Origin of the sequence: Chromobacterium sphagni, assembly GCF_001855555.1 — a bacterium.
GTDB classification, from domain to species: domain Bacteria; phylum Pseudomonadota; class Gammaproteobacteria; order Burkholderiales; family Chromobacteriaceae; genus Chromobacterium; species Chromobacterium sphagni.
This window is the reverse complement of the sequence record NZ_MKCT01000001.1, coordinates 112,592-169,505: the sequence shown is the minus strand read 5'-3', so window position 1 is coordinate 169,505 and position 56,914 is coordinate 112,592. Positions and strand designations below refer to the sequence as shown.

General features: G+C 62.8%; 46 protein-coding genes, 2 tRNA genes, 3 rRNA genes and 2 pseudogenes (2 of these 53 cut by a window edge). 21 read left to right on the top strand and 32 right to left on the bottom strand.

The genetic code is table 11. The features are described 5' to 3' along the window. The 5 genes in view from BI344_RS00765 to BI344_RS00745 are tightly spaced (at most 39 nt apart) and all read right to left on the bottom strand, a layout consistent with a single transcriptional unit that may run on beyond the window. Positions 1-632 carry the 5' portion of a M15 family metallopeptidase gene (locus BI344_RS00765; RefSeq protein ID WP_071111069.1) on the bottom strand. The gene continues 52 nt to the left of window position 1, outside the view, so only the first 632 of its 684 coding nucleotides appear in the window; its start codon is at positions 630-632; the stop codon falls past the left edge of the window. A 16-nt stretch (positions 633-648) separates the two neighbouring features. Further along, complete coding sequence (locus BI344_RS00760) at positions 649-1,272, bottom strand: glutathione S-transferase family protein (protein ID WP_071111068.1); 624 nt, start codon at positions 1,270-1,272, stop codon at positions 649-651. A 33-nt stretch (positions 1,273-1,305) separates the two neighbouring features. Beyond that, positions 1,306-2,769: a sodium:solute symporter family transporter gene (locus tag BI344_RS00755; protein WP_071111067.1), complete on the bottom strand. Its 1,464-nt coding sequence runs from the start codon at positions 2,767-2,769 to the stop codon at positions 1,306-1,308. Continuing rightward, positions 2,766-2,975, bottom strand: coding sequence for a hypothetical protein (locus BI344_RS00750; protein WP_071111066.1), 210 nt, complete (start codon positions 2,973-2,975; stop codon positions 2,766-2,768). Before BI344_RS00750 ends, BI344_RS00755 begins: the two co-directional genes overlap by 4 nt. A 39-nt stretch (positions 2,976-3,014) precedes the next feature. After that, positions 3,015-3,464: a GNAT family N-acetyltransferase gene (locus tag BI344_RS00745; RefSeq protein ID WP_071111065.1), complete on the bottom strand. Its 450-nt coding sequence runs from the start codon at positions 3,462-3,464 to the stop codon at positions 3,015-3,017. Positions 3,465-3,625: 161 nt separating this feature from the next. Between BI344_RS00745 and BI344_RS00740 the strand changes: the two genes are divergently transcribed. After that, the gene (locus BI344_RS00740) at positions 3,626-5,596 is read left to right on the top strand and encodes a phosphocholine-specific phospholipase C (RefSeq protein WP_071111064.1); all 1,971 of its coding nucleotides are present in this window, start codon (positions 3,626-3,628) and stop codon (positions 5,594-5,596) included. A gap of 72 nt (positions 5,597-5,668) precedes the next feature. Here the strand turns inward: BI344_RS00740 and BI344_RS00735 are convergent, their stop codons facing one another. The 3 genes from BI344_RS00735 to dnaE all read right to left on the bottom strand — a co-directional run bounded on the left by BI344_RS00735 (position 5,669) and on the right by dnaE (position 9,864). Then, on the bottom strand, positions 5,669-5,881 hold the full coding sequence (locus tag BI344_RS00735; RefSeq protein WP_043577099.1) for a cold-shock protein: 213 nt from the start codon (positions 5,879-5,881) through the stop codon (positions 5,669-5,671). Between the two features lie 279 nt (positions 5,882-6,160). After that, positions 6,161-6,430 carry a hypothetical protein gene (locus BI344_RS24675; protein WP_139166837.1) on the bottom strand — a complete coding sequence of 90 codons (270 nt, stop codon included), beginning with the start codon at positions 6,428-6,430 and terminating at the stop codon, positions 6,161-6,163. Then, positions 6,424-9,864 carry a DNA polymerase III subunit alpha gene (gene dnaE, locus BI344_RS00725; protein WP_071111062.1) on the bottom strand — a complete coding sequence of 1,147 codons (3,441 nt, stop codon included), beginning with the start codon at positions 9,862-9,864 and terminating at the stop codon, positions 6,424-6,426. The genes BI344_RS24675 and dnaE overlap by 7 nt, the downstream gene beginning before the upstream one ends. 126 nt (positions 9,865-9,990) lie before the next feature. Between dnaE and BI344_RS00720 the strand changes: the two genes are divergently transcribed. Next, a complete protein-coding gene (locus BI344_RS00720; RefSeq protein ID WP_071111061.1) occupies positions 9,991-10,614 on the top strand; it encodes a flavin reductase family protein in 624 nt (207 codons plus the stop codon). Here the strand turns inward: BI344_RS00720 and BI344_RS00715 are convergent. From BI344_RS00715 to BI344_RS00690, 6 genes are all read right to left on the bottom strand, one after another. Next, on the bottom strand, positions 10,600-11,502 hold the full coding sequence (locus tag BI344_RS00715) for a VirK/YbjX family protein (RefSeq protein ID WP_158020726.1): 903 nt from the start codon (positions 11,500-11,502) through the stop codon (positions 10,600-10,602). The genes BI344_RS00720 and BI344_RS00715 overlap by 15 nt on opposite strands. Before the next feature lie 195 nt (positions 11,503-11,697). Next, positions 11,698-11,943, bottom strand: coding sequence for a PhaM family polyhydroxyalkanoate granule multifunctional regulatory protein (locus BI344_RS00710; protein WP_071111059.1), 246 nt, complete (start codon positions 11,941-11,943; stop codon positions 11,698-11,700). A gap of 73 nt (positions 11,944-12,016) precedes the next feature. Continuing rightward, positions 12,017-14,287, bottom strand: a complete 2,271-nt coding sequence (locus tag BI344_RS00705; protein ID WP_071111058.1) for an NADP-dependent malic enzyme — start codon at positions 14,285-14,287, stop codon at positions 12,017-12,019. 153 nt (positions 14,288-14,440) lie between these two features. Further along, positions 14,441-15,769 carry a TRAP transporter large permease gene (locus BI344_RS00700; protein ID WP_071111057.1) on the bottom strand — a complete coding sequence of 443 codons (1,329 nt, stop codon included), beginning with the start codon at positions 15,767-15,769 and terminating at the stop codon, positions 14,441-14,443. After that, on the bottom strand, positions 15,766-16,353 hold the full coding sequence (locus BI344_RS00695; protein WP_071111056.1) for a TRAP transporter small permease: 588 nt from the start codon (positions 16,351-16,353) through the stop codon (positions 15,766-15,768). The genes BI344_RS00700 and BI344_RS00695 overlap by 4 nt, the downstream gene beginning before the upstream one ends. Before the next feature lie 92 nt (positions 16,354-16,445). After that, the gene (locus BI344_RS00690; protein ID WP_071111055.1) at positions 16,446-17,450 is read right to left on the bottom strand and encodes a TRAP transporter substrate-binding protein; all 1,005 of its coding nucleotides are present in this window, start codon (positions 17,448-17,450) and stop codon (positions 16,446-16,448) included. A gap of 186 nt (positions 17,451-17,636) precedes the next feature. Here BI344_RS00690 and BI344_RS00685 point away from each other — a divergent pair, with 186 nt between their 5' ends. After that, complete coding sequence (locus tag BI344_RS00685; RefSeq protein ID WP_071111054.1) at positions 17,637-19,934, top strand: PAS domain-containing sensor histidine kinase; 2,298 nt, start codon at positions 17,637-17,639, stop codon at positions 19,932-19,934. An 88-nt stretch (positions 19,935-20,022) separates the two neighbouring features. On the opposite strand, the gene BI344_RS24245 is transcribed toward BI344_RS00685, so the two are convergent. Together BI344_RS24245 and metE are read right to left on the bottom strand one after the other, a co-directional pair. After that, positions 20,023-20,160: a hypothetical protein gene (locus tag BI344_RS24245; RefSeq protein WP_158021014.1), complete on the bottom strand. Its 138-nt coding sequence runs from the start codon at positions 20,158-20,160 to the stop codon at positions 20,023-20,025. Between the two features lie 277 nt (positions 20,161-20,437). Continuing rightward, positions 20,438-22,729 carry a 5-methyltetrahydropteroyltriglutamate--homocysteine S-methyltransferase gene (metE, locus tag BI344_RS00680; protein ID WP_071111053.1) on the bottom strand — a complete coding sequence of 764 codons (2,292 nt, stop codon included), beginning with the start codon at positions 22,727-22,729 and terminating at the stop codon, positions 20,438-20,440. Between the two features lie 112 nt (positions 22,730-22,841). On the opposite strand from metE, the gene BI344_RS00675 reads away from it, so the two are divergent. Then, complete coding sequence (locus BI344_RS00675; protein WP_071112008.1) at positions 22,842-23,753, top strand: LysR family transcriptional regulator; 912 nt, start codon at positions 22,842-22,844, stop codon at positions 23,751-23,753. Further along, positions 23,750-24,406 (top strand): epoxyqueuosine reductase QueH, encoded by a 657-nt coding sequence (locus BI344_RS00670; RefSeq protein ID WP_071111052.1) that lies wholly within the window; start codon positions 23,750-23,752, stop codon positions 24,404-24,406. The genes BI344_RS00675 and BI344_RS00670 overlap by 4 nt, the downstream gene beginning before the upstream one ends. A gap of 383 nt (positions 24,407-24,789) precedes the next feature. Here the strand turns inward: BI344_RS00670 and BI344_RS00665 are convergent, their stop codons facing one another. Continuing rightward, positions 24,790-25,680: a LysR family transcriptional regulator gene (locus tag BI344_RS00665; RefSeq protein WP_071111051.1), complete on the bottom strand. Its 891-nt coding sequence runs from the start codon at positions 25,678-25,680 to the stop codon at positions 24,790-24,792. Between the two features lie 133 nt (positions 25,681-25,813). On the opposite strand from BI344_RS00665, the gene BI344_RS00660 reads away from it, so the two are divergent. The 4 genes and pseudogenes from BI344_RS00660 (at position 25,814) to BI344_RS00650 (ending at position 29,683) form a co-directional block, all read left to right on the top strand. Beyond that, positions 25,814-26,245 carry a (R)-mandelonitrile lyase gene (locus tag BI344_RS00660; RefSeq protein WP_071111050.1) on the top strand — a complete coding sequence of 144 codons (432 nt, stop codon included), beginning with the start codon at positions 25,814-25,816 and terminating at the stop codon, positions 26,243-26,245. Continuing rightward, positions 26,242-26,559, top strand: a pseudogene (locus tag BI344_RS26035) (carboxymuconolactone decarboxylase family protein); the annotation flags it as partial. The gene BI344_RS00660 and the pseudogene BI344_RS26035, both read left to right, overlap by 4 nt. A 61-nt stretch (positions 26,560-26,620) precedes the next feature. After that, positions 26,621-26,971 (top strand): carboxymuconolactone decarboxylase family protein, encoded by a 351-nt coding sequence (locus tag BI344_RS24665; RefSeq protein WP_206600304.1) that lies wholly within the window; start codon positions 26,621-26,623, stop codon positions 26,969-26,971. A 375-nt stretch (positions 26,972-27,346) separates the two neighbouring features. Then, positions 27,347-29,683 (top strand): penicillin acylase family protein, encoded by a 2,337-nt coding sequence (locus BI344_RS00650; RefSeq protein ID WP_158021012.1) that lies wholly within the window; start codon positions 27,347-27,349, stop codon positions 29,681-29,683. Between the two features lie 122 nt (positions 29,684-29,805). Here BI344_RS00650 and BI344_RS00645 read toward each other — a convergent pair whose 3' ends face one another. Beyond that, positions 29,806-30,894, bottom strand: a complete 1,089-nt coding sequence (locus tag BI344_RS00645; RefSeq protein ID WP_071111048.1) for a chitosanase — start codon at positions 30,892-30,894, stop codon at positions 29,806-29,808. A gap of 510 nt (positions 30,895-31,404) precedes the next feature. Here BI344_RS00645 and BI344_RS00640 point away from each other — a divergent pair. After that, positions 31,405-32,250, top strand: coding sequence for a CHAD domain-containing protein (locus BI344_RS00640; protein WP_071111047.1), 846 nt, complete (start codon positions 31,405-31,407; stop codon positions 32,248-32,250). A gap of 9 nt (positions 32,251-32,259) precedes the next feature. Here BI344_RS00640 and BI344_RS00635 read toward each other — a convergent pair. After that, positions 32,260-33,005, bottom strand: a pseudogene (locus BI344_RS00635) (SDR family oxidoreductase). Between the two features lie 300 nt (positions 33,006-33,305). Next, complete coding sequence (gene nadB / locus BI344_RS00630; protein ID WP_071111046.1) at positions 33,306-34,898, bottom strand: L-aspartate oxidase; 1,593 nt, start codon at positions 34,896-34,898, stop codon at positions 33,306-33,308. 468 nt (positions 34,899-35,366) lie between these two features. Between nadB and BI344_RS00625 the strand changes: the two genes are divergently transcribed. The 6 genes from BI344_RS00625 (at position 35,367) to BI344_RS00600 (ending at position 41,740) form a co-directional block, all read left to right on the top strand. After that, positions 35,367-36,902: ribosomal RNA gene (locus BI344_RS00625) — 16S ribosomal RNA — on the top strand. 90 nt (positions 36,903-36,992) lie between these two features. Next, a tRNA-Ile gene (locus tag BI344_RS00620) sits at positions 36,993-37,069 on the top strand. A 3-nt stretch (positions 37,070-37,072) separates the two neighbouring features. Then, positions 37,073-37,148, top strand: a tRNA-Ala gene (locus tag BI344_RS00615). Positions 37,149-37,404: 256 nt separating this feature from the next. After that, positions 37,405-40,300, top strand: a 23S ribosomal RNA gene (locus BI344_RS00610). A 130-nt stretch (positions 40,301-40,430) separates the two neighbouring features. Continuing rightward, positions 40,431-40,545: ribosomal RNA gene (gene rrf, locus BI344_RS00605) — 5S ribosomal RNA — on the top strand. Together the 16S, 23S and 5S rRNA genes with 2 tRNA genes alongside form the textbook arrangement of a ribosomal RNA operon. Before the next feature lie 145 nt (positions 40,546-40,690). Further along, positions 40,691-41,740: an oxidoreductase gene (locus tag BI344_RS00600; RefSeq protein ID WP_420912596.1), complete on the top strand. Its 1,050-nt coding sequence runs from the start codon at positions 40,691-40,693 to the stop codon at positions 41,738-41,740. Here the strand turns inward: BI344_RS00600 and BI344_RS23535 are convergent. Further along, complete coding sequence (locus BI344_RS23535) at positions 41,737-42,294, bottom strand: hypothetical protein (protein WP_139166835.1); 558 nt, start codon at positions 42,292-42,294, stop codon at positions 41,737-41,739. The two genes, BI344_RS00600 and BI344_RS23535, sit on opposite strands and share 4 nt — an antisense overlap. 28 nt (positions 42,295-42,322) lie before the next feature. Between BI344_RS23535 and BI344_RS00590 the strand changes: the two genes are divergently transcribed. From BI344_RS00590 to BI344_RS00580, 3 genes are all read left to right on the top strand, one after another. Then, complete coding sequence (locus tag BI344_RS00590; protein WP_071111043.1) at positions 42,323-43,063, top strand: acetoacetate decarboxylase; 741 nt, start codon at positions 42,323-42,325, stop codon at positions 43,061-43,063. A 120-nt stretch (positions 43,064-43,183) separates the two neighbouring features. Beyond that, positions 43,184-43,474, top strand: coding sequence for a glycine zipper domain-containing protein (locus tag BI344_RS00585; RefSeq protein WP_071111042.1), 291 nt, complete (start codon positions 43,184-43,186; stop codon positions 43,472-43,474). A 351-nt stretch (positions 43,475-43,825) separates the two neighbouring features. Beyond that, on the top strand, positions 43,826-45,805 hold the full coding sequence (locus tag BI344_RS00580) for a methyl-accepting chemotaxis protein (protein ID WP_071111041.1): 1,980 nt from the start codon (positions 43,826-43,828) through the stop codon (positions 45,803-45,805). A gap of 73 nt (positions 45,806-45,878) precedes the next feature. On the opposite strand, the gene BI344_RS00575 is transcribed toward BI344_RS00580, so the two are convergent. Then, complete coding sequence (locus tag BI344_RS00575; protein WP_071111040.1) at positions 45,879-47,792, bottom strand: S53 family peptidase; 1,914 nt, start codon at positions 47,790-47,792, stop codon at positions 45,879-45,881. Between the two features lie 559 nt (positions 47,793-48,351). Between BI344_RS00575 and moaA the strand changes: the two genes are divergently transcribed. Next, a complete protein-coding gene (moaA, locus tag BI344_RS00570) occupies positions 48,352-49,326 on the top strand; it encodes a GTP 3',8-cyclase MoaA (RefSeq protein ID WP_071111039.1) in 975 nt (324 codons plus the stop codon). A 9-nt stretch (positions 49,327-49,335) separates the two neighbouring features. Here the strand turns inward: moaA and BI344_RS00565 are convergent, their stop codons facing one another. The 10 genes from BI344_RS00565 to queC form a co-directional block, all read right to left on the bottom strand. After that, on the bottom strand, positions 49,336-49,860 hold the full coding sequence (locus BI344_RS00565; protein ID WP_071112007.1) for a hypothetical protein: 525 nt from the start codon (positions 49,858-49,860) through the stop codon (positions 49,336-49,338). A gap of 9 nt (positions 49,861-49,869) precedes the next feature. After that, positions 49,870-50,718, bottom strand: coding sequence for a phosphoserine phosphatase SerB (gene serB, locus BI344_RS00560; protein WP_071111038.1), 849 nt, complete (start codon positions 50,716-50,718; stop codon positions 49,870-49,872). Positions 50,719-50,794: 76 nt separating this feature from the next. Further along, entirely contained in the window at positions 50,795-51,268 is a 474-nt protein-coding gene (locus tag BI344_RS00555) for a DoxX family protein (RefSeq protein WP_071111037.1), read from the bottom strand. Then, a complete protein-coding gene (locus BI344_RS00550) occupies positions 51,265-52,029 on the bottom strand; it encodes an HvfC/BufC family peptide modification chaperone (RefSeq protein ID WP_071111036.1) in 765 nt (254 codons plus the stop codon). Before BI344_RS00550 ends, BI344_RS00555 begins: the two co-directional genes overlap by 4 nt. Further along, positions 52,016-52,840, bottom strand: a complete 825-nt coding sequence (bufB, locus tag BI344_RS00545; protein ID WP_071111035.1) for an MNIO family bufferin maturase — start codon at positions 52,838-52,840, stop codon at positions 52,016-52,018. Before bufB ends, BI344_RS00550 begins: the two co-directional genes overlap by 14 nt. A gap of 61 nt (positions 52,841-52,901) precedes the next feature. Then, a complete protein-coding gene (locus BI344_RS00540; protein ID WP_071111034.1) occupies positions 52,902-53,165 on the bottom strand; it encodes a BufA1 family periplasmic bufferin-type metallophore in 264 nt (87 codons plus the stop codon). A gap of 92 nt (positions 53,166-53,257) precedes the next feature. Further along, positions 53,258-53,509 (bottom strand): BufA1 family periplasmic bufferin-type metallophore, encoded by a 252-nt coding sequence (locus BI344_RS00535; RefSeq protein ID WP_071111033.1) that lies wholly within the window; start codon positions 53,507-53,509, stop codon positions 53,258-53,260. 334 nt (positions 53,510-53,843) lie between these two features. Next, the gene (queE, locus tag BI344_RS00530) at positions 53,844-54,479 is read right to left on the bottom strand and encodes a 7-carboxy-7-deazaguanine synthase (protein ID WP_071111032.1); all 636 of its coding nucleotides are present in this window, start codon (positions 54,477-54,479) and stop codon (positions 53,844-53,846) included. A 23-nt stretch (positions 54,480-54,502) separates the two neighbouring features. Further along, positions 54,503-55,522: a 6-pyruvoyl trahydropterin synthase family protein gene (locus BI344_RS26295; RefSeq protein WP_071111031.1), complete on the bottom strand. Its 1,020-nt coding sequence runs from the start codon at positions 55,520-55,522 to the stop codon at positions 54,503-54,505. A gap of 1 nt (position 55,523) precedes the next feature. Next, positions 55,524-56,225 carry a 7-cyano-7-deazaguanine synthase QueC gene (gene queC, locus BI344_RS00520; RefSeq protein WP_071111030.1) on the bottom strand — a complete coding sequence of 234 codons (702 nt, stop codon included), beginning with the start codon at positions 56,223-56,225 and terminating at the stop codon, positions 55,524-55,526. A gap of 266 nt (positions 56,226-56,491) precedes the next feature. Here queC and BI344_RS00515 point away from each other — a divergent pair, with 266 nt between their 5' ends. Further along, a protein-coding gene (locus BI344_RS00515) for a M35 family metalloendopeptidase (protein ID WP_071111029.1) crosses the window boundary here: on the top strand, positions 56,492-56,914 show its 5' end (the start). The gene runs 672 nt beyond the window's last position; only the first 423 of its 1,095 coding nucleotides appear in the window; its start codon is at positions 56,492-56,494; its stop codon lies beyond the right edge, outside the window.

The window sequence follows — 56,914 nt, the reverse complement described above, 5'->3', positions numbered from 1 at the left end:
AGCGCTTGCGGCGCCTGCGTGACCGCGGCCCAGTAGCGGTCGCCGTATGACCAGTGCCACCACTCGGATGGATAGTTGACGAAGCCGGCGGCTTGCATCGTCTGGATCAGGATGGCGCGGTTGGCGCGCGCGGTCTCGGACAGGTGCGGGTGCTGGGTGTAGCAGGCGCCGTCCGACTCTTCGCTGTCGGCGTTGAACGGACAGCCTAGGTCCAGCTCGTAGCCCGCCGGGTCCATCAGCGTGACGTCCACCGCCGCGCCGGTGGGGTGCGGGGCGACTTCCGGCGGCGCCACATACAGGCTAGCCTGCTGGAATCGCGCGATGTCATCAAGATCGGGCTTCAGCGCGCGCAGCCGCGCCAGATGCTCGTCGAAGGAGCGCCGTTGGCGCGCGAGCGGTCGGTAAGCCTCCTTGATATACAGCCGCAAACCATTCGGCAGCAGCCCGGCGGCGTGCTGCAGCCGTTCGGCCACCGCGCGGCGCGCTTTGAGAAAGTGCCGACTGCGGCTGGAGATCTGGCTGCGGCTGAGATCCACTTGCCAACAGGAGAGGAAGCCGGCCAGATCGACAAAGGGCTCGTCGACGCCGGCCAGAGGGATGTCCAGCAAGAGCGGATCGGCGAGGGTCAGCATGCTTGCGCTCCGCGGTTTATTCGGGAATGTCGGCCGCCATCAGCGCGTCCGGGTGTTGCCAGCCGGGTTGCGCGGCGATGCGTTGCAGCCAGCTGTTCACGTGCGGCCAATCCTCGATGTCGAGGCCGGCATCGGCCAGCCACCACAGATAGCCGCACAGCGAGACGTCGGCGATGCTGATCTGGTCGCCGGCCAGGTAGCGGCGCGCGGCCAGTTCGGCTTCCAGCACCGTCAGGTCGTCGCGCAGCCTGGCTTCCAGCCAAGTTTCCACTTCGCCGGGATAATGGGCGATAAGCCGCGAATAGCGCAGATTGGGCAGCGACTGGCCCAGGCGGTTGCTTTCCCAGCTCAGCCATTCCCGCACCCGCTGGCGTTCGCCCAGCCCGCCGCCCAGCACGCCGTAGGTGTCGGTCAACCATTGCAGGATGGCGTTGGACTGGCATAGCGGCACGCCGTCCGCCACCAGCACCGGCACTTCGCCATAGCGGCTGGCGGCGCGGAAGTCTGCCGGACGCTCGTCGCGCGACAGGGCGATGTCGATATGGACATAGTCGTGCGAGATGTCGGCCAGCATCAGCGCCAGCCTGGCCTTGTAGCTATGGCCGGAGTAGCGGTTGCCGTACAGGATGAGATTGCTCATCGATTGCGCTTTCGAGAATTCGTTGAAACCATCTTAGCTCCGGTTGCGGGAACCCAGCCATGCCGCGGCGAAGGCCAGCGGCACCGAGAACAGCGCCGGGTTGGAATAGGGAAACAGCGGTTTGGCGTGGCCCAGCGCGGCCACCCATACCGCCGGGCCGCAGACGATCAACAGCAGCGAGCCGGCGATGCCGGCTGCGCCTCCCCACACTGCGCCGCGCGCAGTCAGGCCTGGCCAGTGCAGCGCCAACAGCAGCAGCGGGAAATTGGCCGAGGCGGCGATGGCGAAGGCCAGGCCCATCATCACGGCGATATTGAGTTGCTGAAACCGCGTGGACAGGGCGATGGCTAGGAGGCCCAGACCCAGCGTGGCCAGCCGCGACACGTTCAGCTCCTGGCGCGGGTCGGCCTGGCCGCGCTTCAGCCATACCGCGTACAGGTCGTGGCTGACGGCGCTGGCGCCGGCCATCGCCAGCCCGGCCACCACCGCCAGAATGGTGGCGAAGGCGACGGCGGCCACCAGCGCGCCGCCAGTTTCACCGCCCAGCAGGCCGGCCAGGTGCAGCGCCGCCATATTGCCGCCGCCCAAGAGCGTGCCATCGGCGCCGTGGAACTGCGCGGCAGGCCCCACCAGCACCATCGCACCATAGCCGATGACGATGTTGAGGACGAAGAAGGCGGCCACCAGCCAGGTGGCGATGCTGACTGAACGGCGCGCGGCGCGCTCGTCGGCCACGGTGAAGAAGCGCATCAGCACATGCGGCAGGCCCAGCAGGCCCAGGCTCAGCCCCAGGCCCAGCGACAGCACTTCTACTGGGTCGGCCAGCGCCTGGCTGGGCAGGAAGGCCGCCGCGCCGCGCAGTTTCTCCGCCGCGTCGAACAGCGCGGCCGGACTGCCGCCGAAGCGCGACAGCACCCCGGCGGCCAAGAGCAGCGCGCAGGCGAATAGCAGGCTGGCCTTGCTGATCTGCACCCAAGTGGTGGCCAGCATGCCGCCCAGCGCTACGTAGACCATCATCAGCGCGCCCACCAGGCCTACCGCCGCCAGATAGGGCAGGCCGAACAACAGCTCGATCAATTTGCCGGCGCCCACCAGTTGCACGATCAGGTAGCACAGCGTCACCGTCAGCGAGCCGGCTATGCTCACCAGCCGCACGCCGGTGTGGTCGAAGCGCTGGCTCAAAACTCCCGCCACGGTATAGCGGCCGCGCCGGCGCAAGGGTTCGGCCAGCAGCAGCAGCAGCAGCGGCCAGCCGGCCAGCGTGCCAACCGCGTAGGCCAGCGAGTCGTAGCCCTGGCCCAGGTACATGCCGGCGGCACCGAGGAAGGCGGCGGCGGACAGGTAGTCGCCGGCCAGCGCCACGCCGTTCTGCCAGGCGGGCAGATGGCCGCCGGCGGTATAGAAATCATTAAGGGAGGCGGTGCGGCGCCGGGCGGCGGCGGTGATGGCCAGCGTCAGCAGGATCAGCGCCAGGAACAGCAGCTGGGCATGGCTCATGGCGTGTCTCCGTCGGACGAGCGGCCATGCCGTGCGGCGATCAGGCAGAACAGCAGCAGCAGCGAGAGCGCCAGCAGGATGGAGGCGGGCAGGCCGGCGAGGCGGCCGGCAAGCCAGCTCGGGCGCAGCGCCAGGATCAGGTAGTAGCCCAGGCAGCAGGCTATGGTTAGGCAGGCCAGCAGTCGCTGGGATGGCTCAGGCTTCATGCGGCGGGCAATCGGACAAAAGACCGAGTGTAGCGCATGTCAGGCGGATGCGGACGGCTGCCATCGCATCAGCCAGCGCGCCTCGCCGGGTCCGAAATAGCCGGGATCGTGGCCGATCACGGCGAAGCCCAGCCGCTGGTACAACGCGGCGGCCGGGTTGGCAGGGTCAACCGTCAGCTGGATGCCGCGAGCGCGCGGCCGCATCGCCGCCAGCGCCGCTTGCAGCAAGGCCTTGCCGACGCCGCGGCCGCGGCAGGCGGGCAGCAGCGCCAGAGACAGCAGCCACAGTTCGTCGGGCTGCTGGCTGGGGGCGCCCAGCACATAGCCTATGGGAGCGCCGGATTCGTCTTCGGCCAGCCAGAACCAGTCCGGCCACAGGTCCAATGCCTGACGGAAGAAGAAGTCCGGGTAGACATGGCTGCCGAACACGGCCTGCTCGATGGTGAATACGGCGGCCAGATCGGTCTGGCGGGCTTGGCGCAGTTGCATGGAAGGAGCTGTGCGGAGGGTGCGGGACAAGCCGGCAGAGTAAACGATGGCGGGCGGGCGGGGAAGGGGGCGCTTAATCAAAAAATCATATTGCTGCAGCACACTGCGCGCTGGCTTGATTTGCTGTCGTCATGAATGTTCAATATTTCCGGAGCGTAGCCATGAGCGAGTTGTCACGTCGTGAGTTTCTCAAACTGTCGGCCGCAGGCGTTGCGGCCGGCGCCATTCCGCCGGGGCTGGCCGCCGCCATGGCGATCCGTCCCGCCGGGCGCAGCCTGTCCGCGGTCAAGCATGTGGTGGTGTTCATGCAGGAAAACCGCTCGTTCGACCATTACTTCGGCATGCTGCGCGGCGTGCGCGGCTTTGGCGACCGCAGCGCGCTGCAACTGCGCAACGGCAACAGCGTGTTCCGCCAGCCGCATGTGTTGTCCAGCGAATACCCGTTCCATCTGGACAGCAGCCGCACCAATGCGCAGTACCTGACCGATCTCGACCACTCCTGGACCGGCACCCACGTGGCCTGGAACCAGGGCAAGTACGATGGCTGGGTGGCGGCCAAGACCAGCCTGACCATGGGCTACTTCAACCGCGCCGACATCCCCTACCATTACGCTCTGGCCGACGCCTTCACCATCTGCGACGGCTATTTCTGTTCGCAGCAGGGGCCGACCAATCCCAACCGGCTGTACCTGTGGAGCGGCACGGTGGACGCCGCCGGCAAGAATGGCGGACCGGTCACCGACAACAGCGAGAAGGGCTACAGCTGGACTACCTATCCCGAGCGCCTGCAGTCGGCCGGCGTCAGCTGGAAGGTGTACCAGGTGGTGGGCGACAATTTCGACGACAACGCGCTGGCCTGGTTCAACCAGTACCGCAGCGCCAAGCCGGGCAATCCCTTGTACGACCGCGGCATGAGCTCGGTGCCCAAGGTCAGCGGCAATTCGGTGCAGGACCTGGTGGCCGCCATCCGCAGCGACGCCATCAACGGCACGCTGCCGCAGGTGTCGTGGATAGTCGCGCCGCAGGACTATTCCGAGCATCCCAGCGCGCCGCCGGCCGCCGGAGCCTATCTGGTGGACCAGGTATTGCAGGCGCTGACCGCCAATCCCGACGTCTGGGCGTCCACGGTGATGCTGCTCAACTACGACGAGAACGACGGCCTGTTCGACCACGTTCCTCCGCCGGTGCCGCCGTCCGGCACGGCAGGAGAGTACGTGTCCGGCGCGCCCATCGGCCTGGGGCCGCGGGTGCCGATGCTGGTGTTGTCGCCGTGGAGCCGCGGCGGCTATGTCTGCTCGCAGGTGTTCGACCATACCTCGGTGATACGCTTCCTGGAAAGCTGGACTGGCGTGCAGGAACCGAATATCTCCGCCTGGCGTCGTCAGACCTGCGGCGACCTGACCGCCGCGCTGGATTTCGGCAGCAGCAACCCCAGCGTGCCGACCTTCCCGGACACCGCGGCGCTGTTGACCCAGGCGCAGCAAAGCAAGAGCTGGCCGGCTCCGGTCGCGCCGGTGCCGGGGCAGATGCCGCAGCCGGAGGCCGGCCGCCGCCCGGCGCGCGCCTTGCCCTACCAGTGCAATGCCTACGCCAGCACCGATGCCGCCGGCGGCATGGTGTGGATTCACATGCAGAACAGCGGCAGCCAGGCGGCGCATTACGCCATCTACGCCAACCAGTACCGTCTGGACGGCCCGTGGCAATACGATGTGGCGGCCGGCGGCAATATCCAGGACTACTTCCATGTCCAGACCTACGGCGGCGGCTGGTATGACCTGACCCTGTACGGTCCCAACGGTTTCCTGCGCCGTTTCTGCGGCAATATCCACAGCGCGGCCGGCGTGCTGGAGGCGGTGAGCGGCGTGGCCGTGGTGCAGAGCGTGCCGCAGCTGACCTTGCAATTGAACAACGGCGGCAAGACCGCGGTGACTTTCCAGGTCAGCGCCAATGGCTATGGCGGCGGCGCGGCGCAGCAGGTGAGCGTCAACGGCGGCGGCAGCCAGATGCTGAGCTGGAACCTGGCCGGCGTCTACGGCTGGTACGACATCACGGTCACCTGCACCCAGGACAGCAGCTTCCTGCGCCGTCTGGTGGGCCACGTGGAGAATGGCGCGGCCAGCGTCAGCGGCTGAGCGCGGCGTTCGCCGGCGGCAATAAAAAAACCCCTGTCGCGTTGACAGGGGTTTTTTCGGTTTTGCGGACGATTACTCGACGCGAACCTGAACAGCTTGCAGACCCTTTTGGCCCTTCTCGACTACGAAGGAAACGGTCTGGCCTTCTTTCAGGCTTTTGAATCCATCGCTTTCGATAGCTTTGAAGTGAACGAACAGGTCGTCACCGCCACCTTGAGGGGTGATGAAGCCGAAGCCTTTTTCATCGTTGAACCACTTTACGGTGCCGGATTGGCGATTAGACATGGGATATCTCCAGGAAACAGGTGTTTTCAGTGCTGTATAGCTCAGGCCGGTAAAGTCCGGCCGATCATGCACCTGTGCCCATCATAAGCGAATTCTCGCTGTTGTGGCTGATTAGTCGACAATGACTGTGCATTCCATCCCCGCGTCATGCGCATAATGTCCTGCTTTCACAGGGGGATCCGGCTGAAATGGTAGGTGTGCGGGCATACTGTCGCTGTACGAAATGCCAGGGCGGCTGACGCCAGGAGCGCTCGCTGGCCTGGCCCCCGTCCGCCTTCTCTACGCCGCCGGGCGCTTCCGACCTGGCGTCGGGCTTCGGCTTCGGCAAGCGACCGTCCCAGCCGGCGCGGCATTGCCGATCTTGGCGGCATCGGCTTGCCAGTCGATCGAGGCCTGGTTGACTGCCGCCTTGGCGCGGGTGGTTTGCGGCGTGGCGCGGCGGTTGCCGGGAACGGCGCGGAAAGCCCGCGCCGGGCGATGGCAGCGAACATGCCGCCCGCTGGCGGCGAACGGCATGTGGAAGGTGTTGCGCGGGAGAGACGTTACCACATCACCTTGACCCGGTTATCCCCCAGCCAGTCCGACAGCGACAGCAGCAGGCCGTCGTCCAGCCGCACTCCCCATTCCGGCGGCAGCATCAGGTCGCCCTTCGCTTCGCCGTTGTTGTAATGCAGCCGCACCGGGCAGCCGGATTCCTGGCTCTTGAACGGATGCAGCTCCGCTTTGAGGCGGGCCACGTCCACCTGGCCGGACAATTGCAGCGCCAGGCTGCGGGCGTAGCGGCTGCGCGCTTCGCCAAGGCTGTACAGCTTGTCGACGATGATGCGCAGGCGGCCGGCGCCGGCGAAGCTGTCCTCGCTGACCTTGCCCTCTACCACCAGCACCACGTCTTCCTTCAGCTTGTCGCGGTTGGTCTCGAAGCTTTCGGCGAACAGGCTGACTTCCAGCTTGGTGCTGCCGTCGTCCAGTTCGACGAAGGCCATCTTGCCGCGGTTGCCCACCTTGACGCGAATGCCGGTGACGAAGCCCGCCAGCAGCTGCGGCGTCTTGTTGGGGATCAGCCGCGACAGCGGCGTCTTGATGAAGGCGCGCACTTCCTTCTCGTAGGCGGAGAACGGGTGGCCGGACAGGTAGAAGCCTATGGCCAGCTTCTCTTCGGCCAGCTTCACCGCGTCGCTCCACGGCCGGGTGGCCACCATTTCCACTGCTGCCGCGACATCGTCGCCGAACATGTCGAACAGCCCGCCCTGGTTGGCGTTGGCGTGCTCCTGCTCCGCCGCCTCCATCGCCAGGCCGACGTTGGCGAACAGCAGCGCGCGGTTGGGTTCGATGGAATCGAAAGCCCCGGCGCGGATCAGCGCTTCTATCACCCGCTTGTTGACCAGCTTCTTGTCGGTGCGCTTGCAGAAGTCGAACAGGCTGGTGAACGGGCCGCCGGCCTCGCGCATCGCCACGATGTGGTCCACCGCCGATTCGCCGCTGCCCTTGACCGCGCCCAGCGCGTAGCGGATGTGCTTGCGGTCCACCGGCACGAAGCGGTAGCGGCTGTGGTTGACGTCCGGCGGCAGGAACACCAGGCCGTTCTTGTGGTCGGTGGCGTCGTCGTAAAATATTTTCAGCTGGTCGGTGTTGTCCAGTTCGGTGGACATCGTCGCCGCCATGTAGGCGGCGCAGTGGTGGGCCTTCAGCCAGGCGGTATGGTAGGCCACCAGCGCGTAGGCGGCGGCGTGCGACTTGTTGAAGCCGTAGCCGGCGAACTTCTCCATGTAGTCGAAGATTTCGTTGGCCTTGGCTTCCGGAATGTCCTGCTTGCCGGCGCCTTCGACGAACATGGCGCGCTGCGCCACCATCTCCTCGACCTTCTTCTTGCCCATCGCTCGGCGCAGCAGGTCGGCGCCGCCCAGGCTGTAGCCGCCGATCACCTGCGCCGACTGCATCACCTGCTCCTGGTACACCATGATGCCGTAGGTGGGCGCCAGCACCGGCTCCAGCAGCGGGTGCAGGTACTCGAACTTGGCGCCGTGCATCCGCTGGATGAAGTCGGGGATCAGGTCCATCGGACCCGGACGGTACAGCGCCACGAAGGCGATAATTTCCTCGAACTTGCTCGGCTTCGCCTCCACCAGCATCTTTTTCATGCCGCTGGACTCGAACTGGAACACGCCGGTGGTGTTGGCGCTGGCGAACACCTTGTAGGCGTCGCGGTCGTCCAGCGGCAGGTGGGCGACGTCGACGTCCTCGCCGCTGACCTGCTTGATGTACTTCTGCGCCAGCTCGATGATGGTGAGGTTGCGCAGGCCCAGGAAGTCGAACTTCACCAGGCCGATCTGCTCGACGTCGTCCTTGTCGAACTGCGACACCGGCGCCGCGCCTTCGCCGCTGGCGATGTACAGTGGGCAGAAGTCGGTGAGGCGTCCCGGCGCGATCAGCACGCCGCCGGCGTGCATGCCGATGCCGCGCGTCAGGTCTTCAAGCTTCATCGCCAGCTCGATCAGCTCGTTCGCGCCCTCGCTCTCGATGATCTCGCCGATCTGCGCCTCCATCTCCATCGCCTTGGTCAGCGACAGCGGCTTGTTGGCCTCCAGCGGAATCAGCTTCGATAGGCGGTCGCACAGGCCGAATGGCAGGTCCAGCACCCGGCCGACGTCGCGGATCACCGACTTGGACGACATGGTGCCGAAGGTGGCGATCTGGCTGACCGCCTCCTCGCCGTATTTCTGCCGGGTGTACTCGATCACGCGCCAGCGGTTCTCCTGGCAGAAGTCGACGTCGAAGTCGGGCATCGACACCCGTTCCGGATTCAGGAAGCGCTCGAACAGCAGCGCGTACTTCAGCGGGTCGAGGTCGGTGATCGACAGGCTGTAGGCCACCAGCGAGCCGGCGCCTGAGCCCCGGCCCGGACCCACCGGGCAGCCATTGGCCTTGCCCCACTGGATGAAGTCCGCCACGATCAGGAAGTAGCCGGGGAAGCCCATCTGGATGATGGTGTCGCACTCGAATTTCAGCCGGGCGTCGTATTCCGGCCGCCTGGCCTCGCGTTCGGCCGGGTCCGGATACAGTTGCGCCAGCCGCGCTTCCAGCCCGCGTTTGGCTTCATAGACCAGGAAGTCGTCCAGCGACATGCCGTCCGGCGTCGGGAACAGCGGCAGGTAGTTCTTGCCCAGCACCACGCTGATATTGCAGCGCTTGGCGATTTCCACCGTATTGGCCAGCGCCTCAGGGATGTCGGCGAAGCGCTGCAGCATGGCCTCGGTGCTGAGGAAATACTGGCATTCGGCAAAGTTCTTGGGGCGGCGCTTGTCGCCCAGCGTGAAGCCTTCGGCGATGCACACCCGCGCCTCGTGCGCTTTGAAGTCGTCCGGCTCCATGAACTGGATCGGATGGGTGGCCACCACCGGCAGTCCCATCTCGCCGGCCAGCCACAGCGTGGCCTGTACCACGTTTTCCACCTGGGTGTTGTCCACCCGCTGGATTTCCAGGTAGAAAGATCCTGGGAACAGCTTTTCCCAGTAAGCGGCGCGGCGCTGGGCCTCTTCGCGCTGCGCCATTGACAGCGCCATGCCCACATCGCCCAGATGGGCGCCGGACAAGCACAGCAGATTGCTGTTGTCGCCGCTCTCCAGCCAGGCGCGCTTGATTTCGGCGCGGCCGCGGTACTGGTTGTGGCTGAAGGCCTCGGTCAACAGTTCGCACAGCCGGCGGTAGCCCTCGCGGTTCTTGGCTGTGAGCAGCAGGCGGTACGGCTTGTCGCGGTCCTCCTCGTTCTCCAGCCAGATGTCGGCGGAGACGATGGGCTTGATCCCCTTGTTGCGGCAGCTCTTGTAGAACTTGACCATGCCGAACAGGTTCATCAGGTCGGACATGCCCAGCGCGGGCATGCCGTCCTTGACGGCGCGCTTCACCGCGTCGTCGAGGCGGACCACGCCATCGGTGATGGAAAACTCCGAGTGGAGGCGAAGATGGACAAAGCGAGGTGCGTTCATCCCGGCATTTTACCGGGTGGAGCTGTGGCAAACCAGTTGAATCGCCAGCGTCTTGCGGCTGGTGTTCGGCGCGCCATGCGCATTAGAATGATGGCATCATGGTATTAATGCCGGTGCGAGAACCAGATGGAGTTCAATGTGCAGCAATTGGAGCGGTCGAATCTGTATCAACTGCTGGTGGGGTGTATTCTGCCCCGGCCCATCGCCTGGGTCAGCACTCAGGACCTGAAGGGAGCGTGCAATCTGGCGCCGTTCTCGTTTTTCAATGTGATGAGCATCAACCCGCCGCTGTTGGGGATCAGCATACTCAAGCAGGCCTCGGAGCGGGACAAGGACACGCTGGCCAATATCCGTCTGACCGGCGAGCTGGTGGTCAACATCGTCAGTCAGCAACTGGCGGAGGCAATGAACGCCAGCTGCGGCGCCTATCCGGCGGATGTCGACGAATTCGAGCTGGCCGGCGTGGCCAAGGTGCAGAGCACAACTGTGAAACCGCCCGGAGTGGGCGAGGCGCCGGTGCGGCTGGAATGCACGCTGCACCAGTGCTTGACCTTCGGCCACGGCACCGGCGCCGGCAACCTGGTGTTGGCGGAGGTGCGGCATATACACGTGGCGGAACGGGTATGGCGCGACGGCGCGATAGACGATGTCGCGCTGCAAGCGGTGGGCAAGCTGGGCGGCGACCGCTACAGCCTGGGGCAGCCGGCCTTCAGCCTGAGCCGCCCTGAGCCGGGTTTACAGCGCGGCTAGGGTCTGGGCGGACAGATCGTCCAGCAGCGCGTAGCGGCGCTGGTATTCGGCGCGCTTCTTGCTGGCGATGTCGGTGATCGCCTTGCGCGCCAGCGTCAGCGGGATGCGGAAGAAGCGCTTGTTGTCGACGGTTTCCGCGTCCAGGGTTTCCCAGAAGCTGTCGTAGTCGGCGAAGAAATTGCGGCGGTAGCGCCAGGAACTGTAGATGTGCTCGCACTTGCCGACTGCCAGCACCTGGTCGGCGCCTACCCGGCGCGCCAACGTAGTCAGGGTTTCCATCGCCAGCCGCTTGGGGAACAGGCCATGCGCCAGCTTGGTGGCCTGTTGCACGCTTTCGGCGCCGTGGGGCTTGCTCGGCCCCTGCAGTCCGCCTATCACCACCACGACTTGATCGTTGCGGCGGGTCAGGGTGAAAGTCAGGGTGGCCAGCGGAACCTTGTCGGCATTGCACACCTGCAGCGACATTTCGCCTTCCTTGTCGAAGCTGTGCTGTTGCGTCAGCAGGATGTGCAGCTGGCCGTCGTTCTTGCCGGCCAGGGTGGCCAGCGGCAAGGGGCCGTTGGATAGCAACTGGCGGCGGGCTTGTTCGCCGAAGCGCTGCTCCAGCAATTGGTAATGCGTTTGCAATGCCTGCAGTTTGCCGCGCACGCTCAGCGTGCGGTACAGGTAAGGGCGGTGCAGCTTGCAGGCCAGGCGGGGGTTGCGCCGCAGGTAGGTCAGCAAGGCCTGCGAGCGGAAGGTGTCCAGCCAACGCAGGGTCCACGGCAGGGTCAACATGCTGCGGAAGACGAATTTGAAGCGGTTCTTGCCCTCGTCAAAGCCATCTCTCCGGGAAAACTCCCCGCTAGCCAGCGACCAGAACAGATCCACTGAGTTGATTACAGTCATGTGGAACCTCATTCTCAAGCTCGTCAGGATAAGTTAAATTCGCATAAGAAATTGTTAATAGTTGTTTAGTCTAGTGTGACTGTATGTGACGCAAAACCACTTTGTCATGATGGCCGGTGCCGTTTTGTTGCATAACGGGCAGGCGGATGCCCCATCTGCATGGGCTGAGCATGCCGGGAGGGGGCTGGGGTGGTTTCAGGCCCCAGGCGGGTCTTTGGGGCGCATCGAATGCAGCGCGGTTTTCTGCATTTCCAGCGTCTTGATCTGCATGGCCAGCACGCCCAGATTCATCGTCAACCAGCCTTCCACCACTTTGAGTTCGGCCAGCTTGCGGTCTATCTCTTCTTCCGACATCGGCGGCAGGAAGGCCTGCATGCCGGGCGGGGTGGCTTGCTGCCAGAATTGGCGGAACAGGGCGAAGGGATCGTTGTCTTGGCTCATGGCGGTTTCCTGGCAATAAAAAAACGGGCAAGCGCTGCTTGCCCGTTCAGTATAAGCCGGATGGCTCAGACGATCAGCACTGGGCGTCCACCGAGGCCAGCGCCACCATGTTGACGATGCGGCGCACCGAGGCGATAGGCGTGAGGATGTGCACCGGCTTGGCCATGCCCATCAGGATCGGGCCGATGGTCACGCCGTCGGACGCCGACACGCGCAGCAGGTTGTAGCTGATGTTGGCGGCTTCCACGTTCGGCATGATCAGCAGATTGGCCGAGCCCTTCAGCGTGGAGTCCGGCAGCGCCTGCTGGCGGATGCTTTCCACCAGCGCGGCGTCGCCCTGCATCTCGCCGTCGATTTCCAGCGTCGGCTGCGCTTCGCGGATCAGGTCGAATGCAGCGCGCATCTTCTGCGCCGACGCGGTGTTCAGCGCGCCGAAGCTGGAGTTGGACAGCAATGCGGCCTTGGGGGCGATGCCGAAGCGCTTGATCGACTCGGACGCCATCCTGGTGATGGCGGCCAGCTGTTCGGCGCTCGGCTCGGCATTGACGTAGGTGTCGGTGATGAAGATGTTGCCGGTCGGCAGGATCAGCGCATTCATCGCCGCGGCCACCTTGTCCTCGTTGGCGTAGCCCAGCACGTTCTCCAGGATGTCGAAGTGCTGGCGGTACGGGCCGTAGGTGCCGCAGATCAGTGCGTCGGCGTCGCCGCGGCGCACCATCATCGCGCCGATCAGCGTGGTGTTGCCGATCACGCGGCGGCGCGCCTGCTCCTGCGACACGCCCTTGCGCTTCATCAACTGGTAGTAGTCCTTCCAGTATTCGGTGAAGCGCGCGTCGGACTCGTTGTTGACCAGCTCGAAGTCCACGCCCGGGCGCATTTTCAGGCCCAGCTTCTCGATGCGCTTCTCGATCACCGACGGGCGGCCCACCAGGATGGGCTTGGCCAGACCCTGGGTGACGATTTCCTGGGTGGCGTGCAGCACGCGCTCGTCTTCGCCTTCGGTCAGAACCACCCGTTTCGGGTCTTTCTTGGCCTGCGAGAACACCGGCTTCATGAACAGGTTGGTCTTGTAGACGAACTGCGCCAGCTGGTCGGCGTAGGCGTCGAAGTCCTGGATCGGGCGGGTGGCCACACCGGATTCCATCGCCGCGCGGGCCACGGCCGGGGCGATCTTGACGATCAGGCGCGGGTCGAACGGCTTGGGAATCACATATTCCGGGCCGAAGGACAGCTCCTGGTCGCCGTAGGCGGAAGCCACCACGTCGTTCTGCTCGGCCATCGCCAGGTCGGCGATCGCGCGCACGGTGGCCAGCTTCATCTCTTCATTGATGGTGGTGGCGCCCACGTCCAGCGCGCCGCGGAAGATGAAGGGGAAGCACAGCACGTTGTTGACCTGGTTGGGGAAGTCGGAACGGCCGGTGCCGATGATGGCGTCCGGACGCACTTCCTTCACCAGCGGCGGCAGAATTTCCGGTTCCGGATTGGCCATCGCCAGGATCAGCGGATCGCGCGCCATCGATTTGACCATGTCCTGGGTCACCAGGCGCGGACCGGACAGGCCCATGAAGATATCGGAGCCGGTCATCGCGTCGGCCAGCTTGCGCCAGCCGTTGTCGTCGATCGCGTAGCGCTGCTTGGACTCGTCCAGCTTCTCGTCGCGGCCGTGGTAGATCACGCCCTTGGAGTCGCAGACGGTGACGTTCTCGCGCTTCACGCCCAGCGCCACCAGCAGGTCCAGGCAGGCGATGGCGGCGGCGCCGGCGCCGGAGGCCACCACGCGCACTTCGCCGATTTCCTTCTTCACCAGGCGCAGGCCATTCAATACGGCGGCGGCGGCGACGATGGCGGTGCCGTGCTGATCGTCGTGGAACACCGGGATGCCCATGCGTTCGCGGCACTTCTTCTCGATGTAGAAGCACTCCGGCGCCTTGATGTCTTCCAGGTTGATGCCGCCGAAGGTGGGCTCCAGCGAACAGATGATGTCCACCAGCTTGTCAGGATCCAGCTCGTTGACTTCGATGTCGAACACGTCGATGCCGGCGAATTTCTTGAACAGCACGCCCTTGCCTTCCATCACCGGCTTGCTGGCCAGCGCGCCGATGTTGCCCAGGCCCAGCACCGCAGTGCCGTTGGTGATCACAGCCACCAGGTTGCCGCGCGCGGTGTACTTGTAGGCGTTGAGAGGGTCTTCGACGATGGCGTCGCAGGGGGCGGCCACGCCGGGGGAGTAGGCCAGCGCCAGATCGCGCTGGGTGGTCAGCGGCTTGGTCGGCGATACCTGGATCTTGCCCGGGGTTGGGAACTGGTGAAATTCCAGCGCGCTTTGGCGCAGTTGCTCGTCCATTCGCAGGCTCCTGATGAGAGATGTTCTTTTGTTGGATGTAAGGGAGATTTAGCCTCGCATTATAAGACTTATGCCAGGTGCGGGCTATGCCGTGTCAGACAAAAAACGCGATGGGCGAGCCCATCGCGTCGGCATGTTTCCTGTGCTGAAATTTCAATTCATCATGCCCAGCATCCGCGGCAGCCACAAGGAGATTTCCGGGATGAAGGTGACGGCCAGCAGGAAGCCCAGCATGGTCAGCAGCCATGGCCACACCGCCACAGTCAATTCGCTTATCCCCATCTTGGTGATCCCTGAGGCGACGTAAAGGTTCAATCCTACCGGCGGGTGGCACATGCCGACCTCCATGTTCACCGCGATCAGGATGCCGAAGTGGATGGGATTGACACCCAGCTTCACCGCCACCGGATACAGGATGGGCGCCATGATCAGCACGATGGCGGAAGGGTCCATGAAGTTGCCGGCCGCCAGCAGCAGGATGTTGGTCAGCAGCAGGAAGGCGACAATGCCGAAGCCCTGGCTGGCCATCCAGGCCGCCATGCTCTGCGGAATCTGCTCCGACGCCATCAGGAAGGAGAACAGCACCGCGTTGGTGATGATGTACAGCAGCATCGAACTCATCGACGCGGCGTTGATCAGCACCTTGGGCACATCCTTCAGGCTCATGTCCTTGTAGACGTACACCGCGATCACGAAGGCGTACACCGCGGCCATCGCCGCCGCCTCGGTCGGGGTGAAGATGCCGGTGTAGATGCCGCCGATCACCAGCACCATCAGCAACAGCCCCCACACGCATTCGCGGAAGGCCAGCCAGCGCTCCTTCCAGCTGGCGCGCGGCAGGCGCGGGTAGTCGAACTTCTTGGCGCGGTACCAGGTGGTGGCGCCCAGCAGCGCCGACAGGCACAGCCCGGGCAGCACGCCGGCCATGAACAGCTGGCCGACCGAGGCGGTGGACACCGGGTTGCCGTCCGGCCCGGTGACGTTCATGCCGGCGGTGGCGATGCTGAACATCACCAGATTGATCGACGGCGGGAACAGGATTCCCAGCGCGCCGGAAGTGGTGATCACGCCGGCGCCGAAGCGGGCCGGGTAGCCCTGTTTCAGCATCGCCGGCAGGATGATGGAGCCGACCGCCACCACGGTGGCGACGGAAGAGCCGGTGATGGCGGCGAACAGCGCGCATGACACCACGCCGGCCAGCCCCAGCCCGCCGTACCAATGGCCGACCAGCGTGGTGGCGAAGCGTATCATCCGCCGCGCCACGCCGCCGTGCATCAGGAAGTTGCCGGCCAGGATGAAGAAGGGGATCGCCATGATCTCGAATTTTTCTATCCCGGTGAACAGCTTGAGCGCCACCGAAGTGATCGGCACGTCGGTCATGGTGAACAGGAAGGTGAGGACGGTCAGGCCCAGCGAGATGGAGATCGGCATGCCGGTCAGCATCAGCGCCAGCAGCAGGCCGAAGATGATCAGCGCGCTCATGGTCGGCCTCCTTGTTTGTCGCGCGGGTGCAGATTGTCCAGCGCCTCGTCGCCTTCCAGGCCGTCGACATGGCCGTGGTCGTGCTTGGGCAGCGCGCCGGTCCTGACGAAATTCCAGGCCACTTGCAGGAAGCGGAAGCACATCAGGCTGGAGCCGGCGGGTATGGCCAGATACACCAGCCACATCGGCGCTTCAAGATCGGGCGAAGTCTGATCGGTGTGGCCGATCTCCCAGACGAAATTGCCGCCCATCACCGCCACCGCGCCGGTGAACAGCGCGCCGGCCAGCAGGCCGAACACGATGAAGTAGCCGCGGGTCTTGGCGGGCAGGCGGTTGATCAGGACATCCACGCCGACATGGATGCCGGTGCGCACGCCGTAGGCGGCGCCGAACTTGGCCATCCATACGAACAGATAGGTGGTGAGCTCCTGCGCCCACGACAGATTGATGTGGGCGAGGTAGGGTTGCAGGGTGGGAATGCCCGAGCCGTAGCGGTGCAGCACGGCGACGAAAGTGATGAGGGTGGCGGCCCCCATCAGACAGGCAATCATCCACTCCTCGAGGTGGTCGAGGAACTTGAGCATGACAGTCTTTCCTAAGCGCGGGAGTGGGGCCGGACACGCTGAGGGTCCGGCCATGGCGCGCGGCGCGTCAGGCGCCGCGCCGCGGCGGCTCCTTACTTGCTGGGGGTGAAACCGGTTTCCTTGTAGATCTGCTTGAGCAGGTCCGGGCCGATGCGGGCAGCCATCTTCTGGTGCACCGGGGCCAGCGCCTTCTTGAACGCATCGCGCTCCTGCGGCGTCGGGACGTACACCTTGGTCTTGCCGGAGGCCCTGATCGCGGCCACCGCCCTTTCGTTTTCCTGCTTGGCGATCTGGTTGGCGTAGACGGTGGCGTCGGCGACCGCGCTGTCCAGCTGGCCGCGCACGTCGGCTGGCAGGCCGTCCCAGAACTTTTTGTTGACGATCAGCGCATAGCCGAGGAAGCCGTGCTGGGTCAGCGTCAGGTTCTTCTGCACCTCATAGGCCTTGCTGGTGTAGAGGTTGGAGGCTTCCAGCTCGGTGCCGTCCACCACGCCGGTTTGCAGCGCCTGGTACACTTCGGAGAAGGCCATCACCTGCGGCAAAACCCCCAGCGTGCGCATTTCCTCTTCCAGCACTTTCGACGACTGAATGCGGATCTTCATGCCCTTGAGGTCGGCGGGGGTGCGGATGGGCTTGTTGGCGGAGAAGTTCTTGAAGCCGTTGTCCCAGTAAGCCAGGCCCTTGATGCCCTTGCTCTCCAGCTTGCCCAGCAATTGCTTGCCGATCGGGCCGTGCATCACCTTGTTGACTTCGTCGTAGTTGTCGAACAGGTAGGGCAGGTCGAACACCTCGAATTCCTTCACCCCCAGCGGGCCGAACTTGGCCAGGCTGGGCGCCAGCATCTGCACCGCGCCCAATTGCAGCGCTTCCAGCTCTTCCTTGTCCTTGTACAGCTGGCTGTTGGGATAGACCTGCACCTTCACCCGGCCGTGGGTGCGCTGTTCGGCCAGTTTCTTGAAGTATTCTGCGGCCTTGCCCTTGGGGGTGTCCGGCGACACCACGTGGCTGAACTTGATGACGATTTCGCCGGCGGCCTGGGCGAAGCCGGACAGGGTGAGGCTGGCGCAGATGGCCAGCGCAGCATGCTTCAGTTTCATGAAAATGTCTCCAATGACTTTGTAGCTTTAGTTATGTATGCAAAACCCGGTTATACCGATGTTATTTTGCATAAAGTAGAAGCTCTCGCCCCGCCTGGCCATTAGGGAATTCCTGCATGCCGTTTTTCGCTGCGGCGCCGGGCGGGCTTGGTATCATCCGGAATCCTCTCCCTAGATGTGACGTCCATGGCCGTATTCGATACCCGCATCCGCCGCGCGCCGCGCCTGTTGTGGCTGAGCGTCAGCCTGGCGCTGATCGCGCTGCTGCTGGCGCTGTGCAGCCTGAGCTATCTGGTGTATCGCGACTGGCGCGACGAGCAGCAAGACAACCTGATCCAGGAGGTGCTGTGGCTGGAGCAGTCGCTGCGCATGCATCTGGAAGGGCATCAGGAATGGGGCGACAACCTGGCGCGCGATATCGCCGCGGGCAAGGTGGACAGCCGGCGCTTCGCCCATCTGGCGGCGTTTTACATGCGGGAAAATCCCGAGCTGGTGACGATAGAACGGGTGGACCCGCAGCATCAGGTGCAATGGGACCCGCACGGCATCCGCCGCGATCGCCGCAGCCTGGGACCGGCCGAGTTCGACGGACTGTGGCGCGCGTCGCGCCTGTTGCGCTCCAGCTACGGCGCGCCGTACCAGGGCGGCGACGGCAAATACCGTTTCGATTTGGCGGTCCCCATCGTGCGCGACGGCCAGCTCTTGGCCGGCCTGCGCTTCTCCTACCAGCTGGACGCGCTGCTCTACCACCAGGTGCCGTGGTGGATCGCATCGAAGAACTACATCAGCATTCTCGACCTGGGCGGCAAGACGCTGGCGCAGAAGTTCGACGCCGCCGAGCATCCCGGCAACATCTCGCACCAGACCAGCTTCGACCCGCCCGGCTACGGCCTCTATCTGCGCGCGGTCAGTTACCGCAGCGGTCTGGGACTGACGCTGCCGGTGTTGACCGGGGTGATTGTATTGTTGCTGCTCACGCTGTGGTATGCGGTGTGGCGCATCCGCCGCCACATGCGCGAGCGCGCGCTGGCGGAGCAGAGGCTGGCCAAGGAGGTGTCGCTGCGCCAGGCGATAGAGGATTCGATGAAGAGCGGCCTAGTGGCGATCGGCCTGGAGGGCGAAATCGTCCGCGTCAACCGCGCCTTCTGCGACATGCTGGGCTTCTCGCAGGACGAGCTGGTGGGCAGCTACCCGCCGCATCCGTTCTGGCCGTTGGATCAGCACGGCGTGCTGGCCGAGGCGATGGACGCGGTGCGCGACAACCGCCAGCCGGAGCTCGGCTTCGATCTGACGCTGATGCGCAAGCGCGGCGACATCCTGGTGGTGCGCTTGTTCGCCACGCCGCTGGTGGAGGAGGACGGCAGCCAGCGCGGCTGGATCGCCTCGATGTTCGACATCACCGAACGCCAGCGCCAGCGCATGGCTCTGGGAGCCGCCCACCGCCGCTTCCTCACCGTGCTCAACGGCCTGGCCGCCGGCGTCTGCGTGGTGGACGAAAGCAGCGCCCAACTGTTGTACGCCAATCCCGGCTTTGCCGAGTTGTGGCTGGTGGGCGACGCCGACGCGCCGTGTTGTGTGCTGCTGCCTGGCCTGACGGCCGGAATGGCGGGTGAGGAGATCGGCCAGGAATTCATCTTCACCGGCGACCAGCGCTGCCTGCTGATCCGCCGCCGCCGCATCGAATGGGTGAATGGCGAGGCGGCCTGGCTGGCGATACTCAGCGACGTCACAGCCGACAGGCGGCGCGAAGAGCGCGAGCAAGCGCAGCAGGAGCGTTTCCAGAACACCGCCCGGCTGATCGCGATGGGCGAGATGGCCTCGACGCTGGCGCATGAGCTCAACCAGCCGCTGACCGCCATCAATACCTACGCCGCCGGCGTCAGCCGCCGCCTGCCGGAGCAACTGGAGCTGCCGGCCGGGGTGCGCGACGCCATCCACGCCATCGCCGAGCAGTCGCGGCGCGCGGCGCAGATCGTCAGCAGCATCCGCGCTTTCGTCAAAAAACACGAGCCGCAACTGGAGCGGGTGGAGCCGGCGCGGGTGGTGCTGCGGGCGCTGAGCCTGGCTGAGCCGCTGGCCGCCAAGCACGGCGTCAGCCTGCAACTAGAGCCGGACCGCCGTTCCTGCCTGCTGGACATGGACCCGGTGCTGATTGAGCAGGTGCTGCTCAACCTGATGAAAAACGCCATCGAGGCGCTGGTGGAGGCCGAGACGCCGTCGCCGTCGGTGCAGCTGCATACCTGCGTAGGCGACGGCAAGTGGCGGGTGGAGGTGGTGGACAACGGTCCCGGCCTGGCCGCCGGCATGCAGGACAACCTGTTCACGCCGTTCTACTCCACCAAACCGGAAGGCATGGGCATCGGTCTCAACATCTGCCGTTCCATCGTGGAATTCCACCGCGGCGAGTTCGGCGCGGTCAGCAGCCCGGCCGGCGGCTGCGTGTTCTGGTTCAGCCTGCCGCAGGCGGGCAGGGCGGTTGAATGAAAATGCCAATGCGATTTTCTTTGTCGCAATAAGGGCGTTGCTGCATCGCGCGGCTCTGGACGAAGCATGCTCAAGCCTTGAGGGAAGCTTAGGCGCGTGCCGCCATTACCGGCATGCCCAGCCGCTTGAAGGTATTCAGAGTTGCACTGCGGATATGAGCCTTTGCCGTCTGGCGCTCGGGTTTATATGAGGCTAGCCGGTCACCCAACAATTTGAAGCGCAGCATTGTCGTTCCGCTCAAACTGCGGCGACGATAGTTGTTCCAGTTCTTTCAGAACCGCCTGTCCAGGTAGCGGATCGCGGCCAACGTGGCATTACGCGTTTGGGTAAAATCCGCATCCTCCTACTGTATGGCATGCGCGCTCTCTAGCCGGCCACTTCGGGGATATTTCGCGGCCAGTGCTACTGGACGCATGTCTTGCCGCTCAAACTGGCCAGACATGCGACGCGGCACGTGCCGCGCCGCATGCTTGTTGACGCCGGCGCGATCGGCAGTGCCGGCCTTATGCCGTCTCGCGCAGGGTTTTGGCCGCGGCCACCATATTCGTCAAGGCCGGGATCACTTCCGCCCAGGCGCGGGTCTTCAGGCCGCAGTCGGGGTTTACCCACAGGCGCTCGGCCGGGATGCGCTCGGCGGCCTTGCGCATCAGTTGCACGATATGCTCCTGCGTCGGGATGTTAGGCGAGTGGATATCGTACACGCCGGGACCGATCTCGTTCGGATAGTTGAAGTTGTCGAAGGCGTCCAGCAGCTCCATGTCCGAGCGCGAGGTCTCGATGGTGATTACGTCGGCGTCCATGTCGGCGATCGACTTGATGATGTCGTTGAACTCCGAGTAGCACATATGGGTGTGCACCTGGGTTTCGTCGCGCACGCCGTTGGAGGTGATGCGGAACGACTCCACCGCCCAGTTCAGGTACTCCTGCCATTGCGATTTGCGCAGCGGCAGGCCTTCGCGCAGCGCCGCCTCGTCGATCTGGATTACCCGCACGCCGGCCTTTTCCAGGTCGAGCACTTCTGCGCGGATCGCCAGCGCCAGCTGGTAGCACGATACCGAACGCGGCTGATCGTCGCGGACGAAGGACCAGTTGAGAATGGTGACCGGGCCGGTCAGCATGCCCTTCATCGGCTTGGCGGTCAGCGATTGCGCGTACCGGATCCACTCGACGGTCATCGCCTTCGGGCGGCTGATGTCGCCGAACAGGATGGGCGGCTTCACGCAACGCGAACCGTAGGATTGCACCCAGCCGAATTGGCTGAAGGCGTAGCCGTCGAGCTGTTCGCCGAAGTATTCCACCATGTCGTTGCGCTCGGCTTCGCCGTGCACCAGCACGTCGAGTCCCAGGGCTTCCTGCTCGCGCACGCTGCGGGCGATTTCGGCCTGCATCGCGGCCTGGTAGCCGGCTTCGTCCAAGGCTCCGCTCTTGAACTGGCTGCGGGCCTGGCGGATCTCGGCCGTCTGCGGGAAGGAGCCTATCGTCGTGGTCGGGTAGGCCGGCAGCTTCAGCAACTGGGCCTGTTTTGCCGCGCGTTGCGCATAGACGCTGCCGCGCTGTCCCAATGCCGCGTCGATCTTGCCCAGCGCGGCTTTGACCGCGGGGTTATTGACGCGCGGCGAGGCGCAGCGCGCGGCAATGGCGGCCTGGTTGGCGGAGAGTTCGCTGCGCACCGCATCGCGCCCGGTGTTCAGGGCGGTGGCCAGCACCGTCAATTCATCCAGCTTTTGCAGGGCGAAGGCCAGCCAAGAGCGAATGTCGCCATCGAGCTTCTGTTCGCTGTCCAGATCCACCGGCACGTGCAGCAGCGAGCATGAGGGCGCGATCCACAGCCGCTCGCCCAATTGCCTGGAGATGGGTTCGAGCCAGTCCAGCGCGCTGGACAGATCGGTCTTCCAGATGTTGCGGCCATTGATGACGCCGAGCGACAGCACCTGGTCCGCGGCAAGTTGCGCGAGGACGCGGTCGACTTCGGCGCGCGCATTGATGGCGTCGATATGCAGGCCCTGAACCGGCAGTTGGCAGGCCAGCGGCAGATTGTCTTGCAGTTGGCCGAAATAGCTTGCCAGCAGCAGCTTGACTTTGCCGGTGTTCAGCGCGGTGTAAGCGGTCTGGAAAGCTTTCTGCCAATCGCAGTCCAGTTCGGTCACCAGCGCGGGCTCGTCGATCTGCACCCATTCGACGCCCTGCTTCGCCAGTTCCGCCAGCAATGCGGCGTAAACCGGCAGCAGGCGCGGCAGCAAGGCCAGCCGGTCGGAATCGTCCTTGGCTTTGCCCAGCCAGAGGTAGGTTACCGGCCCGATCAGCACCGGCTTTGCCTTCACGCCCAGGCTGCGCGCTTGCGCCAGCTGCTCGAGCAGGCGCGAGGCGTCGAGCGAGAACTCGGTCGCGGCGCTGAACTCCGGCACGATGTAGTGATAGTTGGTATCGAACCATTTGGTCATTTCGCCGGCGGCGACGCCGCCGCAGCAAGCGGCGTGCTCTTCGGCGCTCTCGGCCGAACGGCCGCGCGCCACGCGGAAATAGTTGTCCAGCGCATCACCGTGGAAGCCACGCACCCTTTCCGGCAGATTGCCGACGGTGAAGCTGATGTCGAGCACCTGGTCATAGAAGGAGAAATCGCCGACCGGCACATGATCCAGCCCGGCCTGGTTTTCCCAATGGCGCTGGCGCAGCTGGGCGCCGACCGCCTTAAGCTCCTCGCGCGAGGACTGGCCTTTCCAGTAGGACTCGAGAGCGAACTTCAGCTCGCGTTTGGCTCCGATGCGGGGGAAGCCCAGGTTATGCGTAAATGCCATGATTTCTCCTTCGCTTAATAACTTAAAGTAGCACCATCGTAGAGCGGCCTATCCATGAAGGAAAATGGTATTGTTTCATTCATCAATGAATATATTTCATGTAAAATGCCGCATGGCCATTCTTGAACGCATCCATCTGGCGATCATCCGCGCGGTCGACCAGCACGGCTCGCTCACCGCCGCCGCCGAACAGCTGCACCTGACCCAGTCCGCGCTAAGCCATACCGTGCGCAAGCTGGAAGATCAGCTGGGCGTGGCGATTTGGCGCCGGGAGGGACGCAGCCTCCAGCCGACCCAGGCCGGCGAATACCTGCTGGCCGTCGCCAACCGGCTAGTGCCGCAGCTGGCCCACGCCGAAGAGCGGCTCAAGCAGTTCGCTCTGGGAGAGAGCGGCGCGCTGCGCATCGGCATGGAATGCCATCCCTGCTATCAGTGGTTGCTGAAGATCGTCTCGCCCTACCTGGCTTCTTGGCCGACCGTCGATGTCGACGTAAAGCAGAAATTCCAGTTCGGTGGCATCGGCGCGCTGTTCGGCTACGAGATAGACATGCTGGTCACCCCGGACCCGCTCTTCAAGCCGGGGCTGCGCTTCGTGCCGGTGTTCGATTATGAACAGGTGCTGGTGGTGGGGCCTGGACATCCGCTGCGCGATGTCGCGCATGCCAAGCCGGAACATCTGATCGAAGAAACGCTGATCACTTACCCGGTCTCGATAGACCGGCTAGACATCTATACTCAGTTCTTGATGCCGGCGGGCATCCGCCCCAAGCGGCACAAGCCGATCGAAACCACCGACATCATGCTGCAGATGGTGGCCAGCGGCCGTGGCGTCGCCGCCCTGCCGCGCTGGCTGGCGGAGGAATATGCCGCCAAACTCGACGTCGCCGCCGTGCGGCTGGGACGCCATGGCATCGCCAAGCAGATCTTCCTCGGCATTCGCGAGACCGATGCCGACATCGACTATATCGGCGCCTTTATCCAATTGGCCCGCGCGCATCAGGAACACACGCGGAAAACGACATGAACGACTTCAAACGCCAACCTTTGCCGCTGCCCAACGGACAAGACAAGGTATTGCTGCATTCCTGCTGCGCGCCGTGCAGCGGCGAAGTGATGGAGGCCATGGTTGCCTCCGGGATCGACTTCACGATCTTTTTCTACAACCCCAATATCCATCCGCTCAAAGAGTACGAACTGCGCAAGAACGAGAACATCCGCTTTGCCGAGCAGTTCGGCGTGCCGTTTATCGACGCCGACTATGACCGCGACAACTGGTTTGAACGGGCCAAGGGCATGGAGCACGAGCCGGAACGGGGCATCCGCTGCACCATGTGCTTCGACATGCGCTTCGAGCGCACCGCGCTGTACGCGCACGAGCATGGCTTCCCGGTCATCAGCAGCTCGCTGGGAATTTCGCGCTGGAAAGACATGAACCAGATCAACGACTGCGGCCATCGCGCCGCCTCCCGCTACCCCGGCCTGAGCTATTGGGACTACAACTGGCGCAAGGGCGGCGGCTCGGCGCGCATGATAGAAATCAGCAAGCGCGAAAACTTCTACCAGCAGGAATATTGCGGCTGCGTGTATTCGCTGCGCGACAGCAACAACCATCGCGTATCGCTGGGACGCGAGCGGATCAAGCTGGGCGTGCTCTTCTATGGCCAGGAGAAAGTCTGATCAGGTTGGGGCTAGGCTGATATCTTCCGGAACTTGCCGGTGGTATGACCGTTTACCTTAAGGCGCCCTGGCTACGTGCCGAAAGCGCGATAACACGGGTTTGTGTGAACGTGGCGGGCTCGCTTATGTTTTCCCATGGGCTTTTCTCATCGCCCGCCATTTCCGCAGTATTCTTCTTCACGCGGCATGAGGCAGTCGAACCTGCGCCAGGCAAGCTTCTCGCTGCACGGCGTTTTTGCTGGGGCGCTTTGCGTCTTGGCCAACTGCCGTTTCCGAGCTGTGGAGGTTGTTCCGGCAGTAGGGCGGCTCGAAACAAGCCAGGGCCGTGTGGCGTGGACTGGATGATTCCGCCGAGCGCTTGGGTTAGGGCGGCGCCGAAAGCGCTAGTCCTGCCTCAGCGTTGCTATCACCAATGCCACGGCGCGCGATGCCTGGCGGCGGCTGGTGTAATAGAGATGGTATCCGACATGGGTGGGAAACCAGTCCTTCAGCACCCAGGCCAGCCGTCCGGCATCGACGTGGGCTTCGACCAGCTCTTTGGGCAGATAGGCCAGGCCCAGGCCCCCCAGCGCGGCATCGAGCATCTGGTAAGTGGAGCTCAGCACCAGTTGCCCATCCACGCGCACTTGCAACTCGCGCGCGCCATTGCGCAACTCCCACGGCATCAAGGACTCATGGGTAGGCAGCCGCAGATTGATGCAGTTGTGCCGCGTCAGGTCCTGAGGCGTTTCCGGTGCGAGGCGGTCAGCCAGGTAGGCCGGCGCGGCCACGATGGCCATCGTCATGTCCGGACCGATGCGTGCGGCAATCATGTCTTTTTCCACCTGGCCGCCCAGGCGGATGCCTATGTCGTAGCCTTGCTCGGCGATATTGACCAGTCCATAGTCATTGCTCAACTCGATGCGCAGATCGGGATACTGCCGCAGCAAGGGGTGCAGCCGCGGCCACACATAGGTGTTGGCGGCGTAATCCGTTGTGGTGATGCGCACCGTGCCGCTGGGATGGTCGCGTAATTTGCGCAGCGTTTCGAGTTCTCGATCGATTTCCTCAAGCCGCGGGGCGATGGCGGCCAGCATGCGGCGGCCGGCCTCGGTAAGCGCCACGCTGCGCGTGGTGCGGGTAAACAGCAATAGCCCCATGCGCGCCTCTAGCGCCCGGATGGTGCGGCTGGTTGCCGATTGCGAGAGGCCTAGCTGCGCTGCCGCGCGGGTGAAGTTGCGCTCGCGGGCCACAGTGATGAAGGTCAGCAGGTCGTTCAGGTTTTCTCGAATCATTCATGCTCCATGGCATAAGCGCATGCCGATTCTGCCAGCTTATCGGCGTCGGCGGCATTCTATAAAGTATTCACCACTGAGACGCTGCCGTATCGGCGCCGCCAATCATCGTTTTTGATCAGGAAAATTCGCCATGGAACTGAAGCGCGCAGGTTCGCAGCCTTCGATACAAGGATCAGATGATTATTTCACCGGCACCGTGCGCATCGACCCGCTCAACGCTCCGCCAGAACCGGCCCGGGTATCGGTGGCTAGCGTGACGTTTGAGCCGGGCGCGCGTTCGGCATGGCATACCCACCCCTTGGGGCAGACGCTGATCGTGACCGCTGGCTGCGGCTGGACCCAATGCGCGGGCGGGCCTATCGTCGAAATCCGCGCGGGCGACGTGATCTGGTGTCCGCCGGGCCGCAAGCATTGGCATGGCGCGTCGGCAACCACCTCGATGACCCACATCGCGGTGCAGGAGTCGCTCAACGGCAAGAATGTGGAGTGGCTGGAGAAAGTGACCGACGAGGAATACATGGTCGGCCCGACCGGCTCTGCCCATTCTCATAGCCATGCTTGACCGGCGCCGCGATACGGAGAATACGTTATGAGCGGCACCACGCAAGCAGGCCCCAGCCTGGAGGCTATCCGCAGCGTCGCTCCGGCGCTGGCGCACTTTACCGAGACCGCCTCGGCGGACTGTGGGATCGCCCCGAGTTGAGCCGGCGCGACCGCAGCATGGTCACGCTGGCCGCACAGATCGCGTGCAACCAGACCGGCCAGTTGGGCGGCACTCTGGATTACGCGCTCGCCCACGAAGTGAGGCCGGGAGAAATCGCCGAGGTACTGACCCATCTGGCGTTTCATGCCGGTTGGGGCAACGCCATGGCCGCGGTGTCGCCGGTGCGCGACGCGTTTGCGCGCCATCAGGTCAACCCGGCCGACGGACCTTGCCTTGCTGCCCTTGAACGAAGCCGCCGAAGCGCAGCGCGCGGCCAATGTGCAGGACAATTTCGGCGCGGTGGCGCCGGACGTGGTGCGCAATACCGCCGACCTGCTATGCCGCAATCTGTGGCTGCGTCCGGCGTTGGCTCCGCGCGACCGCAGCTTGGTTACGGTCAGCGCGCTGGTGGCGGCTGGCCAGGTTGCGCAGATTCTCTACCATCTGAACCGTGCCATGGACAATGCTCTGACCCAGGCCCAGGCGGCTGAAGCGCTGACGCAGCTGGCGTTCCATGCCGGCTGGCCGCATGTGTTCTCCGCCATGCCGGCGTTCAAGGAGGTCTTTGCCAGCCGGGCGCAATGATGCGGCGCGGTGAAAACGCCGCGCGCCTGATCTTGATCGCTGCCTTGATTGCCGGCTGCCTATTCGCATGCGTTTGCGGCTGGTCTGTTGCCGCCGTTTCCGTCGGCATTCTGCGGCGATGCCGGATTGGCGTTTGCCAAGGTCGGCAGATGTCGGCAAGACCGCCCCGCGCGGAGTGTGCCGTTTCAGGGGAACGCTTGGGTTCCCACTGGCATTCGATGGTTCGTCTTTCCCATTCTTCCGAATATGATTTCGGCATTTTTCTGCGTAGAATCAGACTCCTGCACCCGCTGGGCGACTCCTATCCGATGTCGGGGCTGGTCTCTGTCAAATCCGTGCGTGCCGGTTCCGGCACGCAAGCGCAGGAGAGTCATCGTGTCAAAACCGTTCATCGCCCGAGGCGCAGCCTTGCTCGCCCTGGCCTGCCAATTGCCAGGCGCGCATGCGGCTGCCGGCTATCAGGCGCTGGTGCAGCGCACCGCATACGGCATTCCGCACATCACCGCCAGCAATGAAAGAAACCTGGGATACGGCGTCGGCTATGCCTACGCGCAAGACAATTTCTGCCTGCTGGCCGAGGAGATTGCCACCGCGCGCGGCCAGCGTTCGCGTTATTTCGGCATGTCTGGCAGCTATGACAGCCCGGACAGCGAACCGATACCCAATACGCTCAGCGATTTCTATTACGCGTTTTTGAATTCGGATCAGGCCGTCGGGGCCAGTTACAATCGCCAGCCCGGCGAGGTGAAGAACCTGATCGACGGCTATGCGGCCGGGGTCAACCGCTATCTGCGCGAGACCGGTGTTGGCAGCCTGCCGACGGCTTGCCGAAACCAGCTGTGGGCGCGGCCGCTGGAGGGCCTGGACCTGATCCGCATGATGCGGCGTTACGCGGTGACATCGTCCGGCGCGCAATTCATCGCGGCGCTGCAGGCGGCCGCGCCGCCGGCGCCCGGCGCTGCGCGCCAGTTGCGGCTGCCGTCCGCCGGGGAGCCGCTGCGCGGCTTGTACGGCAGGCAGCGCAATAGCCGGCATATGGGTTCCAACGCCATCGCGCTGGGACGCGAGGCCACCCAGTCTGGCGCGGGCATGCTGTATGCCAATCCGCATTTTCCGTGGACCGGCGCTTACCGGTTTTACGAGCAGCACCTGACCATACCCGGCAAGGTCGATGTGATGGGCGTCTCTCTGGGAGGGCTGCCGCTTGTCAACATAGGTTTCAACCGCGCCGTCGCCTGGACCCATACCGTCAACACCTCGCAGCATTTCACCCTGTTTGCTTTGCATCTGGTGCCGGGAGACCCGCTGCGCTATGTCGTCGACGGCGAGGTCAAACCATTGAAGCCCGCCACGGTGAGCATTGTCGGTCGCGACGCCAATGGCGCATACCGCACGCTGAAACATACTTTCTACCTGAGCGAGCTGGGGCCGATCGTGGCGCTCCCGGGACAACTGGATTGGGATGGCGCCACCGCTTATGCGCTGGCCGACGCCAATCAGGCCAACGACCGGTTGCTGGATGCCTGGTGGCGGATGAGCCAGGCCGGCTCATTGCCGGCGCTGCGCGCCGTAGTGGAGTCGACGCTGGGCTTGCCATGGGTGCATACGCTGGCGGTGGACCGGGCCGGCAGCGTTTATTTCGGCGATGTCACCGTGGTGCCCAATGTCGACAAGGCCAAGCAAGACGCCTGCGTGCCGGCGGCGGCGCGCCCGCTGCTGGGCCAGGGCGTGATGGTGCTGGATGGCGGCAGCGCCGCTTGCCGCTGGAGCAATGCCGCGGGAACGCCGCAACCGGGCATTTTTGCTGCCAGGGATCTGCCTGCCATCACGCGCAGGGACTTTGTCCAGAACAGCAACGACAGCGCCTGGCTGACCAACCCCGCGCAGCCGCTGACCGGCTACCCCGATATCGTCAGCGCGGCCGGCAAGGAGCTGAGCGCGCGCACCCGCTACGGCTTGCAGGAAATCCAGGCGCGGCTGGGAGGGCGCGGCTGGGGCCGTTTCTCCGTGGCCGGCGTGCAGGCGATGGGGCTGGCCAACCGATCCTACTATGCGTCCTTGCTGCTGGATGATCTCAACGGGCTGTGCCGGACATCCGGCGCCGGCCAGGCGCCCGCGGACGCTTGCCGGGTGTTGGCCGGTTGGGATGGCAAGGCGGAGCTGGACAGCGTGGGCTGGCCGCTGTTCCAGGCCTGGAGGGAGCAGATGAACGGCAGCGGCGTGGATTACTGGACGCAGGCTTTTGATTCCGCCCGCCCGCTGGATACGCCGCGCGGCCTGCGCATCGGCGATCCGGCCGTCGCCGCCGCCGCCCGTACCGCGCTGTTCAATGCGGTCAAGGCCTTGAAGTTAGCCGGCATCGATTATGCCAAGCCCTGGGGCGATATCCAGGTGGCGGTGCGCGGCGCGCGGCAGATTCCCATCCACGGCGGCGGCGGGGAGGACACCTACAATGTCATCGAAAGCAGCCCGTTGGGCAATGGCGAGCTCAATCCCGGATTCGGCTCCTCATTCGTGATGACGGTATCGTTTGAAACCGGCATGCCGCGCGCGCAGGCTTTCCTCACCTATTCGCAGTCCAGCAATCCCGACTCGCCGCATTACGGCGACCAGACCGAGCGCTTCAGCCGCAAGCAGTGGATCAGCCTGCCATATACCCAGGGCGAGATCCGCCGCGATCCGGCGTATTCCTTCCGCTGGCTGAGGGAGTAGTCCGGGCGCAGGTGAAAAATTGCCGGGAAACGCGCAAGCGTTTTCCCGGCACTGTGGTTCCGCGGCGGCTCGCACGCCATGCATGGGATTAGCGGCCAGGGTTCAGGCCGGCGTCGTCACGCTTACTTCAGCTGCCAGTCGGTGACCTTTAGCACCGCCGCATCGGCGTTTTTCAGATCGGTTTCGCCCATGCCCAGCAAGGTGCTCCATTGCTTGACGCGGTTCTTGCCGTTGGGCGGCTGGTTGTAGTCGTTGGTGTCCACAATCTTGCTGCGCTGCGCATAGAAGCTGGTCATGAAGGTTTTTTCGTCGGAGCTGCTGCCGGAGCGGGACAACACGCCGGCCAGCGTGCCGGAGTCGCCGCTGGCACCTTGATTGAGCGCGGTGTCGACGAAGGAGCCTATCGTCAGCGCGGTGCTGAAGCCGCGCTGGCGGGCCTGCTGGATGCTGAATTTGATATAGACGTTGTAGAAGGTGTGCCACATCGCCTCGCGCCAGGCGGCGTTGCTCTGCAGCGCGCCTATCTTGCCGCAGAAGGTTTTCTTGTCGTCGCTGATCTTGAGGATGGCACCCTGCATCGAGCCGTGCGCGCCGGCGCGGTTCAGGCCGCCGATGATGGAAGGATTGGCGGCGCCGCTGGCGGCGTCGAACTCCTTGAATAGCGCCGGGCCGTCCGGGCCGCCGTCGTTGGGGCCGCCGGTAGTGGCGCCGAAGATGCCGATGGTGAAACCGCGCCTGTCGCCGATGTCCTCGCAATAGCCGTAGAACTTGGTCCAGTCCAGCGAATCCTGCTCCGGCTTGTTGATCAGCTTCATGATGTTGTCCCACTGCTCGCCGTCCAGACCGGTGTTGGTCTTGAGAAATTGCAGCGTGGCCGGCGAGAAGTTGGCGTCGTGGTCGGATGTCTTGGCGGCGGTTTTCGCCGCGGGCCGGCAACTGGCGCCGGCGATCCAGGGCTGGCCGCCATTGGCGGAGGCCCCGGCGGATGGGATATTGCCCTGGGTCCAGTAGGCGGCGGTGTAGTTGACGCCGTCGCGGCTGGCCGCGCCGCCGGCGGAGTAGGCCGTGGCGCGGTTCCAGGCGGGGCTACAACTCTCCATCCGGGCGGCCTGCCTGGCGGGAGCGCCCGCGCTGGAGCCTTGGGCGGAGGCCTGGCCTGCCAGGGCCAGTGCGCCAACAGCGGATAGGCAGGTCAACATGATCTTGGACATATTTCTTGCGGTTGCGTTTTCCAAAGTATTCTCCGAAACGGCTGAAGGGAAGTGTTTTCGAGGCTGAGCCCCGGGTGAGACAATTTCCGTTGCGACATCGGAACTGCGGATAAAGCGTGAAGCGCCGGAAATAAGCTGATGCAGGCAATATGAGGCATTTATATGTCAATTGAATTATTTGCGCAACTCGTCTGTACAACTGTTGCAAGAATATAACGGTTTGATTTGAAAAATACTTTCCTTGAATTGACTGACCGCTTCGTGCGGTCTGGTTGGCATTGGTCCAGAGCGCCGGTTTTCGCTGCAGATGGTTTGGCGTCGCGCCGGCTATATTGAACTGATGCATGCGTAATGTTTTGCGGCGGCATGGCGGCGCAGAAGCGCTGACAGAGTCTTTAATCGGGTGAACAGTTCATGAATGGCGCCAGGTGGACCGATACGGCGACGCCGGCTGGCCAAGGCGATGCCAGGCGTGTGGATAAGGCGAGGACGCCGGCATTGCATCCGGCCATGTCGCCGTCCCGGGCGATGCGGGTGGTAGCGGCGGAATGCCTGCGCCATCTGCAGGCCAATCTGCCGGGCGCGCGGCTCGGTGCGGACCGGGAATTTGTTCATCAGGCGCGGGTGGCGCTGCGCCGGCTGCGCTGCGCATGGAAGATATTGCCTCCCAGCACCAGGGCGCCGGCCAGGAGCGGCATCGCCGAAGATCTGAAGTGGCTGGCATCCGTGTTGGGCCAGGCGCGCGATCTGGATGTGCTGCTGGATGAAACCCTGCCGGCGATTGAGGCCGCGGCGGATGAGGCTATCGGTTTTGACGCGCTCCGGCGCGCATTGCGGCTGCGCGCCGATGTTTGTCGGCGGGAAGCGCGCGCGGCGTTGGACTCCGCTCGCTGCGCGGGGCTGCTGTCGTCCCTGCAGGCCTGGCTGGATGAAAAAGCAGAGGCTGAGGGCGATGGCCGACTGCTGCCGTTTGCCCAGCAGGTTTTGCGCGGGCAGCGGCGTCGGCTCTGCCGGCTGACGCGCGGCTGGAAAATATTGAATCCGGAACAGCGGCACGATCTGCGCAAAGAGGCCAAGACCCTGCGCTACGCGGCGGAGTTCTTTGCCTCTTTATACGGGGACGGCGAGGTGTCGCGTTATCTGTCCCGCTTGCAGCATGTGCAGCAGGGGCTGGGCGAAATGAACGATGGCGTGGCCGCCCGGCGTTTGCTGGCGCAGTGTCGGGCGGAGGGGGATGGCGAATTGGCGCGGGCGGCAGGCTTTGTCGATGGCTGGTTGGCCCATGCCGCGAGCCAGGCCAAGGGGCGGCTGGGACAGGCGCTGGAACGCCTGGAGCAAGCCGGCCGCTTTTGGTGAGGCCAGCGCTCAGGCGCGAGCGATGCTGGCTCCGCCATCCGCGAACAAGGCCGCGCCGATGGTCAAACCGGACAGATCGGCTGCCAGATACAGCGCCGATTTGGCAATCTCGGCCGAACTGGCCAGCCGTCTCAGCGCGTGCAGGTTTTCCACCCAGGCTCGCTGTTCCGGTGTTTGCATGCGGCTTGTCCCATCTCGGTGTCCGTGCCGCCGGGTAGCAGCGCGTTCACCCTCAATCCATGCGCGCCGTATTCCGCCGCCAGCGATCTGGCCAGGCCCACCAGCGCGGCATAGGCGGCCATGCCGGGCAGGCCTAGGGCGTGGCCGACAAATGATGAGGTGAAGATCAGCGAGGTGTTTTCTCGCTGCACCATGGCCGGGATCTGGTATTTGGCGCAGAGAAAGGCGCTGGTGAGATTACTGTCCAGCGTCTGCTGCCAGTCCGCCAGCGCGAGATCCGGCAGGCTGCCCAGCGCGCCGGCATTGTTGAAGGCGATGTCCAGTCCGCCAAAGCGACCAAGCGCCAGTGATACCGCCTCTTTGGCGCAACGCTCATCGCTGGCATCCGCTGCCAGTGCGATGGCGCTTCTCCCGCGGCGGAAATCTCGTCCACCAGGCTGTCCAGTAAAGCAGCGCGGCGCGCCACGCCACGGCGACAATGTTGGACCTTCGCTGGCGAACAGTTTGGCTGTGGCGCGGCCTATGCCGGAGCTGGCGCCGGTGATGATGGCGGTTTTGTGGTTCAGCAGGCCCATGTTTTGCACCCTTATATATGGTGTGGTCGAGCCGTCAGTGTCGGCGATGGCGGCTTGCCCGGCATTCCGATTCTTGCCGACCTGCGTGGTCGCGGTCCGGCTAGGCGCATTGGCTGCTTTGGATCCGGAGGCGTCGCGCCAAGCCTGATGGGGAGTGGCCGCACCTGTCTAAAAGACCCTTGCTGTCGTCCTGGCCGCCTCGCCGTTATGCGCACCTGCCCGCGGATCAGGTCTGAAGTGGAACGGCCGCCATCCCTAGGGACGGCGGCCGTGTGTTTTTCGGCGCAGCCGGACTCAGATTCAATCCTTGTGCGCGTGGTCGACCGGCTCCAGTACCGTCTCGCGGGCTTCCGGCAGCAAGTCCGGGTAATCGCGGCTGTAGTGCAGGCCACGGCTTTCTTTGCGCAGCAGCGCGGAGCGGACGATCAGCTCAGCGGTCTGCACCAAGTTGCGCAACTCGATCAGGTCGTTGCTGACATGGAAGTTGCTGTAGTACTCGTCGATTTCGCCTTTCAGCAAGTCGATCCGGTGCAGCGCGCGCTGCAGCCGCTTGTTGGTGCGGACGATGCCGACATAGTCCCACATGGCGCGGCGCAGTTCGTCCCAGTTGTGCGAGATCACCACCTCTTCGTCCGGGTCGGTGACGCGGCTGTCGTCCCAGGCAGGAATCGCCGGCAGCTTGATCTTGTCCGCCGCCAGGATGTCCGCCGCCGCCGCCTTGCCTATCACCAGGCATTCCAGCAGCGAATTGCTGGCCAGGCGGTTGGCGCCGTGCAGGCCGGTGCTGGCCACTTCGCCCACCGCGTAAAGTCCGGCCACGTCGGTGCGGCCGGCCAGGTCGGTGACGATGCCGCCGCAGGTGAAGTGCACCGCCGGCACTACCGGTATCGGCTGCTGGGTAATGTCTATCCCCAGCTCCAGGCAGTGGGCATAGATATTGGGGAAGTGATCCTTGATGAACTGCGCCGGCTTGTAGGAAATGTCCAGGTAGACACAGTCCAGGCCGTGTTTCTTCATTTCAAAGTCTATTGCGCGCGCCACCACGTCGCGAGGCGCCAGTTCCGCGCGCGGATCGTGTTGCGACATGAAGCGGGTGCCGTCCGGCAGCTTCAATATGCCGCCTTCGCCGCGCACCGCTTCGGAAATCAGGAAGGACTTGGAATGTGGGTGGTACAGGCAAGTGGGGTGGAACTGGATGAATTCCATATTCCCCACCTTGCAGCCGGCGCGCCAGCCCATGGCGACGCCGTCGCCGGTGGCGGTGTCCGGATTGGTGGTATATAGGTATACCTTGCCGGCGCCGCCGGAAGCCAGGATGGTGTGTTGGGCGGCGATGGTCACCACCTCGTCGCTGTTCTTGTCCAACGCGTATACGCCGTAAGCCTGCTTGCCCGGCTGGCCCAGCTTGGCCGAGGTGATCAGGTCTATCGCGATATGGTGTTCCAGCTCGGTGATGTTGGGATGGGCCTTGATCTTTTGTCCCAGGGTGCTTGTCACGGCGGCGCCGGTGGCGTCGGCGGCATGGATGATGCGGCGGTGGCTGTGGCCGCCTTCGCGCGTCAGGTGATAGCCGGTCTGGTGTTCGTCATCGCGGGTGAACGGCACGCCCAGCTTGATCAGCCAGTCGATCGCTTCTTTGGAGTGCTCGACGATGAAGCGGGTAGTGCCTTCGTTGCACAGTCCGGCGCCGGCGATCAGGGTATCGCGGATATGGTCTTCCACCGAGTCCTCGGTATCCAGCACCGCGGCGATGCCGCCTTGCGCATAAGTGGAATTGCCCTCCAGCAGATCGCGCTTGGTGATTAGCCCCACTTTGCGCTTTTCCGCCAGATGCAGCGCCAGCGTCATGCCGGCCAGACCACTGCCAATAATCAGAACATCAAACTTGAGCATATTTTAGAGTGTCCACGGCAGGCACCACGTGTGCCATATGCATGGGAGCGTAGCAGAATCGCCTGTTGGCGCGTAGCCATGGAGTTGTTTTCAGCGGGGTGTCGCAATGGACTGTGGCAAATTTCTTGCCGTATCGGACAGACTATGAAAATTCTTTCCAGCCCAGTTTCATTGCACATCAATGACTTGGGTGGGCGGGTGCCGGTTTTTTGCATTTCATCCGGCAAAAGGTGTTGACGAGGATAGGGCGCGGCGGTATAGTTCGCCTCCTCAGCTGACGCAGCGAACGAAACAAGCCGAACGAAACAGGTTCCGGCGGTGTTCGAAGCGGCCGGCACTGCTCTTTAACAGAACGAATAACCGATAGGTGTAAGTGCTTGGCGAAAGCCAAAAACTTGCACTGCAAGAGACAAGAAATACTTGTTTTATTTCTTTGAACTTGCGTGCCAGAAAATTTGCTATGAGATTGAACTGAAGAGTTTGATCCTGGCTCAGATTGAACGCTGGCGGCATGCTTTACACATGCAAGTCGAACGGTAACAGGGAGCTTGCTCCGCTGACGAGTGGCGAACGGGTGAGTAACGCATCGGAATGTACCGTGTAATGGGGGATAGCTCGGCGAAAGCCGGATTAATACCGCATACGCCCTGAGGGGGAAAGTGGGGGACCGTAAGGCCTCACGTTATACGAGCAGCCGATGTCTGATTAGCTAGTTGGTGAGGTAAGAGCTCACCAAGGCGACGATCAGTAGCGGGTCTGAGAGGATGATCCGCCACACTGGGACTGAGACACGGCCCAGACTCCTACGGGAGGCAGCAGTGGGGAATTTTGGACAATGGGCGCAAGCCTGATCCAGCCATGCCGCGTGTCTGAAGAAGGCCTTCGGGTTGTAAAGGACTTTTGTTCGGGAGGAAATTCCGCTGGTTAATACCTGGCGGGGATGACAGTACCGGAAGAATAAGCACCGGCTAACTACGTGCCAGCAGCCGCGGTAATACGTAGGGTGCAAGCGTTAATCGGAATTACTGGGCGTAAAGCGTGCGCAGGCGGTTTTGCAAGTCTGATGTGAAAGCCCCGGGCTCAACCTGGGAACGGCATTGGAGACTGCAAGACTAGAGTGCGTCAGAGGGGGGTAGAATTCCGCGTGTAGCAGTGAAATGCGTAGAGATGCGGAGGAATACCGATGGCGAAGGCAGCCCCCTGGGATGACACTGACGCTCATGCACGAAAGCGTGGGGAGCAAACAGGATTAGATACCCTGGTAGTCCACGCCCTAAACGATGTCAATTAGCTGTTGGGGGTTTGAATCCTTGGTAGCGTAGCTAACGCGTGAAATTGACCGCCTGGGGAGTACGGCCGCAAGGTTAAAACTCAAAGGAATTGACGGGGACCCGCACAAGCGGTGGATGATGTGGATTAATTCGATGCAACGCGAAAAACCTTACCTGCTCTTGACATGTACGGAACTTGCCAGAGATGGCTTGGTGCCCGAAAGGGAGCCGTAACACAGGTGCTGCATGGCTGTCGTCAGCTCGTGTCGTGAGATGTTGGGTTAAGTCCCGCAACGAGCGCAACCCTTGTCATTAGTTGCCATCATTAAGTTGGGCACTCTAATGAGACTGCCGGTGACAAACCGGAGGAAGGTGGGGATGACGTCAAGTCCTCATGGCCCTTATGAGCAGGGCTTCACACGTCATACAATGGTCGGTACAGAGGGTCGCTAAGCCGCGAGGTGGTGCCAATCTCATAAAACCGATCGTAGTCCGGATCGCACTCTGCAACTCGAGTGCGTGAAGTCGGAATCGCTAGTAATCGCAGATCAGCATGCTGCGGTGAATACGTTCCCGGGTCTTGTACACACCGCCCGTCACACCATGGGAGTGAGTTTCACCAGAAGTGGGTAGGCTAACCGCAAGGAGGCCGCTTACCACGGTGGGATTCATGACTGGGGTGAAGTCGTAACAAGGTAGCCGTAGGGGAACCTGCGGCTGGATCACCTCCTTTCTAGAGAAGGCGATCGTCAAGTACTTACAGCCTATCGGTTATTCTGTTAAGGGCAGCCAGCTCCTTGTGGGGCTGGCGTAGAAGTTTACTGGGTTTGTAGCTCAGCTGGTTAGAGCACTGTGTTGATAACGCAGGGGTCGTAGGTTCGAGTCCTACCAGACCCACCAGTTGGGGGATTAGCTCAGTTGGGAGAGCACCTGCTTTGCAAGCAGGGGGTCGTCGGTTCGATCCCGTCATCCTCCACCACAACTCAAACACAAGCGAACTCGGAAGAGTTTGGTTCTGTTTGCGTTGTAATTTTAACGCCCGATCTTTAACAAACTGAAGAAGCCGAATATATAAGACGGCGAAATGAAAGCGTAGAGTTAATTCTGTACGCGGACAAATCGTCATCTTGGGTATTTGATTGTATCTAAGGCTGCGTCGCCATATCAAAAGGGGCGGTGCAGTCGTCGCGCAAACACGCTCTGTCATGAAGTGACGTAGGTTACTGAAATGATAGGGTCAAGCGACTAAGTGCATCTGGTGGATGCCTTGGCGATCACAGGCGATGAAGGACGTGTAAGCCTGCGAAAAGCGCGGGGGAGCTGGCAATAGAGCTTTGATCCCGCGATATCCGAATGGGGAAACCCGGCCCTTAGGGGTCATCCCAGACTGAATACATAGGTCTGAGGAAGCGAACTCAGCGAACTGAAACATCTAAGTAGCTGAAGGAAAAGAAATCAACCGAGATTCCGTAAGTAGTGGCGAGCGAACGCGGAACAGCCTGTATGTGATAGAGATTGAGTTAGTGGAAGGTTCATGGAAAGGACCGCCGTAGTGGGTGATAGCCCCGTACACGAAAACGCATTCTTGGTACTAAGCATACGAAAAGTAGGGCGGGACACGCGAAATCCTGTTTGAAGATGGGGGGACCATCCTCCAAGGCTAAATACTCGTGATCGACCGATAGTGAACCAGTACCGTGAGGGAAAGGCGAAAAGAACCCCGGGAGGGGAGTGAAATAGAACCTGAAACCGGATGCATACAAACAGTGGGAGCGGACTTGTTCCGTGACTGCGTACCTTTTGTATAATGGGTCAGCGACTTACATTCAGTGGCAAGCTTAACCGAATAGGGGAGGCGTAGGGAAACCGAGTCCGAATAGGGCGAATCAGTCGCTGGGTGTAGACCCGAAACCGAGTGATCTATCCATGGCCAGGATGAAGGTGCGGTAACACGCACTGGAGGTCCGAACCCACTAGTGTTGCAAAACTAGGGGATGAGCTGTGGATAGGGGTGAAAGGCTAAACAAACTCGGAGATAGCTGGTTCTCCCCGAAAACTATTTAGGTAGTGCCTCATGTATCACTTCCGGGGGTAAAGCACTGTTATGGCTAGGGGGTCATTGCGATTTACCAAACCATGGCAAACTCTGAATACCGGAAAGTGCCAGCATGGGAGACAGACAGTGGGTGCTAACGTCCATTGTCAAGAGGGAAACAACCCAGACCGCCAGCTAAGGTCCCAAATGATCAGTTAAGTGGTAAACGAAGTGGGAAGGCATAGACAGCCAGGATGTTGGCTTAGAAGCAGCCATCATTTAAAGAAAGCGTAATAGCTCACTGGTCGAGTCGTCCTGCGCGGAAGATGTAACGGGGCTCAAACTGATAACCGAAGCTGCGGATGGGCACAGTCAAATGTGTCCGTGGTAGGGGAGCGTTCTGTAGGTCTGTGAAGGTGTGTCGAGAGGCATGCTGGAGATATCAGAAGTGCGAATGCTGACATGAGTAGCGATAAAGCGGGTGAAAAGCCCGCTCGCCGAAAGCCCAAGGTTTCCTACGCAACGTTCATCGGCGTAGGGTGAGTCGGCCCCTAAGGCGAGGCTGAAAAGCGTAGTCGATGGGAAACGGGTTAAAATTCCCGTACTTTTGTGTAGTGCGATGTGGGGACGGAGAAGGTTAGGTCAGCAGACTGTTGGAATAGTCTGTTCAAGCCGGTAGGTGTGAAGAGTAGGCAAATCCGCTCTTCTTTAACACCGAGACGTGATAACGAGGGTCTACGGACCTGAAGTGACTGATACCACGCTTCCAGGAAAAGCCACTAAGCTTCAGCTACACAAGAACCGTACCGCAAACCGACACAGGTGGGCAGGATGAGAATTCTAAGGCGCTTGAGAGAACTCAGGAGAAGGAACTCGGCAAATTGATACCGTAACTTCGGGAGAAGGTATGCCTGTTGTGGTGTAAGACTTCGCGTCTGAAGCTATGACAGGTCGCAGAGAATCGGTGGCTGCGACTGTTTAACAAAAACACAGCACTGTGCCAACACGAAAGTGGACGTATACGGTGTGACGCCTGCCCGGTGCCGGAAGGTTAAGTGATGGGGTGCAAGCTCTTGATCGAAGCCCCGGTAAACGGCGGCCGTAACTATAACGGTCCTAAGGTAGCGAAATTCCTTGTCGGGTAAGTTCCGACCCGCACGAATGGCGTAACGATGGCCACACTGTCTCCTCCTGAGACTCAGCGAAGTTGAAGTGTTTGTGAAGATGCAATCTACCCGCTGCTAGACGGAAAGACCCCGTGAACCTTTACTGTAGCTTTGCATTGGACTTTGAAGTGGTTTGTGTAGGATAGGTGGGAGGCTATGAAGCCTGGACGCTAGTTCAGGTGGAGCCAACCTTGAAATACCACCCTGACCCCTTTGAGGTTCTAACCTTGGTCCGTGATCCGGATTGGGGACAGTGCATGGTAGGCAGTTTGACTGGGGCGGTCTCCTCCCAAAGTGTAACGGAGGAGTTCGAAGGTTACCTAGGTACGGTCGGAAATCGTGCTGATAGTGCAATGGCAAAAGGTAGCTTAACTGCGAGACCGACAAGTCGAGCAGGTGCGAAAGCAGGACATAGTGATCCGGTGGTTCTGTATGGAAGGGCCATCGCTCAACGGATAAAAGGTACTCCGGGGATAACAGGCTGATACCGCCCAAGAGTTCACATCGACGGCGGTGTTTGGCACCTCGATGTCGGCTCATCACATCCTGGGGCTGTAGCCGGTCCCAAGGGTATGGCTGTTCGCCATTTAAAGTGGTACGTGAGCTGGGTTCAAAACGTCGTGAGACAGTTTGGTCCCTATCTGCAGTGGGCGTTGGAAGTTTGACGGGGGCTGCTCCTAGTACGAGAGGACCGGAGTGGACGAACCTCTGGTGTACCGGTTGTCACGCCAGTGGCATCGCCGGGTAGCTAAGTTCGGAAGAGATAACCGCTGAAAGCATCTAAGCGGGAAACTCGCCTGAAGATGAGACTTCCCTGGAGGCTAGACCTCCCTGAAGAGTCGTTCGAGACCAGGACGTTGATAGGTCGGGTGTGGAAGCGCTGTGAGGCGTGAAGCTAACCGATACTAATTGCTCGTGAGGCTTGATCCTATCATTTGAGTGGCTTGGGAAACTGAGTGACGAAGATGGAGTGTGAGTGCGACACAATTGAGTACCCGAAAAAATATTCAGAACGCGTTGAGAGACGAGTTCAGGCTTCTTGAGTTTGTACCAGTTTATGTCTGGTGGCCATAGCGAGGTGGTCCCACGCCTTCCCATCCCGAACAGGACCGTGAAACGCCTTAGCGCCGATGATAGTGTGGCATTCGCCATGTGAAAGTAGGACACCGCCAGACGCCCGATAGCGGAACCCCAGCTCAATGAGCTGGGGTTTTTGCGTTTGGCGCGCCGGATGAGTTTGTTGAAACCCCATGGACCGATTCTATGGGGTTTTTTCGTTTCAGTCGGTAGTCGTATCATGATGGTTTGTCATGGGAGACGATGATGTCTGATCGATTATTGAGAGTGGGGCTGCTGGGCTTTGGCTATGCGGGGGCGACATTTCATGCGCCACTGCTGGTCGCGACACCTGGCGTCAAGTTGATGGCAGTGGCCTCGAGCAGGCCTGAACTGGTCCGGAGCGCCTTGTCGGAGGTTCGGGTTTTTCCATCGCCGGAGGAGCTGTTGACCGGCTCGGATGTGGATCTGGTCGTGATCGCCACGCCAAACGACAGTCATTTTCCATTGGCTCGGGCGGCGCTGTTGGCCGGCAAACATGTTGTGGTGGACAAGCCGTTCACCGTGCGGGCGGATGAGGCGGGTCAGTTGGCTGCGCAGGCCGAGCAAGCCGGCTTGCTGCTGTCGGTGTTTCATAATCGCCGTTGGGATGCCGATTTCCTCACGGTGCAAAAGTTGTTGGCGGAGGGCGCGTTGGGACGGGTGACGCATTTCGAGTCGCATTTCGACCGCTACCGGCCCCAGGTACGCGAACGTTGGCGCGAGTCGGCCCAGGCTGGCGCCGGCTTGTGGTATGACCTGGGGCCGCATTTGCTGGATCAGGCGCTGCGACTTTTTGGCGCCCCGCTGGCCATGATGCTGGAGCGAGCGGCATTGCGCGACGGCGCGCAAGCCGACGATTGGTTTCATGCCCAATTGCGCTATGCCGACAAGCGGGTGATTCTGCATGCCAGCGCTTTGGTGGCGGATGCCGGCCCGCGTTTCGCGATTCACGGCACCGGCGGCAGCTTCACCAAATACGGACTGGATCCGCAGGAAGACGCGTTGAAGGCCGGTGGCCGGCCAGGTCAGGCGGAATGGGGGCGGGATGCCACGCCCGGACGCTTGCTGCTCGCCGGAAGCGAGCCGGTGGAGTATCCCGGAGAGACTGGAGATTACACCTGCTACTATGCCGGAGTGCGCGATGCGATCCTGGATGGCGCCGCCAATCCGGTGGCGGCGCGAGAGGCCTGGCAGGTGATGGTTTTACTGGAACTTGGACTGGAAAGCGCTGCCCAACAGTCCTGGAAGACCGTGATGCAGCCTTTGGCCTAGCCTTTGCTCTTGTCTTTGCCGCGGCAGCTTTTTCCGTTGCCGTCCGCTTCGGGCGAGGCTTGCTGCGCAGGGGCGATTTCGGTCAGCAGTTGCTCCAGCAGCTTGCTGCGCGAGCTGATGTGGTGGTCGAAGCGCCAGTCTTTCAGCAGGTCTATGGCGACATCAAAGTAGCGCATGTCGATGTCGTACAGTTGGCTCAGATCGAAAGAGCGGCCCATCTCCAGCGAGGAGGCCAATTCCTTCAGTACCTGCATCTGCTGCGGGTCATGGCCTTCTTCGATGAAGCGGCGGATTTTTTTGGCGGCGTTCATATGCGGTCCTGTGTGCTTGGCTATTGGGCATGTCCAATGGTTGGCAATGCATCCGTTATGATGGGCGGCGACGTCGGCTGCGTCAATTTTCCTTTCATGCTCTTCATTGCCGCTTTGCGAACGGAATAACTGCGGCAAAGCGGCATATCCGTCTGGCAATTCTGCGTATTGAGCCGGATTTCCATCTGGAATATGTTGAGTCAGCTCAATATAAATCAGTAATTTGTCGTTGCATGTTGTCATTCTTCGTGTTTTTCAAGGAGTGTTCTCTATGAAGCCGGAAGAAGTGCGTCGTCGTGCCTTTGCCATGCCCTTGACCAGCCCGGCCTTTCCGCCGGGGCCTTACCGCTTCTGCGATCGGGAATATATGGTCATTACCTATCGTACCGATCCCGAAGCCATCCAGGCGATATTGCCGGAGCCGCTGCAGGCGGATGGGGCGATCGTGAAGTATGAGTTCATCCGCATGCCCGATTCGACTGGTTTCGGCGACTACTCCGAGAGCGGCCAAGTGATTCCGGTGACCTTCCATGGCACGCGTGGCAGCTATGTCCATTCGATGTACCTGGATGATTTGCCGCCGATTGCCGGCGGGAGGGAGCTGTGGGGGTTTCCGAAGAAGGCCGGCAAGCCGCGGCTGGAGGTGCAGCGCGACACCTTGATCGGCAGCCTGGATTTCGGGCCGCTGCGCATCGCCACCGGCACCATGGGCTACAAGTATGAGACGCTGGATCATGCGGCATTGCAAACCAGCATGGCAGAGCCCAATTTCCTATTGAAGATCATTCCCCATGTGGATGGCACGCCGCGGATCTGCGAGCTGGTGCGTTATTACACCAGCGATGTCACCATCAAGGGCGCATGGAGCTCTCCCGGCGCGCTGGAGCTACATCCGCACGCATTGGCGCCGGTGGCGCAGCTGCCGGTGCTGGAGGTGCTGTCGGCGCATCATTTCATTTGCGACCTGACGCTGGATCTGGGATCGGTGGCATTCGACTATCTGCAGCAATAGCCGATGCCGGGGTGGATGGTGCCATGTAAATAAATGTGAATAATCGCTAACATTTAGATACAGACGAACTGGCGGGGCAGCCTTTATGCTCTGGCTTCAACTTTCAGGCGAGTGTACGAAATGAAGTCGAGCATTCTGATGTTTGTCATCGGGCTGGCGCTGTCTGCTGGGGCCGCCCTTGCGGATACCACCACTAATACCATCGTCGGAGGCGCGCTGGGCGGTGCGGCTGGCGCGGCGATTGGCCATTCGGTAGGAGGCCGCGATGGCGCGATCATCGGCGGTGCGCTCGGCGGCGGCGCCGGCGCTGCCATCGGCAATGGTTATGGCAAGTCCGACCGGCGCGAAGCAGCCAGCGATAGGCGCGCTTATCGCTGCAAGCACAGGCATCGCCGCCGGCATTGCCGATAAGCGCTTGCCGCCTCAGTCCGTCCCCCTTTGAAAAACGCCCGGTTTCCGGGCGTTTTTTGCACGGATGTACTAGTAATAGTACTGATGCGGATCATTGTTTTATCGTCCGCCCATGGGGGTGGAGCATGCCGTCATCCGTCTGATTTCAACTGCAGGACGGGGCGGAGCGGGATGCTGTGGCCGATGAGCCGGTTTACGGCTTGCTTGCTCGTCTTGGCCGTGTTTTCGGCATGCTTGCGCGGCAGTCCGCCAAACCTTGGCGTTGGCGGCCGGGATTGTCGTCATCGGATGTTTCCGGCGCGTCGCTTGCGGCCGCCAGCCTCACGTCCGATCCGCCTGGGAGGCTGAATCATGTTGTCGCGCCTGTCGCTGGCCAGCAAACTGTTGCTGCTGATCATTCCCTTCTCCCTTGTCCTGATCCTGCTGGCTGCGGTGCTGGCCATGGGCAGGCTGCGCACGCTGGACGAGTTGCGGCAATCGGACCAGCTGATCAGCCTGGCCGGCAGCGCCAGCCAGTTGATTCACGACCTGCAGACCGAGCGGGGGCTGACCAATGGCTTCCTGAGCGGCAAGGCGGCATCGCCGCCGGATGCGCTGATTCAGGCCCAGGCCCAAAGCGACAAGGATGTGGCAGGTTTCCGCCTGCAGGCGGATAGCCTGGCAGGTTCGGCGCTGGGCGCGGATGCGGCGGGGACCGCGCGAGCGCTGGAGGCGGTGCCGGAGTTGCGCAAGCAGACCGGCAACCGGACGATTGCGGCGGCGGACGCTTTCGCCGTTTATTCCGCGCGGATCGACGGATTGATCGCCATGATCGCTCATCTGGCTCAGGCCAATGACGATGGCGATTTGCTGCGCAGCACGGCGGCGTTGCTCAGCTTGCAATGCGAAAAGGAATTCGCCGGACGCGAGCGCGGTTTTGTCAACGGCGTGCTGAGCGGCGCCGGCTTCAATCAGGCCAGCCTGACCCAGGCGGCCGGCTTGGCGGCGCGGCAGCAGGCTTGCGAGGGACAGTTCAAGTTGATGGCATCGGCGGCGCTGCGCAGCCAAATGGAGGCCCTGGACCAGGGGGCGGAAACCCAGGCGGTGCTGGCGTTGCGCGGCAAATTGTTGCAACAGCCGCTGGGACAAGCGCCGGGTGTGACGGCATCGGACTGGTTTCAGGCAGCCACCGCGCGGATCGCGGCATTGAAGGCCTTGCAGGACCAGCTGCTGCAGGACCTGTCGCAGCAGGTGGCGCGCAAGGTGGAGCAGGCGCGGACCGATCTGGAGCTGACTCTGGGTGGTTCGGGAGCGGTGATCCTGCTGCTGGGCGCGATGGGCTGGCTAATCTATCGCAGCGTGCATGGGCCGGTGCACTTGCTCGAACGGATGATGACTTCGATGAGCCGGGATCTGGACCTGGGGCCGCGCGCCGGCATCCGCGGATCGGACGAGGTGGCACGGATGGGACAGGCTTTTGACCACCTGGTGGAGGCCTTCGCCCAGACGCTGAACCAGGTGAAAAACAATGCGCATCAGGTGGTAGACGCAGCCAGCGCCATGCTGGACATCTCGCGACGCGCGTCGGAGGCTGCGACTTCGCAAAGCGAGTCCGCCGCCCAAATCGCGGCGGCGGTGGAGCAGATGACCGCCGGGATCGAGTCGGTATCGGACAATACCCGCCTGTCGCTGACGGTGGCGCGGCAGATGCAGGGCAGCGTCACCGACGGCCGCGAGCGGATGCAGGACACAGCCTCGGCCATCAGTCAGACCGCCGCGGTGCTGGACAACGCCGGCAGCCGCATCGAGACCTTGCAGCAAAAGTCGGAAGACATCCGCTCCATCATCACGGCGATCCGGGAAATCGCCGATCAGACCAACCTGCTGGCGCTGAACGCCGCCATTGAAGCGGCGCGAGCCGGCGAGATGGGGCGCGGTTTCGCGGTGGTGGCGGACGAAGTGCGCAAACTGGCCGAGCGCACCGGCAAGGAGACGCTGGACATCACCGCGCTGATCGAGGATATCCGCGATGAAACCCGGACCGCCGCCCTGCATATGCAAGAGGCCAGGCAGCGGATGGAGTCGGGCTTGAAGATGGTGGGCCTCACGGTGGAGGATCTTAACCATATCCATGGCGAGGCGGCGGAGGCCGCCAGCAAGAGCCATGGCACGGCGGCGGCGATGGTCGAGCAAAGCCAGGCCAGCACCGAGGTGGCCAACAATATCTGCGTGATCGCCTCGTTGGCCGAAGACAACTCCGGCATGGTCAAGGAGGTCGCGACGCTGTCGATGAGCTTGAACCGCTCGGCTTCGGAGCTGGCGGCGCTGGTGGACCGTTTCCGTCACGCCTGACGGGCTGACTGCGATGAATGGAAAAACGGCCTTCGCGTGCGAAGGCCGTTTGCGTTGCCAGCCTAAGGCTGGATCAGAACCAGAAGTAGCGGTGCAGCGCCGCGTCCAGGTTGGCGACGTCGGGCGCGCCGACGCCGGTAGCCTGATCGTAGCCGCGGTGCGCGTTGTAGCCCCAGTTGCCGCCGGCGGTGATGTCGCGCAACGGCGCGCCGTGGTGGCCGAAACCGTGATAGGCGTGGCCGGTGGCCAGCAGGCTGTACAGCGAGAAGTTGAGCAGGCCCAGGCGGCCGCCCATCGACTGGTTGAGCAGGGCGGTGATGCCGGCCAGCTGCGGCGCGACGAAGCTGGTGCCGCCGCTGTTGCTCTGGATGGCGAAGCCGTTCTTGTCCGAGGTGTAGTACACCACGTAGCCGGTTTCCGGGTCGCCGTTCATCGAGATGTCGGGCAGATTGCGGCCCTTGAAGTTGGCCGGCACGCTGCCGATCACCTGCGGCGGGGTCTGGCTGCTATCAACCAGTTGCTGGCCGGCTGGGGTGTTCTGCATGCCGGGTATCCAGTTCTGGTAGAACGGACGGCTGATGAAGCCGCTGACGCCGCCGCCGTCGCCCACCGGGAAGATGCCGCACGCCACCTGATCCTTGCCCAGCGCCTTGCACAGGCCGTTCAGGTAGTCCCAGCCCCAGGCGCGCTCGGTGGAGATCTTCACTTTCATCTCCTTGCCGTTGGGGTGGAAGGTGAGAGTGGTGGGAACGGTGGTGGCGCCGGCCGCGGTGATGAATTGCTGGTTGGCGGGGCTGTCCACCGACAGCACCTTGTTGTATTGCGGCAGGGGGGCGGCGCGGTTGACATCGTAGGCTCCGGAGTCGCCAGAGGCCGCGAACAGGGTCTGGCCTTGCAGCGCGGCCTGCAGGAACAGGTCATGGTAGGCCTGCAGCACATTGGTGGTCTTGCCGTTCACCGGGTCCACCGCCTGGCTTTGCTGGTCAAACCATTCCCACTCGCCCCAGCTGACCGACAGCGTGTCGGCGCTGTTGCTTTCTATGGCCTGGGCGAAGGCGTCGACAAAGCCCTGGGTGGTGTTGGGCGCCTGGTAGACGATGATCTTGGCGTCCGGAGCGATGCCGCCGGATTGCTCCACGTCCAGCGTGGTCTCGTCGGAGCCGCCGGTGTCGCTGGGCGCGCCGGGACCGCCGTCGATGTTGACGATGCTCAGGCGGTTGGGGTCGGTGGACAGGCCGACGGCGCTCCAGTATTGGAAGGCGTCGGACGGCGTGAAGCTGGCCAGGGTGACGATGCCGATGGTGCTGCCCTTGCCATGGATGCCTTTGTTGTAAAGCGGGGTGATGTCATAGTGGCGCGCCAGGTCGGTCACGGTCCACTGGCCGGGGGCGTTGCCGCTGGTCACCGCGCTGGCACCCTTGCCGAGAGAGGGTTGCAGATGGTTGGGCACCTGGCGCAGGTGCGGGCGGAAATGCGGGCGGCTGTCCAGGCCGATCACGGCTTGTACTTCGCTCAGGTCAACCTTGGGCGTCGCGGTGCGCACTGGCGCGATGTAGCGGGCTGTGCCTTGGACGGCGGTCTTGTTTTGGAACACATGGACTTCCGCGCCGAAGGCCTGTTGCACGGTGGCGGCCGGACCGCTGACCTGCAGCAGGGTGCTGCCTATGCGCTTCACGGTCAGGCCGGCGGCCTGCAGGTGGGCGCTGACGCGGCTGACGGTGGCGTCGTTGGGCGCGAAGCGGGCGCGGAACTCGGCCGGGGTCAGGAATCTGTGATAGTTGGCGTCGGCGGGGCTGTGAACCGCTTGCAGATAGCGGGTGGCGGCGTCGCGGTCGCGCAGGTTCAGGGCTACGGTCACGGTCAGTTGTTGCGATGGCGCGGCTTGTTCGACCTTGCCCAGATCGAAGGCCGCGGCGGCCATCGCGCTGGAGGAAACCGCTGCCGCCAGGGCGGCGACCACCATTTTTATTTTGAAGGCATTTGCCATGTTTCTAGTTCTCCTTTGAGGGGCCGGGCCGGGTCCGCGCGGCATGGCGGATGGCGGCCCTATCCTGCCGCTTGCGATCTGTGGGCGGGACTTGCCGAGTGTTGGCGAGTCCGGCTGCGCTGTGTTTTCATGATCGGCGGGATATCCAATTTGATTAAACTGGAGAGGCCAGTATAAGAACGGCGAATTGTGACAAGTTGAGTGTTTTTGTAACATTCTGTATGGCAATTTTGTCAGTAAATTATTGCTAACTTGTTGATCTAAATGTTAAGTAGCTGGTGCTTTCAATTAATGTTGCGGGATTTTTCATGCGTATGGCCTGACATTGGTATGATCGATGCCGCGAAGTCGCGGGTTTTGCTGCGGCAATGGTTATGCATTTTGGTTTTGCCAGCTATCGATGATGTTGAGCGGTGAAGCGGGGACTGCTGCAGTACAATTCAGATAGAGCTTGTTAGCTGTTGTGATGAGCGGCAGTGTCAAATTGCCAAAATGGCGACAGATTGCGTCGGCGACGGCGACCAAATGGAATCAAGTGAGAGAAGGTGTTGGAGGATGCATGCTGATTGATCGTTTTGGTCGCGCCATCGAGTATCTGCGGCTGTCGGTGACCGACCGCTGCGACCTGCGTTGCAGCTATTGCCTGCCCAAGGGCTTCAAGGGTTTCGAAGAGCCGGCCAACTGGCTGACTTTCGACGAAATCGAGCGGGTGGTGGCGGTGTTTGCGCGGCTGGGTACCCGTCGCGTGCGCTTGACTGGCGGCGAGCCGCTGCTCAGACGCAATCTGCCCGAACTGGCGGCCAGGCTGTCCGCCCTGCCCGGGCTGGACGACCTGTCGCTGACGACCAACGGCACCCAGCTGCAGCGTCATGCGCTGGCATTGCGGCAGGCCGGCGTGCGCCGCATCAATCTCAGCCTGGATTCGCTGCGCGGCGATTGCGTCGAGCAGATCACCGGCAGCGACAGCCTGCCGCGGGTGTTGGAGGGCTTGATGGCGGCCAAGGCCGCCGGCTTCGCGCCGATCAAGATCAATATGGTGGCGATGCGCGGGGTCAACGAGCAGGACATCGAAGCCATGGTCGCTTTCTGCATCGAGCATGGCTTCATCCTGCGGTTGATTGAAACCATGCCGATGGGCGATACCGGCCGCGCCGCGCATTATCTTGATCTACAGCCGGTGCTGCGGCGTTTATGCGGCCAGTTTGGCCTAGTGGCGCAGACCTGTACGCTGGGAGGCGGGCCGGCCCGCTACTGGGGCAGCGCCGACGGCCGCTTTTCGCTGGGGGTGATCACGCCGATTTCGCAGCACTTCTGCGCGACCTGCAACCGCGTGCGGCTGTCGGTGGATGGCACCCTGTACATGTGCCTGGGGCAGGAGGAGAAGATGGAGTTGCGGCCCTTGCTGCGCGCCGGCATTGACGATGCCGGCCTGGAGGAGGCGATCCGGCTGGCGATAGAGCTGAAACCCGAGCGCCACGAGTTTCTCGAGCAGCCGCAGAAGCTGGTGCGCTTCATGTCGATGACCGGCGGTTGAGCCGGAGCCTCAGCGCTCCAGTATGGCGCGGCGGTGGCGGCGGAATACCCATTTCTCCCACATCAGATGGGTGTCCAGATCGAATGTGCCGCGAATGTCGGCAACCAGCAGATGGTGCTGTTGCGACAGGCTGTCGCACTGGGTGACGTAGCCATTGAGGCACAGGCTGAGCGCGGAGTCCGGGTTGGGGTAGAGCGAGATCAGCAGCGGCTGGCCCAGCGGCCAGGACTGGCTATCCTGCCAGGCCACCGAATTGAGGCCCAGCCGGCAGGGCGTGCAGGTGGGGCGGTCCGGGTGGCGCTCCAGTAGCGAAACCTCCAGCGCCAGGTCCAGCTTGGCTTCCAGTCTAAGCAGCACCGGGTTGCTGTCGTCCGGCGTTTCGCCCGGCGCGGCCAGCACGCGCAGCGCCAGCCGGGTTTCCCTCTGCAGCCGCGGCGAGTAGTCGCCCTCCCGCACCTGCGCCAGAAAAGGCAGATCCGCATCAAAGCTGACGGTATCCAGTTGCAGCAGGTCGGGGGCCTTGGTGTCTTGCATGTCCATCGCTCAGTGATACAGCTGCAGGATGGCGTCCAGGCCGCCGTGCTCGATGGCGATGTCGGCTGCGGCGCTGACCCTGGGTTTGGCGTGATAGGCGACGCCGGTGCCGGCCTCTTGCAGCATCGGCAAGTCGTTGGCGCCGTCGCCGACAGCCATCACCTGCTCCGGCTTCAGCTTGAGCGCGGAGCGGGTCGCCATCAGCAGCTGTTTCTTGGCGACGGCGTCGATGATCTCGCCGCTCAGGCGGCCGGTCAGACGGCCATCGACGATTTCCAGCTGGTTGGCGTAGGCGTAGTCCAGGCCGTAGTCGGCTTTCAGCCTGTCGGTGAAATAGGTGAAGCCGCCGGACACCAGCAGGGTCTTGATACCCAGCCTGCGGCAGGCCGACAGCAGCTGCTCCGCGCCGGGATTGAGCCGCAGCCGCTCGCGGTACACCTGTTCCAATGCCGATTCCGGCAGGCCTGCCAGCAGCGCCACCCTTTCCTGCAGCGCGGCGGAAAAGTCCAGTTCGCCGCGCATCGCCCTTTCCGTAATCTCCGCCACCTGCGGCTTGATGCCCTTGATGTCGGCGATTTCGTCTATGCACTCGATATTGATCAACGTGGAGTCCATGTCGGACACCAGCAGGCGGAAGTCGCCCAGATGCTTGCCGTTGTCGATGTAGGCGGCGTCGTAGCCGTGACGGTGGCACAGCGCGATCACTTCCTGGCGGCGTTCCGCTTTGGCTCCGCGCATGCGCACGATATCGGCGCCGGGGTGGTCCAGATGCGGGGCCTCCGCCAGATGGGCGATGTCGGTGATGTGCTGGGGGTCCGGTTGCGGAGCGAGTACTACCAGGGTTTTCAGTGTGCTCATTGTGCGATCGGCATCAGGGTGGTTTGCTTTATTATGCCACGTCTTTTACCGTTTTCCGCTCCGCAACCGGGTTTTGTCAGCTCTGGGAATGGCCGCCGCGCTTTTGCAGCCACCATTGAACCAGTCGGTCCAGCGACACCAGGCCGGGGCCGAAGGCTAGCAGCACCAGGATCTGCGCGCCCCAGAAATAGTGGAACTGGCGCGTGGCTTCGGTCAGGTCCGGATAGCTGATGACGGCGACAGCGTTGAGAATGAACAGGCCGGCGGCGGCGAAGCGTCCGCCCAACCCGAATGCCAGCAAGGAAGACAGGCCCAGTTCGCCGCAGGTGGCCATCACCGCGGCCACGGCCGGCGGCAGCAGCGGTACATGGTATTCGTCGGTGAACAAGGCCAGAGTCACGTCCCAGTCGGCGATCTTGGTCAGGCCGGAGCTGAAGAAGACATGGGCGATCCACAGCCGCAGCAACAGCAGCACCAGCGGCTGCAGCAGATTGCCGGCGCGGATCAACAGCTGATAGGCGCATACGGGAGCTTGGAGGGGTTTGTTCATGTGCTTGAGCCTTGCAAGTGGATGGCGGAGAGCAGGGGTGGCTGAAACAGGCCGAGCAAGGCGGCCTGCAGATCGAAGCCTTCATCGAGCTGCAGGGCCGGGCCGATGGCGTTCCCCAGCGGTTGCCGCTTGAACAGCGCGGCGTAAAAAGCGTGGCGGGCCGGATCCAGCGCCAGCATCTGGATCTCGCCATGCCGGCGCAGCACCAGGGTGTTTTCCGCCGGTCGCTGCAAAATGCCTTCCAGCGAGCCGCCATCGCGGTGCGCGAGCCAGATGCTGGCCGCCGGAGTGGCGGCGGGGCATAGCGCCACGTCCGGCAAGGGTGTGAAGCAGAGCTGGTCCCATTGTTCCGGAGCGATGGCAGCCAGCGCGCCGCTGTCTAGCGGCTGGATGTCGGCGGCGTAGTAGCTGCGGTGCACCGCCCATTCCAGGCGGGCGACATCGGCCAGGTAGGGCAGGTCGCGGCAGTGTGCGAAACCGGCGATGAAATCGGCGAAGGCATCGCCGTACAGGTGCAGATTGCCGCTGTGCGAAGCGTGGCCCTTGACGTATTTGCGCGCCAGCGCGGTGAAGAACTCCTCTCCCACCAGCTGCAGGCAAACCGGGTGGCTGTGGGACAGCGCGTCGATCAGGCCGACCCGGTAGTTGTTGCGGTATACCGCCAGTCCGGCGGCCCGCAGCTGCAACCCGGCGGGAGGCTCTTGCTGGGCGGGGTCGGCAATCGCCTCCAGCAATGCGCTTTGCCAGTCATGCCAATTCATGGCGGGCCTCCAGTATCGCTTGCGCCTTGGCGGCCTCGTCCAGCAGCACCGCCAGCGGTGGAATCTCCATGTCCCATTCGATCAGGGTCGGCCGCGGGCCGATCTGCGCGATCACTTCGCGGAAGAATTGCCAGACGCCGTCATGCACCGGCTGGCTGTGGGTGTCCACCAGCAGGCCCTCGCGCTCGCTGTAGCCGGCCAGGTGGATTTCACCTATCGCGTCGGCGGGCAGGGCCGCCAGCACCGCGCGGGTGTCGGTGCCGAGATTGACGCGGTTGACGTAGAGATTGTTGACGTCCAGCAGGATGCCGCAACCGGTGGTGCGCACCAATTCAGCCAGGAATTCGCCCTCGTTCATTTCATTGCCGGGAAACTCGACGTAGCTGGACAGGTTTTCCAGCAGGATGCGGCGCTGCAGCGTGTCCTGGGTTTCCGCCACATGGCCGGCGATCGCGTCGAGCGCGGCGCGGGTGTACGGAACGGGCAGCAGATCGTTGACGTAGCGCAGCGGCGAATGGTTGAACGACAGGTGCTCGGAGATGGATGCTGGATTGAGCTCGTCCACCAGCCGCTTCAGCGACGCCAGGTGTGCGGCGTCGGGGCGGGGACAGGAGCCCAGGCCCAGGCCGACGCCATGCAGCGACAGCGGCCAGTGGGCGGCCACGCGTCTGAGCATGGCGAGCGGCGTGCCGCCATCGAAGAAGTTTTCACTATGCACCTCAACCCAGCCCAGCGGCGGCAGGGTTTCCAGCGTTTCGCGGTAGTGCGGGGCGCGCAGGCCTATGCCACAGACATTGGGCAGGATGGACATCGATGACTTCCTGTAGGGCGGGAGGACAGCCCGCCGGGAAGCGGGCTTGTTGCGGTCAGGCTTAGTTTTTTTTGACGGCCGTGCTGCCGCCCATCTTTTCGCAACTGCCCTTGGCCACGTATTTCCAGTCGCCCGGGTCCTTGTCCGTCTTGGCCTGGCCGGCGCAGGAATGGGCGCCGGTGGCGGAGGCGCAGTCGTTCTTGCCCGCCTGGGCGATGCCGTAACACTTTTCCTTGTCTGCGGCGGACGCCGGAGCGGCGGTGAGGACGCCCATGGCGATGACGGCGCCGAGCGCGGATGCGATGAGGGCTTTGTTCTGGTTCATGTCTGACTCCTGGGTGGTATGGCCCGGCAGGCGAAGCTGCCGGGCGGTGAACGTATGGTAATCAAAGTGGCTGGGGTTGCCACCAGGGAAAATTACATCGGCTTGCTTTGACCGCCCATTTGCTGACAAGTGCCGGCTGGAACCAGCTTGAAGTCGGTCGGGTCATTGTCCGTTTTGGCCTGGCCCGCGCAGGCGTGGCTGGCGTTCTTGCAGTCGTTCTGGCCGGCCTTGGCGATGCCGAAACACGGGTCTTTATCGGCCGCTGCCGCCGGGGTGCTGGCCAGTACGCCCATGGCGATGACGGCGCCGAGTGCGGATGCGATCAGAGTCTTGTTGCGGTTCATGGCTTTCTCCTGGGAAGTTCACCAAGTCGGTGAATGGCGATTGGTCGCCGGAAGTGGCGGGTCATTACAGTCCTGGTGGGCTGAAGCATCGCCTGACAAAGGTTGAGTCGGGGTGTCTTCGGCTTTCTTACGCGGGAGGGGAAAAAATATTCCAGCGCGCCAGGATCGTCGTGCCGGACGACTGCCACATATCATCCGGTGTTGATGCTCCCGTCGTTATAGTGCGCTTTATCATGGACGCATAGATCGCATGCGCAGGCCGTTTGACCTAATTGGCGTGGCGAGAAGGAGATAGGGGGAAAGCCAGGCCGCATTGCACGGCCTGACTGGGCCTTTAGCGGATATTCACCACCTTGTGGGTCTGCACCGACAGCCGCCATTTCGGGTGGGCCATGCAGTATTCGATGGCGGCGCGGGTGTTGGCGGCGATGTCGGGCCCGTCCATCGGTTGCAGGTAAAAGGTGTCGAAATCCAGATGGGACACGGTTTCCGGCAGTTGCGCCTGTTGCGGGTAGACCAGCTTCAGCTCGTTGCCGGACAGCTGCTTCAGCTCCGATCCCGCCTTGGGGCTGACGCAGATCCAGTCCAGTCCGGCCGGCGCGGCGATGGTGCCGTTGGTTTCCACCGCCACTTCAAAGCCCTCGGCGTGCAGCGCGCGGATCAGCGCTTCGTCGAGTTGCAGCAGCGGCTCGCCGCCGGTGCACACCACGTAGCGCACGCCGCCTGCGTCCTCGGGCCATTCGCTGGCGATACGCGCCGCTAGCTTGGCCGCGCCGCTGAACTTGCCGCCGTCCGGGCCGGTGCCGACGAAGTCGGTATCGCAGAACTGGCAGACCGCCTTGCCGCGGTCCTCCTCGCGGCCCGACCATAGATTGCAGCCGGCGAAGCGGCAGAACACCGCGGCGCGACCGGCCTGGCGGCCCTCGCCCTGCAGCGTGTAGAAGATTTCCTTGACGGTATAGGTAGTCACAGCGGTATCTCGAAGTGGATGGCTTACAGCAGCGGCCAGCGCATGTCCTGATTGAAGTGCAGCGACACGCCGGCGTGCTCGTTTTCCATCAGGTCGATGCGGGCCAGCTCCGGAACCAGCGGCGACAGTTGGGCATGGATCCACTCGGCCACGGCGGCGTTGTCCCGGCTGCGCAGCCCGGACAGCTTGTCCAGCGGGTTGTGGTCCAACTGGCGGTAGATGGGCTTGAAGCGGTCCTTCACATCGCCGAAATCCAGCAGCCAGCCCATGGTGCGGTCGATGTCGCCGGCCAGCATCAGCCGCACTAGATAGCTGTGGCCGGTGTAGTTGCCGGCCGCGTCGAAGGGCATGGCGCTTTCGAAGCGCTGTTCTTTCCAGATGCGGAAGCGTTGGCCGTCGAACTGGCTGCCGGCGCTGTGCGTCTCGCGCACCTCCACCCAGGCCAGTCCCGGCAGCTCGCCTTGCAACTGCTGATGCAGCCAGTGCGCCAGCACCTCGCTGGTCGGATTGTTCAGCCCGGCGATGTCGTTGAGGTAATGCTGGTCGAGGCGGCGGTGCAGCGGCGCCCAGGCGCGTGCCAGATCATGCTGGCTGCAGCCGGCGGCATCGGCCGCCAGACGCACGCCGAAACCATGGCCGTGCAGGCGGCCGCACTTGTGTCCCGCCGGCACATGCGGCAGATAGTGGGCGGCCTCGAACGACACGTTCAGCCAGACCAGTGTCCGGGCGCCATCCAGCATCACTCCGCGGTCCGGCGCGCCTTGCAGCTTGATGGCTGCCGGATGGGGCAGGGCATGGGCCACATGGCGAGCCAGGGCGAGGTCGTCGCAGGCGGCCAGCACGGCGTTGAGGTCGGCGTAATCCAGTGGCGCCACAGCGGCTTGCAACGCTGCCTGCAGCGCGGCCTGGTCGGTGTATTGGGCTTCGCAGCGGGCGCTGAGGCGGAAGCTGTGGCCATGCAGGCGGGCTTCGCGGCCAGGAGCGGCATGCAGCCGCCGCGCCGCTTCAAAGCCGGCGTCGGCCATCATGTAACAGGCGTGCATGTCAGTTTCCTTGCGCTTCCGCCTGGCAGCGCGCTACCAGCGGGTCGGCCACGCCCACTTCGGCGAAGCCTTTGGCGCGCAGCTCGCATGACGCGCAGCGGCCGCAAGGCGGCACCTCGCCGTTGTAACAGGTGTGGCTCCAGGCCAGGGCGTCCATGGCGCCTACCTGTTGCGCCAGCGTCACAGTTTCAGCCTTGGATAGATACATCAGCGGAGCATGCAGCTCCACCCGGCTATCCATGCCCAGCCGCAGCGCCACTTCCAGCGCCTTCAGCGTGTTTTCGCGGCAGTCCGGGTAGCCGGAGTAGTCGGTCTGGGCGACTCCTGCTACCAGATGGCGGGCGCCGCGGGTGTAGCCGAAGGCGGCCGCGAAGGTGAGGAATACCAGATTGCGGCCGGGCACGAAGGTGTTGGGCAGCGCGTCGTCGTCGCGCGCGCCGGACTCCGGCGCGATGCTGTCGTCGGTCAGCGCGTTGCCGCCGATGGCGGCGAAGGTATCGATTGGGAGCACGGTCTGGCGCACGCCGGCGAGGGCGGCGATTTTCCTGGCGCACTCCAGTTCGACGCGGTGGCGCTGGCCGTAGTCGAAGGTTACAGCTTCCACATTGCCGGCGCCGAAGCGCCGCAGCGCCCAGTACAGGCAGGTGGTGGAGTCCTGGCCGCCGGAGAGAACCACCAGGGCCTTTTCAGATGCTTGATTCATAGTCCGTCGAAAAACAGTCGAGGGTTGCAACGGCGCGCCGGGATCGGTCTCACCCAGCGCAGGTAACCTTAAATTCTACCCCACTATAGCCCAGCGATGTTGGCTATGAAACGAGTGGCATTTTTATGACATGTGGAATTATTGCAACGATGCGGATTTTATTGATTGCGATCATGGCTTGTTCATGCAATTAATTATATTCGCATGACAAATGCGTTCTTTATAACTTTTCGTGATGTAAAAAACACCCAATAAAGGGGAAAAAAATGGACAAGAGATTGCCTATCGCCGTGTCGGCCCTGCTGTTGGCCGCTTCCGCAGCCCATGCCGCAGATCTGCAGGTCAGTTTGGGACAGCCTGTGATCAGCGCCGGCCAGGAGGTTGATGTGGCCTTGACCTATCGCAATACCGGCAAGGAGACCTTGCATGTCTACCGCTGGTTTGTGCCGGGCAAGGATCTGCAGGAGCAATTCCTGGCGGTGAACGTGGACGGCAAGCCGGTCGAGTATCTGGGGCCGCGCTACAAGCGCGTGGTGCCGTCGCTGCGGGATACCGTGACGTTGGCTCCCGGCGCCACGCTGAGCGCCAAGGTGAGGGTGTCCGAGTACTACGACCTGTCCAAGGCCGGCCAGTTGAGCGTCCGCTTTGAAAGCAGCAGCAACAAGGTGCTCAACCGCAGCCTGCCGGCC

Coding starts and splice junctions, on each gene's coding strand:
- BI344_RS00760 (WP_071111068.1), bottom strand. CDS start 1,272: ATGAGCAATCTCATCCTGTACGGCAACCGCTACTCCGGCCATAGCTAC.
- BI344_RS00755 (WP_071111067.1), bottom strand. CDS start 2,769: ATGAGCCATGCCCAGCTGCTGTTCCTGGCGCTGATCCTGCTGACGCTG.
- BI344_RS00750 (WP_071111066.1), bottom strand. CDS start 2,975: ATGAAGCCTGAGCCATCCCAGCGACTGCTGGCCTGCCTAACCATAGCC.
- BI344_RS00745 (WP_071111065.1), bottom strand. CDS start 3,464: ATGCAACTGCGCCAAGCCCGCCAGACCGATCTGGCCGCCGTATTCACC.
- BI344_RS00740 (WP_071111064.1), top strand. CDS start 3,626: ATGAGCGAGTTGTCACGTCGTGAGTTTCTCAAACTGTCGGCCGCAGGC.
- BI344_RS00735 (WP_043577099.1), bottom strand. CDS start 5,881: ATGTCTAATCGCCAATCCGGCACCGTAAAGTGGTTCAACGATGAAAAA.
- dnaE (WP_071111062.1), bottom strand. CDS start 9,864: ATGAACGCACCTCGCTTTGTCCATCTTCGCCTCCACTCGGAGTTTTCC.
- BI344_RS00720 (WP_071111061.1), top strand. CDS start 9,991: ATGGAGTTCAATGTGCAGCAATTGGAGCGGTCGAATCTGTATCAACTG.
- BI344_RS00715 (WP_158020726.1), bottom strand. CDS start 11,502: ATGACTGTAATCAACTCAGTGGATCTGTTCTGGTCGCTGGCTAGCGGG.
- BI344_RS00710 (WP_071111059.1), bottom strand. CDS start 11,943: ATGAGCCAAGACAACGATCCCTTCGCCCTGTTCCGCCAATTCTGGCAG.
- BI344_RS00705 (WP_071111058.1), bottom strand. CDS start 14,287: ATGGACGAGCAACTGCGCCAAAGCGCGCTGGAATTTCACCAGTTCCCA.
- BI344_RS00700 (WP_071111057.1), bottom strand. CDS start 15,769: ATGAGCGCGCTGATCATCTTCGGCCTGCTGCTGGCGCTGATGCTGACC.
- BI344_RS00695 (WP_071111056.1), bottom strand. CDS start 16,353: ATGCTCAAGTTCCTCGACCACCTCGAGGAGTGGATGATTGCCTGTCTG.
- BI344_RS00690 (WP_071111055.1), bottom strand. CDS start 17,450: ATGAAACTGAAGCATGCTGCGCTGGCCATCTGCGCCAGCCTCACCCTG.
- BI344_RS00685 (WP_071111054.1), top strand. CDS start 17,637: ATGGCCGTATTCGATACCCGCATCCGCCGCGCGCCGCGCCTGTTGTGG.
- BI344_RS24245 (WP_158021014.1), bottom strand. CDS start 20,160: ATGCTGCGCTTCAAATTGTTGGGTGACCGGCTAGCCTCATATAAACCC.
- metE (WP_071111053.1), bottom strand. CDS start 22,729: ATGGCATTTACGCATAACCTGGGCTTCCCCCGCATCGGAGCCAAACGC.
- BI344_RS00675 (WP_071112008.1), top strand. CDS start 22,842: ATGGCCATTCTTGAACGCATCCATCTGGCGATCATCCGCGCGGTCGAC.
- BI344_RS00670 (WP_071111052.1), top strand. CDS start 23,750: ATGAACGACTTCAAACGCCAACCTTTGCCGCTGCCCAACGGACAAGAC.
- BI344_RS00665 (WP_071111051.1), bottom strand. CDS start 25,680: ATGATTCGAGAAAACCTGAACGACCTGCTGACCTTCATCACTGTGGCC.
- BI344_RS00660 (WP_071111050.1), top strand. CDS start 25,814: ATGGAACTGAAGCGCGCAGGTTCGCAGCCTTCGATACAAGGATCAGAT.
- BI344_RS00645 (WP_071111048.1), bottom strand. CDS start 30,894: ATGTCCAAGATCATGTTGACCTGCCTATCCGCTGTTGGCGCACTGGCC.
- BI344_RS00640 (WP_071111047.1), top strand. CDS start 31,405: ATGTCGCCGTCCCGGGCGATGCGGGTGGTAGCGGCGGAATGCCTGCGC.
- nadB (WP_071111046.1), bottom strand. CDS start 34,898: ATGCTCAAGTTTGATGTTCTGATTATTGGCAGTGGTCTGGCCGGCATG.
- BI344_RS00600 (WP_420912596.1), top strand. CDS start 40,691: ATGATGTCTGATCGATTATTGAGAGTGGGGCTGCTGGGCTTTGGCTAT.
- BI344_RS23535 (WP_139166835.1), bottom strand. CDS start 42,294: ATGACAACATGCAACGACAAATTACTGATTTATATTGAGCTGACTCAA.
- BI344_RS00590 (WP_071111043.1), top strand. CDS start 42,323: ATGAAGCCGGAAGAAGTGCGTCGTCGTGCCTTTGCCATGCCCTTGACC.
- BI344_RS00585 (WP_071111042.1), top strand. CDS start 43,184: ATGAAGTCGAGCATTCTGATGTTTGTCATCGGGCTGGCGCTGTCTGCT.
- BI344_RS00580 (WP_071111041.1), top strand. CDS start 43,826: ATGTTGTCGCGCCTGTCGCTGGCCAGCAAACTGTTGCTGCTGATCATT.
- BI344_RS00575 (WP_071111040.1), bottom strand. CDS start 47,792: ATGGCAAATGCCTTCAAAATAAAAATGGTGGTCGCCGCCCTGGCGGCA.
- moaA (WP_071111039.1), top strand. CDS start 48,352: ATGCTGATTGATCGTTTTGGTCGCGCCATCGAGTATCTGCGGCTGTCG.
- BI344_RS00565 (WP_071112007.1), bottom strand. CDS start 49,860: ATGCAAGACACCAAGGCCCCCGACCTGCTGCAACTGGATACCGTCAGC.
- serB (WP_071111038.1), bottom strand. CDS start 50,718: ATGAGCACACTGAAAACCCTGGTAGTACTCGCTCCGCAACCGGACCCC.
- BI344_RS00555 (WP_071111037.1), bottom strand. CDS start 51,268: ATGAACAAACCCCTCCAAGCTCCCGTATGCGCCTATCAGCTGTTGATC.
- BI344_RS00550 (WP_071111036.1), bottom strand. CDS start 52,029: ATGAATTGGCATGACTGGCAAAGCGCATTGCTGGAGGCGATTGCCGAC.
- bufB (WP_071111035.1), bottom strand. CDS start 52,840: ATGTCCATCCTGCCCAATGTCTGTGGCATAGGCCTGCGCGCCCCGCAC.
- BI344_RS00540 (WP_071111034.1), bottom strand. CDS start 53,165: ATGAACCAGAACAAAGCCCTCATCGCATCCGCGCTCGGCGCCGTCATC.
- BI344_RS00535 (WP_071111033.1), bottom strand. CDS start 53,509: ATGAACCGCAACAAGACTCTGATCGCATCCGCACTCGGCGCCGTCATC.
- BI344_RS26295 (WP_071111031.1), bottom strand. CDS start 55,522: ATGCACGCCTGTTACATGATGGCCGACGCCGGCTTTGAAGCGGCGCGG.
- queC (WP_071111030.1), bottom strand. CDS start 56,225: ATGAATCAAGCATCTGAAAAGGCCCTGGTGGTTCTCTCCGGCGGCCAG.